Annotated in this window: 49 protein-coding genes and 1 pseudogene (2 of these 50 running past the window's edge); 17 read left to right on the forward strand and 33 right to left on the reverse strand. The window is 44.2% G+C overall.

All coding sequences use genetic code 11. From position 1 onward, the window contains the following. Positions 1 to 1,688: the final stretch of a hypothetical protein gene (locus OC25_RS03655; RefSeq protein ID WP_039471877.1), read on the forward strand. 1,993 nt of this gene lie to the left of the window's left edge; only the last 1,688 of its 3,681 coding nucleotides appear in the window; its start codon lies beyond the left edge, outside the window; it ends in the stop codon at positions 1,686 to 1,688. Between the two features lie 164 nt (positions 1,689 to 1,852). On the opposite strand, the gene OC25_RS03660 is transcribed toward OC25_RS03655, so the two are convergent. After that, the gene (locus OC25_RS03660) at positions 1,853 to 6,202 is read right to left on the reverse strand and encodes a caspase family protein (RefSeq protein WP_039471879.1); all 4,350 of its coding nucleotides are present in this window, start codon (positions 6,200 to 6,202) and stop codon (positions 1,853 to 1,855) included. A 189-nt stretch (positions 6,203 to 6,391) separates the two neighbouring features. On the opposite strand from OC25_RS03660, the gene OC25_RS03665 reads away from it, so the two are divergent. After that, the gene (locus OC25_RS03665; protein WP_039471881.1) at positions 6,392 to 8,083 is read left to right on the forward strand and encodes a caspase family protein; all 1,692 of its coding nucleotides are present in this window, start codon (positions 6,392 to 6,394) and stop codon (positions 8,081 to 8,083) included. Further along, positions 8,080 to 8,967, forward strand: a complete 888-nt coding sequence (locus OC25_RS03670; protein WP_143009523.1) for a hypothetical protein — start codon at positions 8,080 to 8,082, stop codon at positions 8,965 to 8,967. Before OC25_RS03665 ends, OC25_RS03670 begins: the two co-directional genes overlap by 4 nt. A gap of 109 nt (positions 8,968 to 9,076) precedes the next feature. On the opposite strand, the gene OC25_RS03675 is transcribed toward OC25_RS03670, so the two are convergent. From OC25_RS03675 to OC25_RS03750, 16 genes are all read right to left on the reverse strand, one after another. Further along, on the reverse strand, positions 9,077 to 9,253 hold the full coding sequence (locus tag OC25_RS03675) for a hypothetical protein (RefSeq protein ID WP_039471885.1): 177 nt from the start codon (positions 9,251 to 9,253) through the stop codon (positions 9,077 to 9,079). 33 nt (positions 9,254 to 9,286) lie between these two features. Continuing rightward, complete coding sequence (locus OC25_RS03680; RefSeq protein ID WP_039471886.1) at positions 9,287 to 9,652, reverse strand: recombinase family protein; 366 nt, start codon at positions 9,650 to 9,652, stop codon at positions 9,287 to 9,289. Between the two features lie 62 nt (positions 9,653 to 9,714). Further along, on the reverse strand, positions 9,715 to 11,028 hold the full coding sequence (locus OC25_RS03685; RefSeq protein ID WP_039471888.1) for a hypothetical protein: 1,314 nt from the start codon (positions 11,026 to 11,028) through the stop codon (positions 9,715 to 9,717). Between the two features lie 10 nt (positions 11,029 to 11,038). Beyond that, positions 11,039 to 12,094, reverse strand: a complete 1,056-nt coding sequence (locus OC25_RS03690; protein WP_039471890.1) for a hypothetical protein — start codon at positions 12,092 to 12,094, stop codon at positions 11,039 to 11,041. Positions 12,095 to 12,097: 3 nt separating this feature from the next. Continuing rightward, positions 12,098 to 13,186 carry a conjugative transposon protein TraM gene (traM, locus tag OC25_RS03695; RefSeq protein ID WP_039471892.1) on the reverse strand — a complete coding sequence of 363 codons (1,089 nt, stop codon included), beginning with the start codon at positions 13,184 to 13,186 and terminating at the stop codon, positions 12,098 to 12,100. Between the two features lie 25 nt (positions 13,187 to 13,211). Then, positions 13,212 to 13,517, reverse strand: a complete 306-nt coding sequence (locus tag OC25_RS03700) for a hypothetical protein (RefSeq protein ID WP_039471895.1) — start codon at positions 13,515 to 13,517, stop codon at positions 13,212 to 13,214. Beyond that, entirely contained in the window at positions 13,514 to 14,140 is a 627-nt protein-coding gene (traK, locus tag OC25_RS03705) for a conjugative transposon protein TraK (protein WP_039471897.1), read from the reverse strand. The genes OC25_RS03700 and traK overlap by 4 nt, the downstream gene beginning before the upstream one ends. Before the next feature lie 72 nt (positions 14,141 to 14,212). Next, positions 14,213 to 15,406 (reverse strand): conjugative transposon protein TraJ, encoded by a 1,194-nt coding sequence (gene traJ, locus OC25_RS03710; protein WP_052265936.1) that lies wholly within the window; start codon positions 15,404 to 15,406, stop codon positions 14,213 to 14,215. A 100-nt stretch (positions 15,407 to 15,506) separates the two neighbouring features. Beyond that, a complete protein-coding gene (locus OC25_RS03715) occupies positions 15,507 to 16,241 on the reverse strand; it encodes a TerB family tellurite resistance protein (RefSeq protein WP_244154580.1) in 735 nt (244 codons plus the stop codon). Then, positions 16,228 to 16,959, reverse strand: coding sequence for a hypothetical protein (locus tag OC25_RS03720; protein WP_052265937.1), 732 nt, complete (start codon positions 16,957 to 16,959; stop codon positions 16,228 to 16,230). Before OC25_RS03720 ends, OC25_RS03715 begins: the two co-directional genes overlap by 14 nt. Beyond that, a complete protein-coding gene (locus OC25_RS03725) occupies positions 16,943 to 17,692 on the reverse strand; it encodes a conjugal transfer protein TraI (protein ID WP_483414138.1) in 750 nt (249 codons plus the stop codon). Before OC25_RS03725 ends, OC25_RS03720 begins: the two co-directional genes overlap by 17 nt. Before the next feature lie 115 nt (positions 17,693 to 17,807). Beyond that, positions 17,808 to 18,194 carry a hypothetical protein gene (locus tag OC25_RS03730; RefSeq protein WP_039471900.1) on the reverse strand — a complete coding sequence of 129 codons (387 nt, stop codon included), beginning with the start codon at positions 18,192 to 18,194 and terminating at the stop codon, positions 17,808 to 17,810. A gap of 145 nt (positions 18,195 to 18,339) precedes the next feature. Further along, a complete protein-coding gene (locus tag OC25_RS03735; protein ID WP_039471902.1) occupies positions 18,340 to 20,808 on the reverse strand; it encodes a TraG family conjugative transposon ATPase in 2,469 nt (822 codons plus the stop codon). Beyond that, entirely contained in the window at positions 20,805 to 21,131 is a 327-nt protein-coding gene (locus OC25_RS03740; protein ID WP_039471904.1) for a DUF4133 domain-containing protein, read from the reverse strand. Before OC25_RS03740 ends, OC25_RS03735 begins: the two co-directional genes overlap by 4 nt. Positions 21,132 to 21,133: 2 nt before the next feature. Then, positions 21,134 to 21,478, reverse strand: a complete 345-nt coding sequence (locus tag OC25_RS03745; protein WP_039471906.1) for a DUF4134 domain-containing protein — start codon at positions 21,476 to 21,478, stop codon at positions 21,134 to 21,136. Positions 21,479 to 21,546: 68 nt separating this feature from the next. After that, complete coding sequence (locus tag OC25_RS03750; RefSeq protein ID WP_039471908.1) at positions 21,547 to 22,131, reverse strand: hypothetical protein; 585 nt, start codon at positions 22,129 to 22,131, stop codon at positions 21,547 to 21,549. Positions 22,132 to 22,334: 203 nt separating this feature from the next. On the opposite strand from OC25_RS03750, the gene OC25_RS03755 reads away from it, so the two are divergent. Further along, positions 22,335 to 23,606 carry a 5'-methylthioadenosine/S-adenosylhomocysteine nucleosidase family protein gene (locus OC25_RS03755; protein ID WP_039471911.1) on the forward strand — a complete coding sequence of 424 codons (1,272 nt, stop codon included), beginning with the start codon at positions 22,335 to 22,337 and terminating at the stop codon, positions 23,604 to 23,606. A 65-nt stretch (positions 23,607 to 23,671) separates the two neighbouring features. Here the strand turns inward: OC25_RS03755 and OC25_RS03760 are convergent, their stop codons facing one another. The 3 genes from OC25_RS03760 to OC25_RS03770 form a co-directional block, all read right to left on the reverse strand. Then, positions 23,672 to 24,235, reverse strand: coding sequence for a PIN domain-containing protein (locus OC25_RS03760; protein ID WP_039471913.1), 564 nt, complete (start codon positions 24,233 to 24,235; stop codon positions 23,672 to 23,674). Further along, positions 24,225 to 24,689 carry a helix-turn-helix domain-containing protein gene (locus OC25_RS03765; RefSeq protein WP_244154581.1) on the reverse strand — a complete coding sequence of 155 codons (465 nt, stop codon included), beginning with the start codon at positions 24,687 to 24,689 and terminating at the stop codon, positions 24,225 to 24,227. Before OC25_RS03765 ends, OC25_RS03760 begins: the two co-directional genes overlap by 11 nt. A 353-nt stretch (positions 24,690 to 25,042) precedes the next feature. After that, positions 25,043 to 25,933, reverse strand: a complete 891-nt coding sequence (locus OC25_RS03770; RefSeq protein ID WP_039471915.1) for an RteC domain-containing protein — start codon at positions 25,931 to 25,933, stop codon at positions 25,043 to 25,045. 246 nt (positions 25,934 to 26,179) lie between these two features. Between OC25_RS03770 and OC25_RS03775 the strand changes: the two genes are divergently transcribed. Beyond that, complete coding sequence (locus OC25_RS03775; protein WP_039471917.1) at positions 26,180 to 26,797, forward strand: Crp/Fnr family transcriptional regulator; 618 nt, start codon at positions 26,180 to 26,182, stop codon at positions 26,795 to 26,797. 364 nt (positions 26,798 to 27,161) lie between these two features. Then, on the forward strand, positions 27,162 to 29,720 hold the full coding sequence (locus tag OC25_RS03780; protein WP_039471919.1) for a UvrD-helicase domain-containing protein: 2,559 nt from the start codon (positions 27,162 to 27,164) through the stop codon (positions 29,718 to 29,720). 500 nt (positions 29,721 to 30,220) lie between these two features. Here OC25_RS03780 and OC25_RS03785 read toward each other — a convergent pair whose 3' ends face one another. Beyond that, positions 30,221 to 31,165: a hypothetical protein gene (locus OC25_RS03785; RefSeq protein WP_156131391.1), complete on the reverse strand. Its 945-nt coding sequence runs from the start codon at positions 31,163 to 31,165 to the stop codon at positions 30,221 to 30,223. A gap of 91 nt (positions 31,166 to 31,256) precedes the next feature. Next, the gene (locus OC25_RS27815; RefSeq protein ID WP_156131392.1) at positions 31,257 to 31,403 is read right to left on the reverse strand and encodes a hypothetical protein; all 147 of its coding nucleotides are present in this window, start codon (positions 31,401 to 31,403) and stop codon (positions 31,257 to 31,259) included. Positions 31,404 to 31,642: 239 nt separating this feature from the next. Here OC25_RS27815 and OC25_RS03790 point away from each other — a divergent pair, with 239 nt between their 5' ends. The 4 genes from OC25_RS03790 to OC25_RS03805 are packed head-to-tail and all read left to right on the forward strand — an operon-like array spanning position 31,643 to position 34,147. Continuing rightward, positions 31,643 to 32,125: a hypothetical protein gene (locus tag OC25_RS03790; protein WP_039471922.1), complete on the forward strand. Its 483-nt coding sequence runs from the start codon at positions 31,643 to 31,645 to the stop codon at positions 32,123 to 32,125. Positions 32,126 to 32,127: 2 nt separating this feature from the next. After that, entirely contained in the window at positions 32,128 to 32,778 is a 651-nt protein-coding gene (locus tag OC25_RS03795) for a hypothetical protein (RefSeq protein WP_039471925.1), read from the forward strand. Then, positions 32,766 to 33,533 (forward strand): sensor histidine kinase, encoded by a 768-nt coding sequence (locus tag OC25_RS26705; RefSeq protein WP_052265938.1) that lies wholly within the window; start codon positions 32,766 to 32,768, stop codon positions 33,531 to 33,533. The genes OC25_RS03795 and OC25_RS26705 overlap by 13 nt, the downstream gene beginning before the upstream one ends. Beyond that, a complete protein-coding gene (locus OC25_RS03805) occupies positions 33,530 to 34,147 on the forward strand; it encodes a response regulator transcription factor (RefSeq protein WP_039471927.1) in 618 nt (205 codons plus the stop codon). Before OC25_RS26705 ends, OC25_RS03805 begins: the two co-directional genes overlap by 4 nt. Positions 34,148 to 34,622: 475 nt before the next feature. Here the strand turns inward: OC25_RS03805 and OC25_RS03810 are convergent, their stop codons facing one another. Further along, positions 34,623 to 35,186: a helix-turn-helix domain-containing protein gene (locus tag OC25_RS03810; RefSeq protein ID WP_039471929.1), complete on the reverse strand. Its 564-nt coding sequence runs from the start codon at positions 35,184 to 35,186 to the stop codon at positions 34,623 to 34,625. 729 nt (positions 35,187 to 35,915) lie between these two features. Between OC25_RS03810 and OC25_RS03820 the strand changes: the two genes are divergently transcribed. The 3 genes from OC25_RS03820 to OC25_RS03830 are packed head-to-tail and all read left to right on the forward strand — an operon-like array spanning position 35,916 to position 41,600. Next, complete coding sequence (locus OC25_RS03820; protein WP_052265939.1) at positions 35,916 to 38,888, forward strand: SusC/RagA family TonB-linked outer membrane protein; 2,973 nt, start codon at positions 35,916 to 35,918, stop codon at positions 38,886 to 38,888. A gap of 5 nt (positions 38,889 to 38,893) precedes the next feature. Next, entirely contained in the window at positions 38,894 to 40,264 is a 1,371-nt protein-coding gene (locus OC25_RS03825) for a RagB/SusD family nutrient uptake outer membrane protein (protein ID WP_039471933.1), read from the forward strand. Next, entirely contained in the window at positions 40,254 to 41,600 is a 1,347-nt protein-coding gene (locus OC25_RS03830; protein ID WP_039471936.1) for a TlpA family protein disulfide reductase, read from the forward strand. Before OC25_RS03825 ends, OC25_RS03830 begins: the two co-directional genes overlap by 11 nt. 52 nt (positions 41,601 to 41,652) lie before the next feature. On the opposite strand, the gene OC25_RS03835 is transcribed toward OC25_RS03830, so the two are convergent. From OC25_RS03835 to OC25_RS03845, 3 genes are all read right to left on the reverse strand, one after another. Further along, the gene (locus OC25_RS03835; RefSeq protein ID WP_039471938.1) at positions 41,653 to 41,934 is read right to left on the reverse strand and encodes a hypothetical protein; all 282 of its coding nucleotides are present in this window, start codon (positions 41,932 to 41,934) and stop codon (positions 41,653 to 41,655) included. A gap of 58 nt (positions 41,935 to 41,992) precedes the next feature. Then, the gene (locus tag OC25_RS28520; RefSeq protein WP_425261965.1) at positions 41,993 to 42,439 is read right to left on the reverse strand and encodes a MauE/DoxX family redox-associated membrane protein; all 447 of its coding nucleotides are present in this window, start codon (positions 42,437 to 42,439) and stop codon (positions 41,993 to 41,995) included. Positions 42,440 to 42,568: 129 nt separating this feature from the next. After that, complete coding sequence (locus tag OC25_RS03845) at positions 42,569 to 43,156, reverse strand: Crp/Fnr family transcriptional regulator (protein ID WP_039471940.1); 588 nt, start codon at positions 43,154 to 43,156, stop codon at positions 42,569 to 42,571. Positions 43,157 to 43,455: 299 nt separating this feature from the next. Between OC25_RS03845 and OC25_RS03850 the strand changes: the two genes are divergently transcribed. Continuing rightward, entirely contained in the window at positions 43,456 to 44,184 is a 729-nt protein-coding gene (locus OC25_RS03850) for a LytR/AlgR family response regulator transcription factor (RefSeq protein ID WP_039471942.1), read from the forward strand. Here the strand turns inward: OC25_RS03850 and OC25_RS27820 are convergent. Then, complete coding sequence (locus tag OC25_RS27820; RefSeq protein WP_156131393.1) at positions 44,181 to 44,336, reverse strand: hypothetical protein; 156 nt, start codon at positions 44,334 to 44,336, stop codon at positions 44,181 to 44,183. The genes OC25_RS03850 and OC25_RS27820 overlap by 4 nt on opposite strands. Before the next feature lie 87 nt (positions 44,337 to 44,423). Here OC25_RS27820 and OC25_RS03855 point away from each other — a divergent pair, with 87 nt between their 5' ends. Then, on the forward strand, positions 44,424 to 45,431 hold the full coding sequence (locus tag OC25_RS03855; RefSeq protein WP_039471945.1) for a sensor histidine kinase: 1,008 nt from the start codon (positions 44,424 to 44,426) through the stop codon (positions 45,429 to 45,431). Further along, positions 45,428 to 45,811, forward strand: coding sequence for a hypothetical protein (locus tag OC25_RS03860; RefSeq protein ID WP_039471947.1), 384 nt, complete (start codon positions 45,428 to 45,430; stop codon positions 45,809 to 45,811). Before OC25_RS03855 ends, OC25_RS03860 begins: the two co-directional genes overlap by 4 nt. 131 nt (positions 45,812 to 45,942) lie before the next feature. Here the strand turns inward: OC25_RS03860 and mobC are convergent. The 4 genes and pseudogenes from mobC to OC25_RS03880 all read right to left on the reverse strand — a co-directional run bounded on the left by mobC (position 45,943) and on the right by OC25_RS03880 (position 50,211). After that, positions 45,943 to 48,008: pseudogene (gene mobC, locus OC25_RS03865) on the reverse strand (conjugal transfer protein MobC). A gap of 9 nt (positions 48,009 to 48,017) precedes the next feature. Beyond that, positions 48,018 to 48,941, reverse strand: a complete 924-nt coding sequence (locus OC25_RS03870; RefSeq protein WP_039471949.1) for a DUF5712 family protein — start codon at positions 48,939 to 48,941, stop codon at positions 48,018 to 48,020. Between the two features lie 3 nt (positions 48,942 to 48,944). Next, positions 48,945 to 49,526 carry a BfmA/BtgA family mobilization protein gene (locus tag OC25_RS03875; RefSeq protein ID WP_039471951.1) on the reverse strand — a complete coding sequence of 194 codons (582 nt, stop codon included), beginning with the start codon at positions 49,524 to 49,526 and terminating at the stop codon, positions 48,945 to 48,947. Positions 49,527 to 49,851: 325 nt separating this feature from the next. Beyond that, complete coding sequence (locus tag OC25_RS03880) at positions 49,852 to 50,211, reverse strand: hypothetical protein (protein WP_039471953.1); 360 nt, start codon at positions 50,209 to 50,211, stop codon at positions 49,852 to 49,854. Positions 50,212 to 50,616: 405 nt separating this feature from the next. Between OC25_RS03880 and OC25_RS03885 the strand changes: the two genes are divergently transcribed. Then, positions 50,617 to 53,406 (forward strand): P-loop NTPase fold protein, encoded by a 2,790-nt coding sequence (locus OC25_RS03885; protein WP_039471955.1) that lies wholly within the window; start codon positions 50,617 to 50,619, stop codon positions 53,404 to 53,406. Between the two features lie 327 nt (positions 53,407 to 53,733). On the opposite strand, the gene OC25_RS03890 is transcribed toward OC25_RS03885, so the two are convergent. After that, positions 53,734 to 54,984: an McrC family protein gene (locus OC25_RS03890; protein ID WP_039471957.1), complete on the reverse strand. Its 1,251-nt coding sequence runs from the start codon at positions 54,982 to 54,984 to the stop codon at positions 53,734 to 53,736. After that, positions 54,977 to 57,671, reverse strand: partial view of an McrB family protein gene (locus tag OC25_RS28200; protein WP_039471959.1) — the 3' portion only. The gene runs 227 nt beyond the window's last position; the window shows 2,695 of its 2,922 coding nt (coding positions 228-2,922); its start codon lies off the right edge, out of view; its stop codon occupies positions 54,977 to 54,979. Before OC25_RS28200 ends, OC25_RS03890 begins: the two co-directional genes overlap by 8 nt.

Raw genomic sequence — 57,671 nt, forward strand, 5'->3', positions numbered from 1 at the left:
ATAGATTTAAGGAAAATGGGATTGCAGACCTCAAAAAGTACCTAAGCGTCCCCACTTACACCATCCAACAAAAAAATGCCATCATCATGTTTGCAGGGTACCTACGTTCACAGGAACTGTTCGACCCTATATTTGAGCGCTGGCAATCGGACAAAAAAGCCCTCTTTATGAACAGCATCTGGGCACTTATCATTTCTTTCCAGGCCGGCAAGGAAGAAAAACTGCAGGAAGTCTTTGATTTTTGGGCCAGCTTGCCCGAGAGCAAAAAAACAAATGGGTTTCCCGAAGGAACAAAAGCACTGAGTACCTACAATCTGGGAAGATATAAGGAATTTGCCGTTAACGAGGCCCTGGCGGCCTTTCTACTCAAAAACACACAACGAGAGGATTACCTAAACCTCTTCTTCGCGGTAACAGCCTACATGGACCACCCTGATTTAATTGAATTTACCATCAGGCACTTTGCCAAAATCAAAAGACAGCTGTCACAACAAGAGGGGCTCTATGTAGCCTCCCTTACCATTTCAAAATTCCCTGAAAGGTGGTCTCCGCGCCATCAAAGTGGGAAAAGCCTTTCCACAGCCAGTAGAAATAGACTTCTAAGCTTATGGAACAACCAGCCAGATGACCAGTTCCTTACCCTACAAGCATTTGTCCTCTGGTCTGTTGGCGCTGATGAATCAGAAGGGCACATCCTGCAAAAAATAGATCTAGATAACCCTGAGCTATACTCCCGGACAATAACCACCAGGATGCTCATAGGTGACCATTCGGTCTTAGCAGACCTAAAACAGATCATCAAAGCTGAGAATAGACAAAATGGGAAGTACATTGAGCACCTGTGTTTGATCTGGGACCAAGCTACAAAAGAATATGTCGATAGCTTATTAAACTTATACCACCCAAATCAAGACCAGAAGTTCAAACATTCAAATTCGTGGGTGCTTTCTAGCATTGCCGAACTGCTATTTTACTGCCCAGATGCAGATGTCAGTTACCTGCTGGAAAAACATTGGGACAGGTTGGGCTATTTGAGCGAATTTGTGATACTGGCCTTACTTACCGGCACAAAAAAGACAGCAGACCTGGCTGCCCAGGTATTCCCACAATACCCGGACCCCAAGGCCTTATTCAAATACCTGGACATCAAATTTACAAGCGGAAAGATTGTGGATCTCATCCAATTTAAGCGTAAGCCCCTCACTACCCAGGTACTGGAGAACCTAAAGCCTCACCTAGCCTATTTTAGCCAAAGCGTGCTGGAAACCTTGATGATGAATGCCTCAACAGCAACCGAAAGGGCTTTTATTAAAACCAATGTCCTACCAATACTGAAGAAAAAACCAGGACATTTTGACCATGTAAAGGATCTTTTCCCTTCAGAAGAGGATATTTCCGATGAATTCGATGAGTTCGTAAGGGTTCCTAAAAGCCGCTGGCGAATAGATAGTTGGCTGGAACGCCTGGAGAAAAATGGGATATCCAGAAAGGAAATCATCTCGACCCTACTCAAAACAATCAAAAAAACGCCTGTAAGCCAACCACAACTGGATTGCTTTTCGAGGGTAATGGAAAATATCGGTGACCGGTCTGACCTAATGTTTATTGAAGAATTAGACCCTAAAAATCAAAACAAAACGCTATGGACAGATCTCGAATACCATATAAAAAGAAAACTTCTAAATTAAAAGACAGCAATATCAAATGCATCTTTTAAACTGGTAGTGTAACGCATTTAAAAACACTAAGGAAGGATATAAATTAAATTTACCCACTATCCTTCCAAAAGCTTTGAACCTGTCGTAGCATGTCTATATATCTGATATGACACAGACCCTAAATGAGGAAACGACTAAAGCTGAAATTCATGATAACTTCTCATTGCTTCATCTACACTTACCTCAATTGTCTTTTTACTTATATTCTGATCATCAAGCTGCCGGATAAAATAATAAAGGTTGCTCCAATCTGTACCCTCTTCAACCCGATCCATCATATCTTCGATTGCAGATTTTACTTGTCTATAATTTTCTTCAGATACCAGCGCAATACTATTTAACGCTTCCAAAACCCTAGATTCGAGATTATTGAAAATGTCACCAGGGTATTTGCTTATTTTGGATCTTTTTAGCAGGATCAACAATCGATCAAGGCACCCAATTGTATCAATGAATTCGAAACCAAATAAATGGTTCCTGTAATCGAAAGCCTCATTCGTTCTGGCCATCAGTTCTTTAAAAAGGAAATCAAAACCAGCGGAGTCGCCCATTTTTATCAGATAATTGGCAGCTATCAAACGATCTTGATCTGAAATATGGTCATTCCCTAAATCTCCAATTAAGATACCATGTAAAACAGTCGATTCTTTGGGAACGCTTGAGAGTAGTTCAATAGCTTTCAACCTGAGGGAACGATTCCACACGCTTTCGATGAATGTTTCCAATCTTTCCCAGTCCCCGGTTAAGTCAAACCAAAATGATAGTAACTCCTCATATCGATAATCATCTTCTCTACTTTCCTGCAGTCGTTTGATAATATTAGGAAACGCTTCTTGTATTTTTTTTCTAAGTGCATACGAGGCATTTCCGAGCCATGCAAAACCCTGCAACTCCGGATTAATGATATTTTCATTGACCCTTAAAATCAGGGGAGCCAGCCCAACCAATTCCTCGAGCACTTCGATCCCCCCGCTGTTCCTTACCCCCAGTTCCCACCCAAAATTATAATAGCATGTGAAATCAAGAATTTTTTCGGTGGGCATTTTAAATTTGAAGCGCTGTAGGAAATACCACGCAATGTCTGAAGAATTGCCTCTTAACACTGTCCAGTTTCGAATGAAGTCGATCATTGGGGCACTTACTTGTAATTGCCTATGATTTTTTAAATGTTGATGGATCTGTTCAATCTGAAAGCCAATGAAACTTAAACCAGCATCGATCCAATTCAAAATCTCAGACCGATGGCAAATTCTGTTATTGTATGTAAATCTCCTCAGAATATTCAAAGCTATATTAGGAATATAGAGGGTCTCGGGCTTAAAATTAGCTTTCGACAACCCTGCAACATCTTCCCGAGTAATCTCTTCCTTTGCCAGACGCTCAAAAACGTGCTCTAATATTGGCTTGATCAAATCAGATCTGAATAATAGATAAAAGTTGTCAACCAAGCGTTGTTCCCAAATATCCGGTCTTTGTATCGCGATAGGCTTTGTTAGCGTTATAGAGAAAATCTGTTTAACTTTATCATCGAACTCCTGCGCCAAAGCGTCCCCATCTCTCTGCTCCCAAAGGTATTGATGAACAAAATTCAACATGGTCACATTTACATTTGACTGTGACCAACCAGCTATCCACTCATCCAACGCCTTCCGATCTATTAAATTAATGACCACATCATGCAAATAATAAAATTCATCATCATCCGCTAATGAAATCAGGCTCAAAGCTTTTCCATGAGTTGCAGTTTCTTTGAAAAATACGGATATTAATTTTACACTATGCTCTTCATATTGTTTCGCCATCAAGATAACAAGTTCAAATACTTCCGAAAATACATTGCGGTCGATATGGTATGCTGACCCAGCATTTTGAACAAGTGCTATCAAGCTTTCCCTTTGGTTATGCACCAGCGAAAGTCTCTTTTGTGGATTATCAATCAATATCTTAAAAACCGACTGAATGCCTGTAACAGACATTATCTTTTTAAATGCCACTTCCCAATGATAGTCCTCGTCACCAAGGCTAAAATTTTCCCTATCCTCAACCGCCTCAGAAATCTCGGCAAGGGACAGGCCATCCATCAGAACAGCAATAAACCTCTCAGGGGCATCCGAGACACCAATAAGTTCATAAAGTCCGGCACGCAGGTATTGGTTCTTGTGTTTTTTGAATTTTTGAACAATCTGTTCAATCTGATCTTCTTTTGCAACGGGTAGCCTTGCCAGTAAAGACATGATTCTGTGGGCGTCTTCAGCGGCAATATCTTCATGCAGCAGAGCGGAGAATAACATTTCTTGAAATTCCAGGGCCTCTTTTTCAAAGCCCCTGAAATCAAAATAAAGCAAGTGGTAAACTGCATTCACTTTTTTCATACGGTGGCTACCCGTATCAGCTAAAACTTTTTTTAGAAATACTAGTGTCTGCTGGGTCCTTCCAAACCTTGCCAGATCAGCAGGACTGAATTTATTAGAACTCACCCACATCTCTTTATCAGTATAAAAATTGAATATACGCTTAAAAATTTCCGTTCGTTCGGCTTGATCAAACCTATCACTTTCAAACTTAACAATAACCTCCTGATCTTCTTCCAATATTTCATTTACCAACCGGGCCACCGCCTCACCCTTGTTGATGCTGATCAAAAAGGAAAGCGTATTGATCCAGGTTGGCTTCACCCTCTTGGTGCCCAACGATTCGACAAACAAAAGAGCCTGTAACTTTTCAAAAGGTTGTCTGGATAGCACCCTTGAGGCCAAATATTCCTGGATATTGTTGTGCTCAAAGCTCCAGGTATCATCATCGATATTGTGGTTAAATGCCGGTAGGAATCTACACTCTTGATATTCCTCCGAATCTGAAAAAAGCTTTTTAAGATCCACAGCAGATAGATAATTTTTACCTGCCAACTCCATGATGAATGCAATTTTCTCAAGCCGTGAAAATAAAGTGGCCAAATCTCTCTTTCCCCTACTTGACTTCAAAATGAAGCCCTTATCCTGATCAATCAAACTTGCTTCCATTATCCCAGCCCTACCCCCCCTGAAATTTTTATTCTCAAGATAATAAGCAATTAATATCCTGAGAAAAAATGGCTTCTGTATTAAATCCAGAAGTTCATATTCATAGATTTTATTCATGAAATCTTCCGAATCTATTTCATAACCTAGCTCCAATGTTGATTTGATCACCTTCACTGAAGGCTCATTTATAAAATAGGCATGAAAGCCTCCTAGAGTCCCTGATTCTTCACTAACAGATGCTTGGTAGAAACTGGTTCGGCACGATACAACTGCTGTGATCTGGTTATTGCTCAAGAAGAAATCTTTTATCGTATCGATAGCCCGGTTAAAAAAAGCGGGCTGTACCTCATCGAGTCCATCTAAAAATATAATCAACTTGGCCGGATCGGTCTTTTCCCAGCCCCCAGGGAGGTATTCAGAAAGATCTTCCCCCTGAAACCTATTCAATCTTATTAAAATGGGCGTCAGAGGCTGATCTAGCCCTTTTAGTCTTAAAGCCAACCTATTGAGTTCAATTGATTTCCCTGAGCCAGCGCCTCCAAGCAGCACAATCTTCTTATGGATCATTATTACCTCCTCCAGATAGACCCTGCCGGAATCCTGGGCAAAAAAAGAATCAAAATCCAAATCTTCCCTTGCTCCAGGAGTCAGGTGGCGGGAAATATAATGTTTTGGTAGCGGTAATTCAGGAAATGGAAAATCAATCTTGCCATCAGGATAAACTTTGGGAATCTCTTTATCCAGTTCCAAGGTCATCTCTCCGGTTATGCCCCCGAAGTCTTTTAGCGGAGCGGCACCGGGTCTTTGTCCCCTGCGTCCTTTGGTATTTTCAATGACCTCATCAAATAGCGTAGTCATCTTTAAAACCGGACTGTTATTGGTTTCTAAAAACGTATTTAGACATTGCGCAAATGGACTTCCTTCCCCCTTTACACCATCGCTCACCTTGTTCGCCTCTCCTGAGGTCAGCACCCACCTCGAACTCTCACTGGTCAACCATGTTTTAGCCCCTATCTTCTCCGTGATGCCATGCTGTAAGATAAACGTACCAGAATAACAGCAGTCTGAGATCAGTAATACGTGCTTTGCCCTTATAGCCTTGATAAAATCATTTACAGTGGAATTCGATATAAAACTCCACTTCCTTGCGGTCGCATCAACAGGCACCCAATACCCTAACCCGGTATCCTCATCTTGTTCTCCATGTCCCGCATAATATATAATGAGATTTTGGCATGCGGATGTATTTTGCCCAAGCTTCTCAAGTTCTTCAAGGATTTCGTCACGTTTAGCATTACCATTTTCCAAAAGGGGACTGATAAGTTCAAAATTATATCGGTCTTTCATCACCTTCACAAAGCGCTCTACATCGGTTTTCGCGTTAAACAAAGGTCTGTGGGCTCCACTATATTCATCTATAGCTATTGCCAGGACCAGATTCTCAAGTTGACCATCATTTTTCATTGCGATGAAGTTAGATATTGTAGAAGGATTTTAAATAAAATTTTCAACCTGAAATTTCGAAACCCACCTATACCACTGTCTATCAAAAGCTTAATCAAACAAACTACAATTTAACAAACCTTGAGCCTAGGGAATTGCTAAAAATTAATAAATTCGCCTAACCGAAACAACAACCATTAAACGCTCGCAATGAAAAAATGTGCAATCCTCATTGGCATCAACGAAATCCAAAAGCTTCCAACTCTTTCTGCTTCCCGTGATAACGCAACTAAAATGAACGAGTGGGCCTTAGGACAGGGCTTTGAAACCAGTCTTTTTATTGATGACACAGGCCCGGTAAGCTTTAAGGAAATTCAGAATGCTGTGGATGAATACGTTAAAGACTTTTCTTATGAGCAAATGCTCATCTATTTTTCTGGACACGGATACCTGGCAGGCCCTGGGCAAGAAGTATGGATGCTTTCAGATGCCATGTCCGACCAGAGCCAGTCCATTGGCCTACAATCCAGTATCATGTTCGCAAGGTTTACCAAACTTAAAAACCTTATCATTATTTCTGACGCCTGCCGAACCCCCAGCAGGGACATAGCGGCCATCGGAAACCCAGGCTTACCTATTTTTAAGTTCAATGACAATCCCGCCTCATTAAAAAAGGTGGATATATTTTACGCCAGTCTTCCGGGAAATCCCGCCCATGAAGTTTTGATATCACCTGATCACTATAAAAGTGTATATACCGAATGTTTACTGGAAGGCTTGAATGGAGAAGTACCTGAGATCATCACCACTTTAGCAGAAGGTACAACCACCACCCATGTGGTTCACTCCTATGAACTCAATGAATACCTTCAGTTAGCCATACCCACTCGACTAATAGAACTGGAGGCGCCTATCAACCAGCAGCCTTCGGGAGAAATTACCAGTAGAACGCCTATATTCATTTCTGAAATTAGCGGATATAGTCCAGATAGGGCTTCCACTACAATCCGGCCGGCAGAACCAGATGAAGATTATCCAGGTATTGGACTTCCCAAAGCTTTTGAAGAGAGCCCTAAAATCAAAAAAGAAATCGAACAAAATATCGAAGATATACTCAGTTCTGGCAGTGAATCCGACATCACAACTGAAATGGATGTGAATACCGGCTTAAAAATCACAGGTGAAATCCCTAAAAAAGTCTGGGAAAATGGGCATATCAGGCAAATGCCAAAAGACACTAGCGGTTCGAACCTATTTTTCGGATCGACCACGGATAGCTCATCTGTAATCCTGATCCAACTGGAAAATGGAACAGGAATCCCCTTTACTCTACTCAAAGGCTATCATGCTAATGCAGTCATAAGAAATGGGCAGCTGATCAATATCAATTATGTTCCATCTCCCTTGAGTTATAAGCGTTTCCAATATGTGGAACTGGAGCAAAAGATCAAGGAGCAGAAAGCAGAAATCATTACTGCAGCCCAATTTGGCATCTTTTCTCCAAGCCGTGAAACCCATTCTATCTTTGCCAACTATATCCGCACATACAAAGCGCTAGATCCTACTCTTGGGCTCTTTGCGGCATATGCATACGCTTTATCTGGCAATTTCAAACAGATAAGGTCTGTCTATCGGCACATGGCTAGGGAAGAGGAACCTGTATTGCGTGATGTCGCAATCTTAAATGGGTTTGCGCAAAACCAAGATTTCTCAGGGCATGAATTATCGACAATAAAGAAAAACACTTTTATGCCATTATTGACACAGGGATGGTCTTATATGGAACTTTATCCAAAAAATAATCTCTTCGAACTCTCGAAAACACTGATCCCCGGTTTATGGACATCTTTTACTAAAGACGGAATTGAAATTTTAAATACACTTTTACAAAACAGAAGATGAGAATATTGATGGTCCATGGCATAAACCAGGAAAATAAAGATCCTGAAGAGCTTAAACAAACCTGGATAAAAGCCCTGAAACTGGGCTTTGAAAAAGCAAAACTCGATTTTCCAGAAGGCCTTACTTTTGATTTCCCCTACTATGGGGATTTGTTGCTCAAACTTCAGTCCAACTATGAAGCGGCAAATAAGGGAGCTGAATACAACTTAAAATCCACTTCACCAGATACAGATACAGTGCTTTCCTTGCAGGAAAAAATATTGGAAGAGATGCTCAAAGATACGGACTTTACCAATTTGGAACTAGAGCCAGAGCAACCGGCAATTAAAGAAAAAGCCATTTATAACCATATGCCGTTTTTGGCATTGGCAAGGGCATTGGATGGCAAGCGTTACTTAGGGAATCTTTCTCTTGTAATATTCACCTCTGTTGTTGCCGCATATCTAAGTGTGAATTTAATCCGGCATAAAGTGGATCAAAAGGTCCATTCCCATATTTTTGATGATACAGATGTGGTGATAGCCCATTCACTGGGCTCCGTAGTTGCTTACAATGTTCTAAACGCAGGAAAAAAAGGCCCAGTTAACCTAAAACTTTTTGTAACCCTTGGCTCTCCATTAGGATTGATGCGTGTAAAAGCACAGCTTGAAACCCCAGTAAAGTTTCCTCCTTGTCTAAGCGGTAAATGGATCAACCTTTATGATCCAAAAGATATGGTTTCTCTGTATCCCTTAGATGCTGAAAATTTTAATGTAAACCCTGAAATAGATAATTTCAAGATGGAAAATAATTCAAATAACCACCACGACATTTCTGAATATTTATCTGATCCCCTGGTTGCCTCATATATTAATAAGTTATATGTAGATCGGAAAAAATCTTAAGAGACTAAATAAAAGCACGAATAAATTAACTCCAACAACGAGATCATCAAGCCCAATACAAAAATGCCCGGCCAAATGACCGGGCATCCAAACAAACCTCAAACCAACCTTACTTCCCCTTTTTTTTCTCACTCACCTCTAAACGGATCTGCTGCGAAATCGCCTTCGCTTCCTGCAGTGCCAAGCGGAGCCTAGTACCTGCAGCCTTATTCCCCTTCCCAAAAAACTTTCGTGCATCTACCTCTGCACCTAACACCACCTTTTTCAATGAATCAAATGTTTCCATAACAATAGTTTTATAGATTAAAAAACAACCAGATCAGCCCATGGTCAACCCGCCCTGGTTATCCAGGCCAAGCTCACTTCCACCTGCTGATACAATAATCACTCCGTATTCGGTCTCAAACTGCGCCTGCTTTAAAAGCAGCCAGCCCACATCCTGGAAAAGGTTATCCATTTCCGCCACAACCACCATATCCAAGCGCCCAACGGAATTCTGCACCATCCGCTCCAGAATATCCCAGGACAGACTTCTCTCGCCTTCTTCACAAAGCACCACTCTTAATTCGATACCATGCTCTTTGCAGTAATTATAGATACTTTCAGACTGACGGTCGAGATCATGGGGATCCCCAGATTGCACAGTTCTCGCATAACCGATAGCAACCGGTACTTTCCCTTCCATAGTATACAGTCAAACCCCAATAATAACCGATCACCAAACACACAACCAAAAAACAGGACCAATCAGCCACCAATACCCATTCCGGCTTCCTGCTCTTTCGCGTTATTTTTACTTTTGTCCTGCCCGGTATCAAGCATAGCGGCCAGTGCTTCTTTGGTCATAAACAACTCTCGCTTTTCCATCTTGCCCTCAGGCGTATAAAAATTCACCTTGCCATACCTTGGAACCGCCTCGAGCAATAGCTTTACGGGCTTGCCATCCTTTTCCGTACTCACCAGTGGCGTCAAACCATTACGCAGATCAGCCTCCAGTTTCTCCCTTTTCTCCGGCACTGCAAGTTCCCCGATCTTATAATTATCCAGCACCTTGGGCAGATCAAAACCGTACTGCGGATCATGGTACTGTTGCAGGTTGAAATTTCCATTTGCCCCAACGCCCTTGTCCATATCAAACTTCACCCAGGCCGAATAAGCTTCGCCCGAGAGAAAGTTCACCAGGTCATTGCGGTATACGGCATATCCCTGGATCATCTGTGCAGCCTGCTGCACGGTGAATCCCTTTCCACGGTCCGGCCACAGCGTTTGCGAAGCCGGTTTTCCATAAAAGGTCCCCCTGAATTCCTTGGTCACAAAATTCACTTTTCCCTCTTCCATTGTCGCCAGGGTCTGTTTGTTTGCTGCATCTTTTCCAACTGCCAGCTCGCCGGCCCCCTCCCGCTTTTTAAAAACGTCGACAGCCTCTGTCACCAGGTCGTATTCTTTCACCGTAGCAGCCTGCCCGTCCTTTCCTGGTGAAATGATCAGGTAATGCTGGTCTTTCTCCAGGGGTTTTGCCAGGCTATGGGCAACGGTAAACTTATTGAGGAAATAATACTCTGATTTGCTGGACTGCTGCAGGTAAAACTGTACATCCACCTGCCCCCTATTGGCAGGCATCACCTGGTGCACCGTAAATTTCGGTGCACCTGTTTTCATCAGTTCCTCCATTTTGGCAATGGTTTTTTCACTCGTACCGAGCGCCGCCATTTCCTCCTTCCGGTCTTCTAAATTGTTCAAATTCATAGTTTTTGTTTTTATTGATGTTTTAGGATTATTTATTTTTACAAAACGATCCGGCCTAAGCTCCGCTTTCTCCAGTGCGTTAAGCTGGTAGATCATGTCACCGATCGGAACCGCGATATGCCAGTTAAATATCTGCTGGTGCGCCTTCTCAAATGCATGGGCAGAAGCACTATCGGCAAAGCAGGAAAGCTCAAATTTTGACGAAAGAAGTTGGTCACTATCATACACCACCCAATGAAAGCCGAGTGAGACCTGTTCTTCCAGATATTCCCTGATCTCAGCCGCCAGACCCGATTTACCGGTCAATTCAATCATAAAAAGTATCTTATCTACCCATCTCCAACTGGTTTTCTTCCCGCATGTCGAGCTGTTTATCAGCTCCCAGCCCAAACGAAGGCTGCGCTTTTACCGGCACCAACATATCCTTGAGCTGCTCAAAAGCAATTTCTTTTTTCCCTGAATCAAAGAATTCCAGCCTGTTTTCAAAGGGATCAGCCCGGATATAAAATTTATCCTTTCCGGGAACATTAATCTTCATCCTATTGCCCTGTTCCAGCCCGCGCAACACGACTTCGGTACTAATCGCGTAACATTCCAGTGCGATGGCATGGTCGAGCAGTTGTTTTTTAAGGTCATATTCCTGCCCGGTACCCGAAAAATACAATAACGGTGACGAAGAAAAATCCTTAGCGGTATCATTTACCTTTACCCAGCATTTTCCCAAATTACCATCCAGGCCCTGGTATTCCTTAAGTACCGATCCACCCCGAAGCAGGTTTATCGCCTCAACGAGATCAATCCCCGCTTCCCTTGAAAAGAAACAGCTGCGTTCCGATCCATCTTTCCCCAGCATCCGTCCATTAAACCCACTAAAGCGGTATACACCAATATCTTCTCTTTCAAAAGAAAGCTGGAGCGATAATTTTTCCCCTGTGTTCAAACCACGAACCACATCCAATACAATACGCTGTCTTTCATAGTCAAGCCGCTCCTCTAACCTCAAGTCCACGTTACGTAAACCCAATGATGAAAGCTGCTCTTTCAGCGAGCTGATATTTTCTTCCCGAAGCCTGGAGAATCGCGACAGATGCACGCTCTTATCAATCACAACCGCTTTAAGCCCCACAAAAAACCGTAATAGGAGATTGGGATAAAGCTCTTTGCGGAGCTTAGCAGTAACCGAACGCAGCACCTGGATATATAGCCGTTCCATTTCTGATGGCCTAACCGATACCCTGAAAAGCCCCGCAGATAAAAACCTGCATTTCAGCTTTTTCATTTTCCGCTCGTCCACGCCAGTGCCCATGAGTCCCAAAAGCGATTTCTGCCTTTCTTCCCAGGCCAGGTATAACTGCTCGGCCCTATTGATCCCCGGATCCAAAACCTAACGCAGTTTTAATTTATTGTCTCGCAATAGCACCGCCTGACCGCCTTTCAGCTTGACCTTGACCTTGCGTAATTTTTTGGTTAGCATAGATTTCGCTGCATCGATCCCGGCACCCGCGACCTGCGTAACCAGCGACTGATCAAAAGTATTCAGCGCTACCTCCCCGACTGCATTCCCTGCCCCGTCGTTCATCGTTTCAGTCAGCACCGCTTCCGGTGCATCCAGACCAAGCATCCCATCATAACTGTACAGGGATAGGTCTGATGGTATAATCGCATTGCCTAAACGGATCTGTTTGATATCCAATAGCAGCCTTTGATTAGTGATTTTGCAGGCCCCGAACAGTTCATGCCCTTTTGGGATCAGTACACCGTTCACACGCAAAGTATCCAGCAATAAAAGTTTGATCGTTGCGCCCTGCACCACTTTTTTATCCGAAGCGATTACTGCCGGGATGGCCTTAAACAGACTATCGGTATTCACTTTTTTTTCGACCGCCATTTTCTGCTTTACCCGCTCAGGATGCTGGATATCGATGATGTTCTCCATCATCGCATTCAGTTGTTTCATTTCCGGATCATCTCCCGCATTTTTATTTTCCTGCATCATTTTCATCAGCGCCTCGAGCCTATCCACATCGTTTTTCATGTTGCCCGAACCGGTAACACTAGAAAGACCATAACCCGCACGGACACCTCCCGCTCCACTAACCTCAACAGAATTCCCCGCAGGCCGGTCGATCTCACGCTTTAAGGCTTCAAGTTTCAGCGATATTTCACCGGTCTGCTCCTCCTGTGCATTTTTAAAGCCTAAGTTCTGCGCCATACGGGAAAGCGATGCTGATCCCCTGCTGGCAGAATCACGCGCCGCCTGCTCGTAAAAAGCCATTTTATCTGCCGGTTGCTGCTTTTTGATCGTGGCATCAGGCAATGAAAAATCCACCTTTCCCTTATCGTTAACCGCGTTTTCTGGCACATCTTTCCCACCGCCCAGCATAAAAAAGCCCGTAGTCAGTACAGCTGCCGCGAGCAATGGCAAAAAGATCAGCAACACTTTCTTTTTGTCTATTTTTTTCCTGTTTTCCATTTCAATTGTTTTATAGGTTAATAATTTATTGCAGAAAATTGAGCACTGCGGATAAGATCAGGTACAGGCAGTAAGCGCCGCCTAGCATCAGAAAGCAGGCAAAAAACAGCTTCATTCGAAGCTTTGAAATGCCTTTCGTTTTAGCATTTAAATAACCTGCCACCAAATTCTGGCCTATAAGTATCTTATTTGCCAGGCGATATGACAGTTCATTTTTATTCATTGGCCGGGCATTTTGCCCGCCTACAGGAAAAGTGCCTTCATGTATACCGCTCAAAGCTTTCGCTGCCCCATCTGTCCCGCGCTTAAAAGCAATATTCCAGATTTTCATGGCTGCTCCTGTTTTAACTGTTCAGCCCGGTTTTCCAGCAGTTCAAACTTTCGGATCAGAAATCCATGGGGATTGTTATCGGTCTGGTTTTTTAAATCATCCACCACGCCCTGGCTGATGAGTTTCCTGTAAACCGTGGATGAAGACCTTACCAGCTTCTGCGTAGCAAAGCACCTGAAGGGATATGGAAATCGGTCGACATCGAGCTGTATACTGTCCACCGTGATTTCCTGTGAGATATTGGCCGCAATTAGATTATTGTAATAACCGTTTTCCTGAAAGTTGTCATACTGTTTCTTGGCCGATTCGTCGGCCAGATACAAAGCCCTGGTTACGCTTGCCTTGATCGCCTTATCATCAGGAACCAGCGCAAAGAAATACTGGTGGAAGGTGCGGATATGGTCACGCAGTTCCACGGGTAGGTTGCTCTTGCGGTCAGATGCCAGTGCAGTTAACAGCTTACCATTATATAGTATATATATGCGCTGATCCTTTAGGGTGTAAAAGCAGTAATACTCGTAGATCGCAAAACAGCTGATCACCATACAGGCCACGATCAGGAATAAACTGAACAGGCGGATATGTTTGAAAGCGGTATCGATATTTTTGAATTGGCTGAACATAAAAATTGAATATTTGATGAATAATTACCCCTCATTTTTAGGCAGGGGCAAGCCCTGCGCCTACGTACGTACCTATTTACCTTCTATACGCTTTTGTTGGTGCGGGTTATCCGGAAAATAATCCCCTTGCGCACCTGACGAAAAACTCTGCTTTAAATTGCGGTAACCATCACCCAATGCATCCGCTGCCATGCCCCCGCCGGATCTGGCGGCCTGGCTTCCCGAACGCGTGGCCGAGGATACAATTGAATTCACTTTCTGCAGGATCGTATTTCCGCCTCCTGCATGCACCACGTAATTGGCCACATTGGGCACGCAGAAATAACCCACGATCCCAATAATTAAAAATATCAGGTAAGCAGTATCCAAACTTGAAAAGAAGGTATCCCCCTGCTGCTCGATCTGCGAAAGATCCAGTTTTAACATGTTTTCCTGTACTTTTCCAAGGATACTTGAAAAGATATTGCAGATGGGCAGCCACAGGAATATGTTCACATACCTCGCGATCCATACCGTCAGCGTATTCTGGAAACCATCAAAGACCGCAAAGCCAAATACCAAAGGCCCCAGAATGGCCATTACGATCAAAAAAAACGTCCGTACGGTATTGATGCACAGCGCTGCCGCGGCGTACAGGATCTCCAGTACCTCACTCAGCCACTGCTTGATCGAATTCCTGAAATTGTACGAAGCTTTAGCAATATTGAACTCCAGTCCATGGCCCAATCCATCCAGGAAAGTTTCTTCCTCCCTGTTCGGATCATTAGGATAAGCATATTTGTACCACTTATCAGAATCCCCTGATCCGCTCTCGCCGACATACATCTGCCAATAGCGGCTTTTTTTGATCGCAGCTTCCTTCATTTTAAGCAATCTTTCGATCGCTTTATTGCTTCCCGCCACCATGGCATTGGTCGCCAATACCGTTGGCTGCAGTACCCCATTGATCATACCCAGCACCGCCGGAAAAAGCATCACCGCCATTCCCAAAGCAAATGGTCGAAGTAGCGGATAAAAGTCGATGGATTCTGCCGATGCCAGCTGCCTCCACACCCGCGAGCCGATATAGAACAGTGCCCCAAAACCTGCTAGGCCCCTTCCCACGCCCATCATGCCGGAGCATAGCGGAAGCATTTCATCATATACTTTGTCCAGCACGGGTTGCAGACCGGAAATACTCTGCGCCGCAGTTTGCGCAGAGGCGCAAAACGGCAGTAACAAAAAGGCCAGGATAGCGCACAGGAATCGGTTAAGTTTTATTTTCATGGTACCAAAAATTTATCTTTTTTACTTTTTGAGCTGGGCATATAGCCGGGGCGTTCTCCAATGCGTAGAAAACCAGATGCATTATTCCCCGTTAACACGATCATTTTTCATTCCTGAACACCTCGCTAAGCCCCTTGACATCAGCCCTCTCTTTACTCCTTTGTAGATTAAGCATGGTCGCCTGATCATTAAAGGCCCGTAGAAACATCAGCTTTTCTTGCGTATCGGCAAAAATCCTGTCGATGGCGGCCAACCTTTCCTGGTCACTCATTCGAAGGTTTGAAGAAGTAATCACCGTCAGCAGTTCATCCAGGTTATCCATGCTCAAATCAAAAAGCTGTTTATACACCCCAGCGAGATAAGCAATATCATCCTCCGAAAAATTGCCCGAAGCCTGAAAGCGCTTGAATGCCCGCTTGTACTCTGAAACAATCTTCGCCTGGTCACTAATAATATCCGCTACCTTATGGTATTTTTTAATTTCCGGACTGACCAGCATCATGCCATCCAGAAAAACCTCATGCAGCGAAAAATTACCTTGAGCAATATCCTTTACCGCCTTATAACCACTGGATATCAGCAGATACCCTTTTTTCATATCGGACAGGATATTTTTGAGCTGGCTGAGTTTTTCGACATTCAACAGCAGTTGCTGCGCTTCAGTTGACTGCGCTAGACTTTGCTTAGCAGATAAACTAACCGTACTGAAAAGCGCCGCTAAAAGCAAAGCTTTTGGAAAAGGTAATAGTGACCTTATCCACACGCTGGCAGATAGCGATGAACACTGCGTTAAACCCTTTAAATAGCATCCGGCAATAAACCTATTCAAAACCATAAGCCCTCCTTAAATCCAGAATATCAAACCTATCCCTTTCTCTGCTTCTGATCAATCGCTCTACCTTAGCCATAAAATCCGTGGTAAAAGCTGCCCTGTCCTGCATAGCTTCATACAACTCATCAATGCGCCTGATCCGCTCAGCCTCCTCCATCTCCAGCCTGCCCGAAGTCACTACCAAAAGCAACGATTCCAGATCCCTTGAACAGTCCGCCAGTACGGCCGCTTTCACTTCCAGGATATAAAGCTGATCGCCCGGCGAGAGCATGGCATTGCCCTTAAATTCTGAAAACCATTTCGCGATACCGATCTGGTAGGAAAGGATTTCCGCCACCTTTACATTTTTTCTGACCGCAGGGCTAACTGCTTTTAACGAAGAAATAAAAGCGCCATGCAGGCTGAATTCGCCACTGGTAATATCTCTTACGGTCTGCAGTCCCCCATCCACCAATTGATACCCTTTTTTGGCATAAGATAAATACAGCTGTAAAGCCGCAATCTGTTCCAGCAGGTATTTTTTCTGCGTTTTCTTCTGGTTAAAAAACTCTCCAAAGGTCTGCGCCTGAACGGCACCACCAAAGCAGAACACAAAGCAAAACATAAACACCAAAGCCCCAATGACCAAAGCTTTTACCCTGAAAGCTAAAGCCTGTACCACCCCTAAAACTAACGCTGGACTCTTTCCAACCCCAGCCAATAACCTATTTTTCGATACCATAAATTTCTTTTAGTTTGGCGCTTTCCTCCATCGAAGAAGCGCGTTGTATACTCAATACCGCATTCCCACGGTTAAAACTTTTCAGATCTGTGTAATTCACGTCCATCTTTTCCGATGCCTTGGATATGATTTCCAGTCGCTCGGCATCGCTCATCTGCGTTTTGAAGGAATTCACGACCAATAATAACTGGTCAATGTTTTTGATGCTTTCATCCAGAATCCCTGAATACACCTTTTGCATATAATCCAGTTCGGAAGGCTCAAAGTGTTTGTCCTGCCGGAACAGGTTCCAGGCCCATTTGTATTCATCCACGATCGCCACCTGCTTTGCCGTCAGGTCCTTTACTTTTTTATAATAGGCAATGGCCGATTTAATTTTCCAGAGCTCCTCGTAATACTCGCGGTAGAGTTCCTTCTGCCGCTGCGTCCAGTCCGCGATCTCGGTCAGCTTTAGTTTGGAAAGCTGGTTTTCCAGCACCTTCTGCGCATTCTGCAGCCAGATCGTTTCATTCTGCAGTCGCTGGATTTTCAGGTCCACCGCCTTGATCACCTTTTTTACCCCTGCCTTGATCACTTCCAGCACCGCGATCTGTGCATCAGCCCCCTTGGGCAGCCCCACGATCAGCGTCACCGTACTCAGCGGCAGGATTACCATATATTGTTTCATCTTATCCCTGATTTTAGTCCATACTTTTCCCATCCGGTCCGTAAACCGGTTCAATAGATTTTCCATAAGTGAATTGATTTTAGCTTTTTGTTATTGTGCTACAGGTGTTTTGCACTTTTGCCCGGATTTAAAAAGCTGTTATACTATATATATGTACCTTGACAAATATGCCTGGCGCCTGTTAATTGCCACCGGCAATCTTCCTATACTCACGCGTTCCCAGTAGCAGCACACCTGAATCGGGATAAAAGCTGATGATCTTGGAATTTTTCGGGACCTGGATCGATCCACTTTCCCCATCCCAGATCCCCAGCCACTTCTCGGCGGCATGTTCCAGGCGCCCCGGTTTTCCATCTCCGATCCGCCTAAAGCCTGTCTTCCTGATAATCGGATAGCTATCCTTGATTTCATTAAACTCCCCGATGATCAGCGTGTCCGAAGATTCACTGTATTCCCCCCTGGCATAATCGATGTAGGTGCCCGGGATAAAAGATTGCAGGTCTTTGGATCCTTTACACGACCATAAAGCGGCCAGACAAAGTGATAAAAAAAGCATTTTAGTTTTCATGGTATTTGGTTTTGGTTAGATTGATTGATGTATTGTTAGATTGAGTTATTGTTATATTGTTGAATTGTTGGATTGTTGGATTGACTTATGGTTATATTGTTGGATGGTTAAGGCAAATACAGGATAAAGAGCCTCCAGCCTATCTCTATCCCGGCTTCGCCCTTGCCCTCATCTCTGCTGCCAGTACCGAAATCCCCTTCTGGATGCTGCCGTAACGCGCGGCATATTCCTGCACGAGTATCTTTTCCCGTTCTTCGGTAGTATAGGCGAGGTATTCTTCAACGCTTACCTCCGTCCGGTACACCTTGCTCATCTGTCCGCCCAGCGAGATGAAAATCTCCTTGTATTTCAGTTTGGGATCATTTGCCTTGTTCATCGATAGTACGAGCGCTTTTTCTTTATCGGTCAGCCCCAAAAGTTCCTGGATCTGGTCAAATTTGTTCTGGTATTTACTCTGGTCCAGCAATATCTTACAGTCCGCATTATTGATAATCGCCTGCTTAACAATGGGTGAAGAAATCACATCCTCAATTTCCTGCGTTACCACGATCGGCTCGCCAAAGAACTTGCGCATCGTTTTAAACAGGTAGCGGATATATTCCGCCATGCCTTCCTTTGCTATCGCTTTCCAGCATTCTTCGATCAGTACCACTTTTCTGATCCCTTTCAGTTTTCTCATTTTCGAAATCACCATTTCCATGATGATCAGCGTGACCACAGGAAAAAGTATCGGGTGGTCTTTCACATTATCCAGCTCAAAAACAATAAATCTTTCGGATAACATGTCCAGGTTTTCCGAGGCATTAAGCAGGTAATCAAACTCCCCTCCACGGTAATAAGGGTTCAGGACATACAGGAAATTACCCACATCAAAGTCCTTTTCCTTTACCTTTCCATCTGCAAGCACCTGCATATATTCCGACATTAAAAACTCATAAAAGGAATTAAAGCAGGGAAAAATATCAGCCCTTGCCTCTAAATGCTCATAATAAAGTTTAAGTGCATTGGATATCGCTACGTATTCCGACCTGCGGTAATGCTCATCGTCTTTCTTCCATAAAGCCAGAAGCAAAGTCTTGATGCTCTCCTTCTTCTCGGTATCCATCTGGTCCCCATCCGAAAGATAAAAGGGATTGAATCTGATTGGATCCTCTTCGCTATAGGTAAAATAATATCCCCCGACCAGCTCGCACAATCCCTTATAACTGTGCCCGATATCCACCAGTATACAGTGCGCCCCTTGTTCATAATAACTTCTCATCATGTGGTTTACCGCAAAGGATTTCCCTGATCCCGATGGCCCGATCAAAAGTTTCGCCCTATTGGTGATCAGTCCCCGCTCCCAGGGCTCATCACTGATATCCACGTGCACCGGTTTGCCCGTCAACCTGTCCCCCATCCTAATCCCGAATGGGCTTAATGAACTCTGGTAAGCGGTTTCCAGGTTAAAAAAGCAAGCCGCCTGCTCTAAAAAAGTATCAAAGCAATCGTTCATCGGAAAGTCCGCTGCATTTCCCGGCACCCCTGCCCAGAATACCTGCGCCTGCCCGTCAGTCTCCCTTTTTGCTGAAGCATCCAGCCCGGCCATTGCTGATCCCACCAGGTTCTTCAGATCCAGCGACTTCGCGCGGTCCGAAGACCAGGCCAGCACATTAAAGTGCGCTTTTACAGGTAGCCGCTGCGAGGCTACCGCTTCATTCAAAAAATCATTTACCGCATCCCTTGACAGTGCATTTTCACGCGAATAAGCCGACAGCGACTGCAAACGCAGTTTCTTGGCCTCCAGTTTTTTAAGCACCTTATCCCTATCCCCTATAAAAATATACTGGTTTAAGATATGGTTGCAGGATAACAGCGATCCCAGCGGGCTTGCAAAACCGATAGAAAACTTACTCCGATCCGAACTGTATTTATCATAATTGATCCGGGGGCCGCACATTGCCGGCAGGTCCTCCACATCCGAAAGCGTATAAAGCTCGCATCGTTTATCCCCAACCCTGATTTCATCCCGCAGGTGGATATCTGAAATCAGCGGCATTTCCTCCTTCCCCAATAAAAAGCAGTAACGTTCGATCAGTCCCGGCTTATTTGCTGTTCCCGCCAATTCATCGTCCAAAAGCCTGACCAATGACACAAAACCGCTGTCCGATAAAATCCTAACGAACTGCCCCACGTAATCCAGAAAGGAAGAAAACAACCCCTCATCCACCGTCTGTTCCGGGACAATCCGCCTGCGCAGGATATTGCTGTAAGCAGAGTTGGAGAGTTTCCTCCCCGCAGGCTTTGCGGTCAGCATCACATAACACTCATGCTCCAGGAATTCCCGCTCATTGAAAAAACGCTCCGATGCCCCCGATAAAAAACTATGTTCAACCGAAAAATCAGCCTTAAACCTGCTTTCCAGAAACCAATCCTGTTTATGCAACACTGTTCCGATAGGCAATACCCTGATCGCCTTTACCCAGGCCTGGTGGTAGCTTTCATAATCCCTTTCCGATAACGTAAAGATTTCGGGCAACCCCAGCTTAAACACCACTGTCAGGTCCCCCTGCATCGACTGGATACAGTCATGCTCCACTTTATATATCGGAAATATGTCCTTAGCCTCTATCATAACCTCACATTTTTTAACCGTGTAAATAAGCGGCGGGAACGGAATACCAGGTACTTTGGCAGACCACGTTTGGCCAGAAACTTTAACAGCCCATGCTCCCCGAATTTTGCGCTCATGTGAAAAACCACAACAAAAAGGCCACCTCCCAAAACACCTACCATTACCATCAAAAACACCAGTGGCACACCTGAAACATAGCCAATAGCAAACCCGATCAGCATCAGCACCAGCCCCAAAGCGAGATAAGCGATGTACTGCGCTTTTAGCCCCTTGAAGACAATCGGCCTGCCAACGCCCTTATTGATATGATATATAGTGGCCATTACTAGATCCCGAAAAATGATTTTAAAACAGTGGCCACAATCACCAGGAAAACACAAGACCCAAACCAGGCAGAGGCCACCTTTGAAGTATCCGGTTCACCCGCGTTCCACTTATTAAAGACCTTCACGGCGCCTATGATACCCATAACTGCACCGATGGCATACATCAGGTCACAGCCCGTATCGAAATATCCCACCACCTTATCGGTAGCTTCCTGAATCCCCGCATTCCCATCCTGCGAAAACACAGGTAGCGCAGCGATAAACTGGAACCAACAAAAGATATAAACCACTAATAAAAATTTGGCACAAAGCACGCTTCGAGGGCTGTTGAATTGATTTTTCATAAAAAACAGATAATGGATAAATAGATTGAAGTAAGGTAGAATAATAACTTGCTCAGATCACCCAAAGGCTAATACCACAGGTTCTCCAGTTCTTCCGGCGAAAGGTGGAAAGCAGCATGATCAGAGATATATTCATTGATCCGCCTGATCCTGGGATGCGAGGCCATGCCCGGATACTGCTCCTTCACCACCTTCATCAGCTCAAAAAAATCACGCTTATTGCTATCTTCCTTCGCCAGAACCAAAAACACATTTTTGATCTCCTCCAGCAGGTCCGGCACCAGCCCCTGCTGTCCCTCGATATCCCTTTCATCCAGATCCACAAAACCGATATCCTCCATGCCCACGCTGCTCATCCCCTCAGGTAGTCTCGCTTTGCCCATCAGGTCATCAGCTACTGCGCTACCCGAAGCGGTAACACTACCACTTCCCTTTCCAGGGACAGATGAATCTAACACCCCCTTAAAACTTGCCACCCCCAAAGGCCCCATTTTTTTTCTGAGATTAAAAAATATTAGGACACCACCATACCAGAGCAGTCCAAGTACCAGCAGTACCGCTAAAAACTGAAGTGTAGAAAAACCATGCAACATAACCTTCACTTTTCCCCGGCACCCCATTGTACCGGGATTTGATAAAGCAAAGTTGCGCATGCATCAAATCTTCCTATCCAATATTGGATAGATTGGATTTTAAACCTGCTTAAACAAGTCCTTTAAGCGGGCTGGCAACTGGTGATACGGCCTCCTCAGAATTATATAGCTTTGTGTAATCTTTACTGGGTTTATAAGAATGCTTTGTACATCTTATTTTTTCAATTTTTAAATGAGATATTTGCAGCCCGATCATTCGAATTATGGCCTCAAAATATTCCCGGATAAAACGTGCACTTGCCTACCTAAAAGATTTTCTAACCAGCAATCTGGACGAGTACCATGATGCTGCTTCCAATTTAACCCCGAGCGAAAGCGGGATAGCTTTTCTCTTTGACGGCGACGTATATGCTTTAATGGCAAACCTGGAAGAAACATTGTATAATGATATTTATCCAAAATTATTAGATGATAACCAAGCTCCCGATGTAGAAATCCTGGAGATTATTACCACACTGATCAAACAACTGGAAGATTCCAAACAGCTATTTAGGTCTATTGAGGAAGAGGAAGGTGGCATATTGAATGTCTCTGTTGCTTTAGCGCAAAAGCTGGCCATCCGTGCCTTGCATCAGTTGCAGGAAACATTGGAGCTGGCCGAAGAAGATAAAAAATTGGGGATCACCGCACACCGTTCAACAAATAATTCGCAATATCAGATCGCAATTGTTACCGCTACCCTGGAAGAATTTGATGCTGTAAAAGAACTTATGACAGATTGTGAAAAACTTCATGGTGGCGACAATGATGCTAGTGTTTACTATGCCGGTTTCTTTAAAGACGATCACAAGTCCCTATCTGTTATTCTTGCCAGAGGATTTCATCAGGGCATAGCCGGCGCTTCAACTATTGCATGCAAACTGACCTGGAAGTACCAACCAAAATACATCTTTATGCTTGGACATGCTGCTGGCAGCCGAAAAAGTATGTATAAGCCTAATCTCGGGGACATTATGATCGCATCGAGTTCAGTTGATTACCACCAGGTAGTATACAAAATGCAAAAGGGTGCAGATGGCGAGCTTGAGCAGGTTGAATCTGATCGAAAGATGGAAATCCCAGCAGATCCAACACTTGTACGAAGCATTGAAGCCTTTGCTCAAAAGGATATATTAACAGACATTCAGGCTGGCTATCCCCACGCCAACTTGTTTGAGCCATTAAGGGCCATCCCAGGAAAAATAATCACAGGTGGTGCACTGATGCGCTCCGATGAGCTTTTTGAAAAGCTTACCAACGAGAATGCGGGAACAATTGGCCTGGACATGGAAACCTATGGGGTTTATTATGCAGCTGAACATACAATGTTCGAAGAAAAACCCCTTTTCATTTCACTTAAATCGGTATCTGATTTTGGAGGTAAAGGCACTGAAATCACCAAAGCACAGAAAGCAGTAAAAACAAAATATGCAACCTATACCAGCGCGCAATTTTTCTACCGGTATAGTTTAGCCTGTTTACCATTAACGACATAGCAAAACAAAGCCTAAATATTGATGCTAGGTCAGCCATCTTTCGAAAAAGATGGTAAAAGGAAATTTTACAATAATGCATGTAGATAATTTGCAGTATCGGTAAGGCCATTCCTGCGCAGGCTTTCCAGCACCTGGTATTCATCCATTGCAGGATTCTTCCTGTTTAGTACCATTTCCCGGAATGCCTTTATCGCCTGCCCCTGGTTCAGATCGATAATGTCGGTAAGAAAATCATCGGCACTTTTGGCCTTCAGGCCGAAAGTGTCCAGATATTCTTCTGGAAAATCCTTCAGGTTATTGGTAACGATCACATTGGCGTTGGTTTTGATTGCTGCTGCTACCACATGACGGTCATCCTCATCGGGCAGTTCGAGCTGCAAAATCAGCCCCTCATAATTGCCCACCATGGCATCCGGAAAAGCCTGGTTTGCCTTTTGAACCCGTTTTTCAGCCTCCTTTTCTTCCACGCCATGCCTAAGCATCACCTCTTTCCACTCACCGAAAATATTGGCACTCCACTTTGGGGTATAAAGGTCATAATATGCAAACCAGAAAAGCAGGTCGCGTATAATTACCGGATAGATGACATTGGTATCCAGTACAGCCTTAAACCGGACACTATGAATCATACAATCCAAGCTCTTCATCGAAACCCATAATCTCGATAATATTCTTTTTCTGCTGGTCCTTCATCTTCTGTCTGTAGGACACAACATCTTCAAACTTTATTCTCCGATGCTTGCCAACCTTCACAAAATCGATGGCTCCCTCTTCCAATAACTTCACCAGATATGGCCTTGAACAGCCGAGTATTTCGGCTGCCTTTTGCGTAGTTACCTCAGTTGCCAAGGGAACGATAGAAACAGGTTTACCCTCTCCCATAGCCTTTAGGATATCCCCAAGAAATGCAAGGGCCCTAAAGGGAATCTTGATCCGCTCACCGGTTTCCTCTATCTCAATTTCCGTCTGCTCACTATGGATGCCGGAAAGAATTGAAGAAAAAGCAGGTAAGGACGCTATAGCCATCATCTGTTCCGATTTGGAAGGACGACGCATCTGATCAATCGTATTCATATCTATCATAACAACAAAATTAAACGAAATAAACGAAATAAACGAAACAAACAAAATAAAAGAAACAAACAACAGGAGTAAAAGAACTAACAGAACAACTAACAGAAACAACACAAACAGCAGAAACAACAGAAGAACAAACAGAAAAAAGAAAAAATAGAAATTGCCACATAAACAAAAATCGGAAATCCTACAATTGGAATAAACAAATTATGTTTAACCTGGTTTACTTCACTATCAAATAATTTCAAAGAACAATATGCCTTTATACATCAAGCATCAACTTTTCAGGCAAAATCAAAATAATTCTGCGCCAAGCAGGAACCACCTCAGAACGCAGTGGTCCCTCCGTTAGCCACTCCTTAAAACCCGTTCCTCCGCCTTGCCCTTTCATGATCATAGGCATCATCATCATCCATTTTCTTCAGCAGCGCTGCACGCATCATATCCAGAAAAGCCGTGCGGCTCATTGTCTTCCTTGCCTTCAGGTCATCAAAGCCCCGTTTGGGCACCCTGAGATTTACTCCGAAAAACTTCCCGACTACCTGGAACAGCTCCACAATACCGATTTCTCCATTGTTCACCTGCCCTGTCAAAAATATACCGTGCACCAGTTCGATCAGGTGGATATCTCCCCCGGTCCACTTAAACTCACGGTGCAGATTGCCCCCAGCATCAACGACTGTAGCAGAAATTCCCGCAGGTCCGGACAGCTCGTGCAACATAGCCAAGATCCCATTCCTTAAACGTTCATATGCCATAAACCAGCTTACCAGTTCCCCCATCGGCGGAGCCAGGATAGGCTCATAACTCAATACAAATGGCTGTAGAATATTCTTCATATCTCCCTTCGAATAAAACACCCTATCCAGCAACCCCCCATCCAATCTGAAATAATCGTAATGCATGCTGTTCTGTTCAAAAAAAGCAGCGATCGACCGGAGTTTGGACAGATAATATTTCTTTTTCACTTTTAATCCCGATTCAGGAATGCCAGTCATAAAATAATGAAGTTCAGTGTGGTATATTATCAAAGACTTGAACATTGGATATGCGCCCTTATAATAATCAATTTCAATTAAAGGGTCTTCTGCAATCTTAGGCACATAGAAATCAGATAAGGTCTTTAAGGCTTCCGTGATCACCGAAGTCCGTGCCTTCAGCAACGCCACACTAATTTGATCCCCATCTGATAACGAATCCAACCGGGTATTCAGCTCTCCAAGCAGATTTTCACTAAAACTGTTTTTCATATTATAGATATTAGATAATATCCTACCCCGCCCGTTAACCGGCAACAACTCCCACAGGTAGGAAAAATGTTCAAATCCTCGATCAATAAATTTTGCGTCAGCAAAGACTTCCGTTTCCAGTTAAAAAAAGAACAGCACTTATACCAAATCGATAAAAAAGACGTTTAAAATCAGTATCCGTTCCGCAAGGACAATATTACCCCGTTTAAAAATAACAATGGTTGATCTGTGACACAATCGATCACCATGCCACACATCAACGATCCCGAAGCCGACCTACTGGAAATACTTGGCTTCATCATCCCGCTTCCCACCCCTATGCAGAACCGGGTAAAAGAAGAAAGCCTTATCGAAACCTTTGAACGCAAAAAAATCCTCCTTTCCCCCGGAGAAATCGCACGCCGCATATACTTCATCCGCAGCGGATTCATGCGTGCCTATTTCATCGACGAAGATGGAAAAGAATGCACTACCTGGTTCCGCGGGAAAGGCGATCTGATGATCTCAGTAACCAGCTTTTTCACCCAACAGCCCGCCCAGGAGTACATCGAAGTCCTCCAGGACAGCAAAGTCCAGTCCCTTACCTGGCTCGAACTCAACGCCTACTATGCAGACTTCAAAGAAGCTAACCTGATCGGCCGGATTCTCATCCAGAAGTACTACATCCTCAGCGCAGAAAGTGCCATCCTGCTCCGCACCCAAAGACCCGAACACCGCTACGATATGTTGCTGCAAAACCACCCCGAAATAGAACAGCAGACCACCCAGCAGAATATAGCCTCCTATCTCGGGATCAGTCGCGAAACACTTAGCCGAATCCGTCGTAAAAAAGCAAAAATGTGTCACCAGACACAAAATCGTTAGAAATCCGTCACTTGTTTTTCTTAGAAAAACGTACAGATAGAAAAAATAAGAAAGGTAATTATCTGTACCTACACTGGAACTTACAGTGATTAAACTTTGGAGGTTATAACAATGGAGCTCAAAGCGGTCCGATACTTTTCATTTTTATAAGTTGGTATTTGGGGATAAATCGCATTGGCTAAGCTCCATCGGAAGACAATACTCCTCTCCATGAAATGACCCATGGTCTTCACGTTGTTCCAGACAATCCTCCTGATCAATCTGGACACGTTATGCCTGAACACATACGGTTGAACGGTTCTTCCTCAGCCTACCCTGCCAATAAGGAAGTTTAAATATTATATTTGCTAAAATCATTCCATTAATGCCTCTAAAAAAGTCACCATATCCGAAATCAAATTGGTTCGATGACCTTCCTTTATTTGTAAAGATTATACTGTTCATTCTTTCCTGTGGGTTCCTGTACTGGCTTAAAACCAGGCAGCAGGAACTCCAAAGAAGAGAAAATATCCGACAACTTATTCCTGATATCATTCTAGCCTTAAAAGATATCGCTAAAAAACAGGATATGGTCCTGTATTTTTCCAATTATGATGCGCTGAGGCTACGGGAAGACCATAAACCATTGTTGCAGGCGATTCCAAAAAATTACAGGAACTGTGGCCTTGATGCCGATGAGCAAGCGTTGATTTCCCGTTTTGTGGATATCCATGAAAATTTGGAAGGGATCAGAAAGGCTTACAACGGGCGGTTCATCCCTCATGAGATTTCTGAATTCAAAGCATTTCTTTGCAGCCTGGAAACCTATCCCCTCTCTTTGGAACAGATGCGGGCGGTGGCCTGTGATGAAGATAATAATCTGGTGATCGCCGGTGCGGGAACTGGAAAAACCACGACAATCAGTGCAAAGATTGCTTATATCCTGGAAAAAAACCTAGCAAGGCCTGAAGAGCTGCTGGTGATTTCGTTCACCAATACCGCGGTAGATGAAATGTTTGACAGGACCTGTAATTTTCTGCGGGATGACGAACTGGCCAGGGGGATTACATTTAAAACCTTTAATGGTTTCGGCAATATGGTGTGTAGGTATTGTAGTCCCTATCCGGTGAAGCTGGCTTTTGATGGCAAGGATTACCGGGCCAAGTCATTTTTACAACACGAGTTCGACAGGCTGTTTTTAACAGATACGGATTTCGCACAGAAGGCCGTTAATTTTATCTCCTTTTTTGTCAGGCCGCCGCGGGATGATTTTGATTTTAAATCGGAAAACGATCTGATCAAACATGAGCGCGCTTTCCGTAATGTGAGCCTGAACGGAACGGAATGCAAAAGTTTGGAAGAGGTGATGATTGCCAATTTCCTCTACCTGCACAGGGTAGACTTTGCATATGAACGGACTTATCCGCTGAAGGCCGAAGATCAAAATCCTGATTTTGGCGCGTATTGCCCTGACTTCTACTTACCGGAATACGGCATCTACCATGAGCACTATGGCATCGATGAACAGGGCAACGTTCCCGCCTATTTTAAGTGCAAGCCCCCTTTTAAAACGGCTACCGAACAGTACCAGAGCGGCATGCGCTGGAAAGAATCGATCCATGAGAAATACGGTACCCGTCTGATCAAAACCTATTCCTTTCAGAACCGAAATGGAACGCTGCTCAAAGCGCTAAAAATCCACCTCGATAATTATGGCGTAGTATTGAACAAACGTGATCCAAAGGAAATTTTAACCAGGATTAAGGCACTGGATGATTATGAGGATTTTATGAACCTGATTTTTACCTTCCTGAACCTGATGAAGTCCAACAATAGCACTATCGGGCAGCTGAGATCGAAAGCTGCCGACCAGCGCTTTGAAGTATTCTTGGGCGTATTTGCTCCTTTAAAAGAAGCCTACCAGGCTGAACTCATACGGACCGGCTGTATCGACTATAACGATATGGTGAACCATGCAAGCGAATATATCTCCAACGGTGAATTCAACAAAAAGTACCGCTATATTTTAGTTGATGAATTTCAGGATATGTCCCTTGGACGTTATGGCCTGATCAAGGCCCTGAAAGCCGCCAATCCCATCGCCAAACTTTATGCCGTCGGAGACGACTGGCAGTCCATCTTCCGTTTTACCGGAAGCGATATCAGCATCATCACCGAATTTTCAAGGCATTTTGGGATAACCGCCGAAAATGCGGTGCTACAAACCTACCGTTTTAACCAGGAGATACTTACTTTAACCAGTGGCTTTATCCAGGTGAACCCTTCCCAGCTCAAAAAAAACCTTTCTTCGCCATTTAAAGCCTCGCGCCCTTCTTTTATACCCAGCCCCGTAACTGCTTATGGCAATAAAGCGCAAAGGGATCTCCAGAAATTTGATGCTTTAAAAGATATCCTGGCAAAGATCAAGAAAGATCACTCGAGCGCCTCAGTCTTTCTGATCGGCCGTTACCATCATAATGCACCTGCGGATTTAAGGGAACTGCAGAAGGCTTTTCCAGCACTCAAAATTTCCTATTTCACTGCCCATGCCTGTAAAGGACTGACCTGTGATGTGGCCATTCTGCTGGACCTGGATAGCGGTATCTACGGCTTCCCATCCCAAATGGCCGATGATCCGATTTTAGGCTATCTGCTCCAGCACGGCGACAGTTTTGAAAATGCCGAGGAAAGGCGGCTGTTTTATGTCGCCCTCACCCGCGCACGCCACCAGGTCTATCTCCAATATAACCCACAAAACATGAGCAAATTCTTAGCTGAACTCATCCAGGATCATGGTATTGGCGACAAACAAACCGCTCAGCAAAAATGCCCAAACTGCGACGGAGTTATGGTAGCCAGAAGTTCAGACAAGGGAAAGTTCTGGGGATGCAGCAATTATCCGCGGTGCAGACAGATCTTACGCGTGGCTGCTATAGCAACATAAACATTGACACAAAGAAGTTCATTAAAAGAATAGAAAATTGGACTGGCTATATAAGGCCCGATGATATCCAACGCTTAATCTTGATGCCATTTAAAAGTTGAGAGATTCCCTTTTTATAAGTCTTTAGCTTTGTTAAGTCACCGGTTATTTTCTCTCTTTGGTTCTCATAAAGTTCTTTATTTGGATAATTCGTTCAGGGCTGTAGCATTGATACACATCACCTGTTGAAGAAATTATCCCGTCAATATCAAAGTCTCCAGGGGATGCAGGAATTTCCTGACAAACGATGGAAGAGTATTTAATTTTGAGTGTAGATTGGCATAATCTTTCCCAGGACTTCCCGTATAAAGGACCAATATCAGTTTGAACATATAAATATTCACAGACAGAAACCTCGCTGCCAGGGATCCATTTTTATCCCATATACAAACCAGTTACTACAATAGCCTCAAAAGACAGAGTGGCCATGCCCTCAATTGTGGCACGGCTACTCAAAAATATTATGCAGTGAGACTGTTTAATATCTCTTCTTCAGAGGCCAAAAGCTGTTTCAGCGCTTCATCAAAAGAAGCTAATGCATTGGCCAGCTCCTGTGAGAGATCTTCTTTCATTTTTACCATGTCAATTTCCACACCATCCTCCCCAACTACTTTTGACGGATCTGCACCATTGGACTTCATCTGTTTTATGCTGTTATCCAATTCAGTCAAGGCAGATGTAAATTCTCTTTGAACCGAATCCCTGCTGGAGGTAAGTGAATTTCTCTGGCAGTCAAATGTAGTGACTACCTCGTCTGCCATTTCTTTTTTCGCCTCCAGGCCAAGGTTATTATATTTCTTTTCCAGCTTCTCTGCCTCATCCCGAAGGGTTTCTGCCTTTGCAGATATTTTTTTAATGGCAATTTTTGGGAGTTTCATAATGATTTCTTTTCTGTCTCTTTTAAATTCCGGGATTTTCGTTACAAATCCTGTCGATGCATATGTAAAAGTCGGAATCTTAGTAATTATCGTATGGGTTTTCTTAACCATTGTTGGGATTTTACCATAGATATTTACTTTTTTCATCTTCGGCCAATGGAATTCCATCTTCCAGCCGATGACTACCCTTTTCATACCCGGCTCATAAATGGTAAAAGACATTTTCTTTTCCTTAACCGTGGTCTGGGGAACGCTGAAGGACATCTTCTTGTTCCTCATTGTTACGCTTACCAGATCGAACGAGAGTTTTTTATCGACCATACTGAAATCAATATCCATGTTCAGACTGGCCAGTACAGAATTTGACCATGGTGCATCTTTATCACTGGTATCAGGCGCCAGTTCCTTATATTTTTGCTCATATTTTGCGACGACCGCATCCAAACTCGCATTCGTGGTGTCGCACTGGCCGAAAGCATCGGCAATACTGAGCATTAGAATGCTACAGCAAAATAAAAAAGTTTTCATTGTTTTGTGGTTTAAGTGTTAATTATATAATATACGTACGCAGACGAGTGGGCTACTCTCGAGTGGGTTTAATAAGCCGTAACCGACCCTGTTAGGGCATAATCAGTAGCACTTCTATCGCTGAGCAAGAGCGGTCATCTGCCAATGCCGGAAAAATGTTTTTAATCAGGGTGACCAAACGCTCACCTGCCAGGCTCATGGCGAGAATAAGCGAAATGAGTAAAATGAGTGGGTCCATAACTTTTTTAAGTCAAATTTGCGAATCTAAGGCAGTTAGGGCAATACCACACTGGTGGTATTCGCCGCGCGGTTTGGGGTATTTAAAAAAAATGTATAAGTTTATGACACCATCTGTTAACAGCTCTCCATCAGTTGACCCATCTTTTTAAAATACCCCTTGTGTGGTATGGTTTTACTGGCAAAGAGTATTGAAATTTGTTTTGATAACCAACCAGTAATAACCCTTAAAATAAAAGCATGTCAGAAAGTTCAACAACTACCTCCCCTGAATTCGTTTCGGTGGAATGCGAAAAAATGAAAGTAAACCTTGCCAATGCAGGGGAATTTATCACCGTAGCCAATGCGGCAATTTCGCTTGAAAAATATCTTGGCGATCCGCAGACCCCGGCCAGAAACGAATCAAGCCATATTTTCGGACACGTCTTTGGCATTAACAGTTTAAAAAAAGTGCTCATGGATATTGATATTTTCAACGCCAGGCAGGGGGAAAAAGACCCAAAAATTGCGGCCATCAAATGCTACTATGGAATCTCAAAAAGGAATGATTGTGATTTCCCGCTTAAACCTGCAGACGGAGAATTCAGGGATCTTATCCTGATGCCTGTACTGGACACCGGTGTGGATTTTCATAAGATATTGGGAATTGATGACGACGAGGTACTTTCAGGTTCAAGGCCCTGTCCCAATCAATGCGGAGAAGACAGTTTTCTGAGTAAATAAAAATGGTCTCATTTAAAGATATCAGTTTTGCCGTTTCCAATATTTCCGACATCTCGGAGATTTTTCCGGCATTGGTATGGATAAAATGGGGAAATCGGAACAAGCCCTTCGCTATGATGGGTTTGTTTTTTTTAGTTTCAGGAATTATCCGGCTCATTGCCCTGGGTACAGCTATAAAGGGCATACACAATATGCCGTTATATCACTTGCTTGCTTTATTGGAGGCTGCCGCAGTCTATATTTTCTTTACTCAGGCAAAAGGAACAAAGCCAAAAACAGCTGTTCTTGTTATTTTATTGTTGGTGTATTCGGGCAATATATTGTTCCAAAACATGTATCTGGACTTTAATTCCAATACCTGGACATTGACTGTATTGATTATCATCTTTTTGGGAATGCGATTCTTTCACAGAATTTACCAGACCGAGGAGAGTAAGGCGCTGCAACGGATGCCCGAGTTCGTTATCACCTGCGGATGGCTGATTTATTCTTCAGGGTCACTTTTTACCTACCTGATGGGAACAGATATCCTTTCGGGAAAGCCGGAAGGTTTCTTTAACAATGCCTGGTTGATTCAGTGTGTAAGCAATATCATCAAAAACGGCATAATCTGTTATGGTTTTATTTTATCAAGTACGGAATGTCCCAGGTAACATATTTCATTTTAGGAACCGGCTCTATGCTGGTAATGGTAGTGCTGATCATCTGGTTTGTATATAGCTACCAGCGCAAACTGTCGCTGAGAAATGCGGAATACCGGATGGTGGAGGCCTTGATGCAACGCAATGAACTGAAATCTGCATATGCCGTGATTGAAGGCCAGGAGGCAGAACGCAAGCGGATAGCCGCCGAACTCCATGATAATATTGGTGGGATTATGTCCACTTTAAAAATATTCAGTGATCTGGTCACACTGGAAACCGACACCAGTGAAGTCCGGCGGTTAAACAAGAAAGTCAATGAGCTGAGTATACAGTTAACAGCAGAAATACGCAAACTTTCACATGAGCTGGATCTTCGGACACTTTCCGGATTTGGCTTAAGGGTAGCCCTAAAACAGTTGTGCGAATCCATTCAGGCAACAGGAAAGCTGCAAGTGGTTTCTGTTATTGAGCTGCAACGGTCCCCGGATGATGTCCTATCCATGAATCTTTACAGAATAATACAGGAACTGTTTACCAATACACTCAAGCATGCTGATGCCAGCCGGGTGAGGATCGAATTATCGGCCATTGATGATGAACTGACCATGATCTATGAGGATAACGGCAAAGGTTTTGACGCTGAGCTTCAGGGCGGAGGTATGGGACTGGATAACATACGCAAACGCACCCAGAGCATGGAAGGACAGCTCACTATCGATTCAAATTCTTTTGGAACAACCGTCATTATTGAAATCAAGTTATGAACAAGATAAATTTATATCTGGCCGATGATCATGCCATGATGGTTGACGGGTTGAAAGAGATATTACGGTCCCAGGACCACATCACCATTTCAGGTACGGCCTCAAATGGTGAGGAAGTGATCGAGCTGATGCATGCCAGGCCGGCAGATGTGGTGATTATGGACATCAACATGCCCCGGATGAACGGTATCCAATGCACGGAATGGATCAAAAAGAACTTTCCAAAAACCAAGGTAATTATTTTAACCATGTTCCCAGAGAAGTCGTATGTCGACCAGTTGATTTCCGCGGGGGCAGATGGCTGCCTGCTGAAGAGCAGGGGCAGTACTGATCTTATCGCTGCTATCAACAGGGTAAGTGAAAACCGGTCATATTTTGATACCATGAGGGATTTCGCCCAATCTGATGAGCACCCGATCTACAATCTTAGTGAAAGAGAACTAGAAATCATCAGGCTGATTGTCAACGGGCAAACTAGTGCGGAAATCGCAAAACACCTTTTCTTATCTGAGCATACCGTTAGAACACACCGGAAAAACATCTTTCGCAAGACCGGAATAAATTCGATAAGTCAGCTCACCTCCTTTGCCATCAATAATGATATTGTACGATGAAACAGCATCAAAAAACTAGATTAGAATCTAAAACTCTGCCCTCTAGTATCCATATCTGGCCCGTTGATCTTCTGGGATCCAGGTATCACTATCTTCAATCCTCTTGGATACGAGCCGCTGCATCTAATCGAGAAAACGGGTTTTGCTCATCGATTTGCGCCGCTTGATATCAGAAAACCGTTTAAAGTATTTACTCAGTTGATCTGTAAAGCCCGACCAAAAAACTCCATTAGTTCGTTCAGGCTCGCCTTGCCTAGCCTAAAAGTTCATATAAGGGCAAAATTTGTTTTTTGACTTAAAATTTACGAGCTAGTATTTGGGCAATTTTCGGACTGCTAAAAAATTATCATTCCCAAGTTGTATTTTTTTAAACCCTGACATCTACCTATCGAAACGACCAATTATTTATAACAATATATTGCACCTTATTATTTGAAACTGCCTGGTGTATTGTAAATAAAAACAATGAATTATATTATAATTTGCGTCTATACCTAAAGACTTTTCCATTTTTCCTCAAATCGTCTCTTTCTAGTAATTCGGTTTCTTGATATATCCTACTTAATGCTTTGGAAATTGACTTTGCATTGAATAGGTTTCTAGATTGTAGATAATGTTTATTTTCATTAAAGTAAACTAATATATCCATGGAGCGAACCCAATTGTTAAATAGACTGCTAGGTATTAACTGACTTTTAAGAATTAACGTTATGCTACTTTCTTTTACTTTATTTATGAAAAACTTCTCGTTACCATCATTATGCAGATAGAATTCAGATATCGTAGGAATAGAGGCTAGATCTCCAAGTATAATGGGATTTTCTAGAAATAATAAATCAGGCTCAACGGAAAAGAATGAGGCAATTTTTTCTGCAGTCTTAAGCGTGATTGAAGCCCGTCCATTTTTGATAACCCTAGCATGGTTTAACGATATTCCAGTTGCATTCGAAAAGCCCAATATAGTAATTCCTGATTGTTCGAGCAGAGAGCTTAAGTTTCTCCCAACATTTTTTCCAATATTATTTTCTAGCTTTTGCATAACCAAGCAAAATGAAAAAAAAAGTAGGCGACATTATTAACGAATTATTTGGTTTATTGCCGTATATGTATTAAATTTGTTTTTATAAAGAGGTAATAATAAGAGTCTTGTGGTTACATATTCTGAGGCCGTGACACAAGACAGCAGATTAATACCCATATCTATGTGTAGATGTATATATTTGTACATCGAAATAGGTGTGGGGCTGCTGTAATTCCATGTCACATAAGGCCTCAGAAACTTTACTGTAATCATGGTTTGCAGTCCCACATTTATTATGATGTTGGGCTACCAAAGACTCGTATCAACCATACGAGCATGAAAAGAAAAAACAACCCGGCAACCCTCCACACACCGTTCCCACCGATCAATGGCACTGCCTTGTTCTTTCCTTTCCACACACCAAAACCCACCCCCTTCTACCCTTTCAACAGGCTTTACGCTCTCAAGCCCAAAAACCCCATCTAGCTTTGGCATAGTTCTGCCCCTCCGTCTGCAACAGGTTCTTTAATAATGTAACTGAGGGGCAGACCTATGCCATGACATTACCACTAAATCAACCGAAACCCTATCACCAACCCAACTAACTAAAAGAAATAAAACATACTGCTAGCAAACCCCACAACCAGGCGGGAAGCCATGACTATCGGTTAATGGTTATTTCAAGCATGGCCCCCGTCCTGGTTTATAAATACCGGCAGCAGTCCCATCAACTAACCATATAACCAAATGAACAAAGCAATAATATTTATTGTCCTGGCCGCGCTTTGCCCAAACTTTAAGTTAAGCGCCCAGACCACCACCCAGATCACCGGACGCGTCGTCACCGAAAGCGATGGCAAAGCCCTGCCCGGCGCCACCATCAGCATCAAAAACTCCAGCACTGCCGTGCAATCTTCATCGGACGGCACATTCACCATCCACACAAAAACCACAGGCGGAACCCTTAGCATCACCTATACAGGCTACCGTACAAAGGAAATCACTTTCAACGGCAGCCAAAAAAAACTGGAAATCAAAATGCAGGAAAGCACAAACTCCTTTGACGACATCCAAGTCATCGGATATGGCAAAACCACCAAAAAACTCAACACCGGATCGGTTTCCTCCATCAGTACCGAACAGATCGAGCAGCAGCCCGTCACCAATGTCCTTTCCGCACTCTCGGGCAGGATGCCCGGCGTATTCATCCAGACCACCAACGGCCTTCCCGGCGGAAATATTTCCGTCCAGATCCGCGGAAAAGGCTCCCTCGCCGCAGGCACCGACCCACTGTACATTATTGACGGCGTACCCTACGACGGCGCTCCTGTAGGAAAGGGAAATACTGACGTACTGAACATTGCGGGCGCCGTCAGCCCCTTAAATAACATCAGCCCCGCGGATATTGAAAGCATCAGCATACTCAAAGACGCAGATGCCACCTCCATCTACGGCAGCCGCGGCGCAAACGGTGTAGTCATCATCACCACCAAAAAAGCAGCCTCCGGCCCCACCAGGTTTGAGCTGAACATCCAGCAGGGAGCAAGCACGGTAAGTGCAAGGCCCAAACTGATCGACCTCCAGGATTACCTTTCCATGCGCAGGGCCGCATTCGCCAACGACGGGCTTATCCCTTCCTCCGATCCGACCTCAGCAAACTATGCACCAGACCTCACCATCTGGAGCCAGACCCAGCAGACCGACTGGGTAGACTACATTTTCGGCCATACCGCTAATTCGACCAACCTCCAGACCAAAATCTCGGGAGGCAAAGGAAACACCACCTTTTCGGTAAGCGGGAATTTCCGAAGTGAAGGCACCGTGCTTCCAGGCAATAACAGTTACCTACGCGGCGGGATGAGCGCACAGATCCAGCACCTTTCAGAAGACCAAAAATTCTCCATCAGGGCCATCAGCCAGCTCAGCAGGCAGAACAGCGATCTGAGCAACATCGTGAGCAACCTGGACAGAAGTTACCTGACCGCCCCGAATTACCCCTTTTATTCTCCCGACGGATCGGTAAACTGGTATGCAGGCAACCTGCTGGCAGAAATCAATGCAAGAAGCAAAAACGCGACCGACAACAGCATCACCAGCCTTGACCTCTCCTACCGGATCCTCCCTTCGCTATCGTTCAGGGTCAACTCCGGCTACACCCGGACCAGTTATGACCAAAAATTTATTTCACCCAGCTCATCCTTGCAACCCGGCATCCTCAACAGCACCAATTTCAGTTTTACCGGAACACAGTCCTTTATCTCCGAACCCCAGTTGGATTATAACCTGCGACTTGGCAAACATAAATTTTCTTTCCTTCTAGGCGGCACCTATCAGATGAAAAGCAGCGAACGCAGGTCCATCATCGCCCGCGGTTACACCCTTGAAAGCCTCATGGAAAACCCCGGATCTGCAGCAACCGTTACCGCAACAGGAACCAGTACCAATTACCGCTACGCCTCCCTGTTCGGCCGGGTCACCTACAATCTGATGGACAGCTATATCATCAACCTTACCCTGCGCCGTGATGGTTCATCACGCTTCGGCCCGGGAAACCGCTTTGGCAATTTCGGCTCCGCCGGGGCCAGCTGGATCTTCAGCAACCTTTCCTGGATGAAAAAAAACATGCCCGTGCTTTCCTTTGGTAAGATCAGGGCAAGTTATGGCAGCAGCGGCAACGACCAGATCCCAGACTATGGTTACCTGTCCACCTACAGCAGCCCGGGTTCCATCGTTTACCAAGGCATACCGGTAATCCGGCCCAGCCGGATCAGCAATGCGGACTTCAAATGGGAAAATACCCGCAAACTGGACCTCGGCGTGGAACTTGCCTTTTTTAAGGATGCCTTGAGCCTCACCGCAGATTATTATCTTTCCAGGAGTTCAGACCAGCTGGTCAGTTATGCCATACCGCAGATCAGTGGCTTCAGCAGCTACCAGGCCAACCTCCCGGCAGTGATCGAAAACAGCGGATGGGAATTCGGCATCAGCTCCAGCAATTTCAAGGGAAAACATTTTACCTGGACGAGTTCCCTTAACCTGACCATCCCCAGAAACATCCTGAAATCCTTTGAAAACTTCGAGAATTCCAGTTACGCTTCCATCTACGAAATCGGCTACGACATCAGCCGCATCCGGGGGTACCGCTCACTGGGGATCGATCCTGCCACGGGCAAAACCCGTTACGCCGGCCAGAACGGCGAGGTTTCTGCAACCCCCTATTTCAACTATACCATCGGCAGGTCTGCACCAGACTTTTATGGCGGCCTTGGCAACAGCATGAGGTGGAACAGTTTTGAATTCAGCCTGCTCCTGCAGTTTGTCAGACAGCAGTCCAAAGGCGGACTGATCCGCAACCCCGGGGGAAGTGGGGCCTTCAATGAATTTGACCTGCCTGTCTGGTCGCAGGCAAACCCTGGAGCTACCGTTCCGCCACCTTCCACCCAATTCGATTTTTATTATGGACAATCCTCTGCCAATATTTTTGATACTTCCTATCTGCGGATCAAAAACGCTGCCCTCGCTTACCACCTTCCGGAAAAACTGGCAAAAAAACTGGGCCTTGGCAACCTGAAAGTATTTGCAGAAGGACAGAACCTCTATACCTTCTGGAAACGCAATTCCGGCGTCATTGATCCTGAATCAGGTGCACTTTCCTCAACAAGCGGAAAAAACATCCCCCCATTGAAAACATTTGTCCTGGGCCTTCAACTTAACCTATAAACATCATGAAAAATCATATCAGAAATTCGGCCACATGGCTGGCCCTAAGCGCAGCGCTAGCCCTGTCCTGCAATAAGCTTATTGAAATCCCCGCCGCCAAAGACCAGATCGAAAACGGGGTGGTATTCTCGGACAGCACCATCACCTCCACAGCACTATTGGGGGCCTATTATACCATGGGTACCGTTCACAGCAGCATGAAGTATGTCAGCCTCTATGCCGATGAATATGCAGTTACATCTGCAACCACTACCAATGCCGAATACGCCAATAGCCAGCTGCTGAGTACCAATACCAATAATGCTTCGCTATGGAGCAGCCTGTATTCGGTCATCTACCAGTGCAACAGCATACTGGAAGGCACCGGTCAATCCTCTCCGATCTCTCCGCTGGCCAAAAAGCAGCTAAGGGGAGAAGCAAAGTTCCTCCGTGCCTTTGCCTATTTTAACCTGGTGGGCTTCTATGACCATATCCCGCTGATCCTGGGAACTGAGGTCACCGCAAACCGGAGCGCAGCACAGGCCAGCTCCGCAGCTGTCTTTTCCCAAATGGTACAGGACCTGAACGAGAGTGAACAGGAATTAAGCCCCGCCTATGCCGGCGCAGGCAGGGTCCGCGCCAATTCTTTCTGTGCCTCCGCACTACTCGCCCGGATCCATCTTTTCCAGCAAAACTGGCAGGCAGCAGCCGAGGCCGCCTCAAGGGTGATCAACAGTGGACTATATAATACCAAAGATGTAAAACCCGAAAACGTCTTTTTAGCAGGGAGCGCAGAAACTATCCTCCAGCTCTGGATGATCAACGGATTTTTGACAGATGCCGCGCAGCTCATCCCGGCCTCCGCTACACTCATACCAGCCTATCCCATAAGGACTGGCTTATACAGTGCCCTGGAAAACACTGACCTGCGAAAAACCAGATGGATAAGCACCAACACCGTCACCAGCGGGGGCCAGACCACAACCTACCCCTACCCGGCCAAATACAAAGCCCGTGCAGCAGGCAGTCCAAACCCGGAATTTGTCATGGCTTTAAGGATGGGGGAACAATACCTGATCCGCGCAGAGGCCCTGGCAAAACTCATGCAGCTGCCAGGCTCGATAGCTGACATCAACCTGATCAGGGCCCGGGCCGGTCTAAGCGCTCTGGGAAGCAGTCTCGACCAGGAAGGGTGCCTAGCTGCCATTGCCGATCAGCGCAGGATCGAGCTATATGGAGAATGGGGACTCCGTTTTCTGGACCTGAAGCGAAACAGTCTGCTCGATGTAACCCTGGGCATTTTGAAACCGAACTGGAAAACGACCGCAAAGGCTTTCCCCATCCCAAACAACGAAATTATTTATAATCGCAACCTCATACAGAACGATGGCTATTAAGAAACTGATCCCCTTTTTCATTTTATTCCTGACTGATCCCTTCAGCGGATCGGGCCAGCAGAAAACAGTTCCCCTGAAGATCGGAGACCGATTGACTGACCTGGAATTTACAGCCCATTCCGGTCGCAGGATAAACATACAGGAGCTTTACACAAGGGGCCCACTGATCATTGATTTCTGGGCAACATGGTGTGTACCCTGCCTAAAGGAGATCAGGTATACTGATTCGCTCAGCCGCAAATTTCCTGGCCGTTTCAGCGTGCTGCTGGTAAGCATGCAGGACAGGGAAAACATAAAAGCGTTTTTGGACCGGCCCGCCAATAAGGACCTGATCCATCTGGCCCCCAATATGCTTAGCGGAGATACTCTTTTCAACCAACTATTCCCGCACCGGTCCATCCCGCACAATATCTGGATCGATACCCAGGGTACCGTACGCGCAGTTACCGGCAGCGAAGATATCACGGAAAAGAACATCCTGGATTTTGCAGCTAACCTACCGATGTTAAAGGTCAGGGGGAAAAAAGAAAATCTGGATTTTAAACGGGGGGAACCATTCCACCTGGGGGACTCGACCTTCACCTACCGGTCGATTGTCTCCCCTTATATCGAAGGCCTGCCGTCAGGGCAGCTCAGCTCCCAAAAGGGTGAGCGGAGGGAATATTTCCAGTATAACCAGAACCTGTTGCAGGCGCTATGGGCAGCCTATAGCGGGTTTAATCCTGGTATCAGGTGGGAAATGGTCGTACTGTCTACCCGGGATTCTTCCCGTTACATGAGCCCGAAACTCCATGACCGGGCATTCCTAAAGAAATACGGCTACGAAGACAGAAAAGCATGGGAAGAAAAAAACCTTTTCTGCTACGCACTCACACTGCCAAAGCCCGTTCCGGATGCTATTTTCTCTTCTTACATTTTCAGCGATATGGAGCGGCAGTTTCGGATCAAAACAACGATCAGCGAACGTAATATCCACTGCGTGGTGGTTACCTCAGGTCAAAAGAGACCTAAAAAAAGTCTGGATAGGCACCGGAAACCAGAAATCACCTTCACCCCGGAACGCAGGTTGATCGTTAAAAATTCCACACTGACCGAACTGCTGGACTTTCTGTTCAGGCGTTTGCCCCCTGAGCGGCTACCGTACCCTTTTAATGACCGGAGCGGCTATCCCGAAGACTTCCGCTTTGACCTTGAGGAGGATTATTCCAAAGAACCCGAGGTACTCAAAAACGGAATGACAGCTGAAATATTTTTCAGGCGGCTCAGCCATTATGGCTTAAACTTCACCGCAGAGATTGTACCTTATCCTGTTCTGGTCATCAGCGACCCTGAATAAAAAATAACCCCGGCCTTTTCCGGCCGGGGTTATTTTTAGGATACAAACTAAACTAGTCCACATACTTGAGTACCTGTTCAGTCTGCCCGGAAACAATCGGTGTACCGATGGCACAGACATTCTGGTCACCTTCACATTGTTCGGCAAAGGGGCCGGTCGAATCGCCAAGCACTGCCGGACCATCAGGCGTAGTTCCATCAGGCAGATATTTCTGCCAGCTATGGGTGTTCGCTTTTTTACCGTTTAAAAATTCGGAAATGTCCGAAGCAAAAGCTCCGGTAACACTGGCCATTAATGCAATGCCCAGGATCGTGGTTTTGATGTTTGTTTTCATCTTGTTTAAAATTTAAGGATTTGAAAATTGGTTATTTATATATACTCCGCGGTGAATATCATTTTGGAAAAGCACGTCCCCATAAAAAAGGCCATAGGGAAACCAGCATAAAAAACAGGTTAAAAAACAGATGCTGTCTCCATCCGAGCTTTGATATCAGCCCACCACAGGTGCATGGGAGCCTGAGTCCGGAAAAGAGCATTAACGAAATATAGACCGTAAATGACAGCAGCAGAAAAAATGACAACCAGTGCGCAGTCTTCCTGAAACGTTCGGTAAATAGTAGGCAGACCAGGCTTAGCTCAACAAGCGGTACTACGAACCCGATCAGCGGAGCAAGGTCCTTAATCAGGGGAACCGGGGCCAGCTCCATCTGCGCTACGAACCGGTGATAGTCTGCAAGCTTTGAAAAACCTGCGTAAGCCCAAAGGACTAACAGCATTACAACTGGGAGTAAGCTGAGCAGTTCAATGCTGCTGAATTTGAATTTGTATCCGCTGTACATAAGCACATGCTTTCCCTTTTATAGTTTCAGTCTGGAAAGCCCGGTACCAAGTTCGCAACACATCTGTTCATAACCGGCAGGTTTTTACCGCGAAACACCGCGGCAAATACCGCCTTTTAACTATTGTATTCAAAGGCCCTTCAAAAACCTGTGGATACCATGGTCCTTGATCCCCAGGAAAGATGCGATATCCTTTGCCCTTGCAATCAGGAACACCGCTTTATGGTCATGGTAAAATCTGCTGACCATTTCCGCATGCCTTAAATTGACCAGCTCCGATACATGCACAGCCCTGGCAGCCCCGTTCCGGTAACGGATCTTTTCAGTAATCATGGCAAGCTCTCCAAAATCCCGGATGAGCACAGTCAGTTCAGCGCGTGAAATCTCCAGCAGTACCGATCCGCCGTAGGCTTCGATATCCACCAGACTGGAAAGCCCGGCAAAAAAACCGGGATGGGCGAATACAAAATCACCCTCATACCAGAACCAGGAGGTCCGGCCATCTAGGGTATCCGCTGAAAGACTGATCTCCCTGACCAGCCCGGCTGCTACAAACCAGATATGCTTCTGTACTTCCCCTTCCCTGAGAATATTTTTTGGGTTATTGAAACTCCTGTAGAAGACCAAAGGCTTCAGGGCATCTGCAAATCCACCAGGTAGTGCGCAGAAACCATCGAGCACTTTTAACAGGTGCCCAAAGTGTTCATCATTGACCATAACATAATAGACTAAACACCCGGCCAGAAAAAAAGGGAGCCAATATGGTTCCCTTCCTGTATCCGAAGATCCGATTGGATCCGCTTAAAGAACGATGGCCGAAATGATCGGTTAAACATTGATTATTTCGGTATTCAAGGTATGCCCAAAAGAAGTAAAATTGTAACAATATTATAGGAAAGTCCCTAACCACTATATCACACACTTATAATTAAGGCGATAAAAGTCTCCATTTAGCACAACACCTTGATGATTTAAAAGACAATTGCGATATTGCAGGTCAGCCAAGATGACCGCCCATGGAACTTATCAGTATTGCCATCGATGATGAGCCGCACGCGCTTGCAGAAATCAGTGAACTCTTATCCATTACTCCCGGGATCACGCTGCGTGCAAAGTTTTCGAATGTAGGTGATGCCCTTACCCATCTTCAGGAGTTTGGACCGGTAGATATTGTCTATTGCGACATCAGTATGCCGCTCACCGATGGGATAGAAGGCGCCAGGATGCTAAAAGTATATTGTGACCACCTGGTTTATACCACAGCCCACCGCAACTATGCAGAGGAAGCATTCCATGAAGGTGCATCAGGTTACCTGGTCAAACCGCTGAACCTGGAGCGGCTGATCGAAAAGGTGGAACAGCTTAAGGAAGTGCAGGAAAAAAGCAGGCGGATTGAATATGGCGAAAAGAAGTTTGCCTTTATTACCGGTAATACCAAAAACAGCTTTATCAAGGTATTTTACAGCGAGATCGTGTATTTCGAAGCCCTGCTCAACCATATCAAGATTATTACCATTAAAAATACAGAGATCACCTATGTGGGCCTTAAGCAGCTGGAAAGGGATCTGATGCGGCATCCGGACTTTATCCGGATCGGTAAGTCCCACATGATCTCAGTGAACTACCTTAAAAAGGTGGAGGGTAATATGGCGTTTATGACTAATGGGGAAAGTCTTCCCATTGGTGAAAAATACCGTAATGCCTTCACAGAAATGCTCCGCAAGGGAATGTTAAGCGGACGTTAGGAAATAACCAGGCCACTGGTATTGGAAGTTGTGGTGAGCACGGTCGTGGGATCGGTATTGGTGGTGGGATCAGTTATGGAGACGATCCTATGATCCTTTTTTTTAAAGGTAAACACTGTTCTTTTCTGGAGTTTTTTACGAGAGTTTTTCATGGTCTATCTGGATTGATTGACCAATTTTACCCAGGGACAGCCCCTTAAACATTTTTATTATATGACATGCCCTAACCACTATATCAGATGGAAAAATTTAGCAAAAACGAATTGAGGACACACCTGATCTGCTGGTCGGTCTACATTTTTGTGGAAGTTGTCCTGGCAGGGATCATCGCCGGCAGGTTCAGCAGTTTTTTCCTGTATGTGCTATTTTATGCGGTCAATATCGGACTGTTTTATTGCCACGCGCTGTGGGTAATGCCCCTGTTGAATAGGCGGACAAAAACGCGTGTACCATTTTTTTTATTGGCCGTCATATCCGAGTGCATGCTTTATCTTTCGGCCGCGACCCTGATCAATCTCCTGCTGGAAAGTTTTGGCCTGCGGGGATCGCATTTGGTGATCAACCTCCAATACCTCGGCATCACCTTTTGGCGCTCAAGTTTTTTCATCATGTATGCAACCGGTTATTTTTACCTTCGGGGATACCTGGAAAGAAAGGACCTTGAAACACAGCTGATCATGGCCGAAAAGGATTTCCTGAGGGCCCAGATCAATCCCCACCTGCTTTTCAATACCCTGAATTTTATCCGGCACGCCACAAAGCACAATACCGCCCATGCATCCCTTGCCATATCTTCGCTGAGCGATTTAATGGAATATGCACTGGAGGACAGCAAAAATGGGTTCGTGCCCCTGCGGAGGGAAACCGAGCAGGTGGAAAATCTTATTGGCCTGCACCAACTGCGTTTCGGCCATCTGCTGAAGCTGGAATATACAAACAATAATGGTAACCCGGAAGCATTGATCCTGCCCATAATACTTTTGACCCTGGTGGAGAATGTGTTCAAACATGGTATCCTCAATGATCCTGATAACATTGCACAGATCAATGTCAGCAGTTCGGCAACTGGAATTTCTTTCAGTACGACTAACCTGATCGGACCGACCGGCAAAACCAACGCAAGAGAGACAGGCCTTCAAAATATCAGTGCCAGGCTCGAACATGCCTATCCTGCAGGGAGGTATAACTTTACCTATGGCACAAACGGAAAACAATTTGAGACCAGGCTGACCATCAACCTTGCTTGAACATCCAAGTAGGGAATTTTATCTCCGGTGAACAACTGTTAGGTATTGATCCGCATAATGCTTATTTTCACAATATGGAAAACAAAGAATCTAGCGCGTATGTCAAGGCGAGGGCTGTCCTACTCGGCGGGTATTTTAAAACGAGGGGCTGGAATGTGGCGGAAGGGAAAAACAATACCATCTTGTTTTATATCCCTTCAACGCAGCAGTGCAACTACTCACAGCAGGACCTCGCAGACATAATCGCGGAATCTGATTTCCACGTACCTGAAACCGGATTAAAAATGAGCTATGTCACCTATATGTTCTTCCATCATGGCCGCCTGTATACACAACTGGAGGTCTTGCCCACCCATGAGTATGACATCTACACTGTATAGAACAGGCTGAAAGGCAAAGGATAGATAAATAGATCCTCGCGACTGCCCGGGCAGCGGTACCATCATTACCATGGCCGGGTTAAAATCAGCCAACTACTTTCGTTATATTTGACAAGCAAAACCACCCTAGCTTAAATATTCACTACCTGCTCCTGATCATCTCCTCCGTCTTCGGATTTATCCTTCTGGCTGTCATCGCTACTAACTGAACCTATCTCCTTTCCCCCAGAACCTCCGCTTCCTGCCTTTGCCAATATCTTCCCACACTCCTCCCTGATCAACCCCTCAACCTCCGCTTTGATCAACAGGTAATTCTCTGCAATCTCCTCCTGCCGCACTTCTCTTGGCCTTGGAATCTGCTTATAGCTCCCTTCCTCTTCAGCAATCGCCTGATGATCATTCTGTATCCCACAATGGAACATCTTTAATTTAATCTTCTCCTCCGGATTATCAGCTACTATGCCCACAAACTCTCCTGAAGATAAAGAAGCAATCTTCGAAGCCGGTACCGCATAATCCATCTGTGTGGACCGTGAAATGGAGATATCAGAACTGTTGACGCTCTTACTCTCTTTATCCTGCACAATCTTTCCAAAATTCTCAGAGAGCTTCTTTGCCGTATCCCCGCTTACCTGCCCACTGATGATATTGCCCACAATATTGGTGATCACATCCGCCTGCTCCTGCCCGTAATCTTTTCGGAGCTGTGAAAAATCCTGCAAGCCTAGTGTCGTTGCGCATTTATATCCCCTAGCCACCGCTATGTGGCTGTCCATCCCCCCTACAAAAATTGAAGAATACTCATCAAAAACAATACTACTTTTCAGCATCCCCTTTTTATTCACCAGTTTCAGCATCCTGTTTACGTATAGCGAAAGTACCGCCCCATAGGTCTGCACCTTCTGCGGGTTATTGCCCATACAGACAATCTTTGGTTCCAGCGGGTTATTGATATCCAGCGTAAAATCATTACCGCTCAAAACATAATAAAGTTGTGGAGAAGATAACCTGGCCAAACCAATCTTCGCCGATGCGATCTGCCCCTCCAATTGTGGCATAGCCTTTCTTTGCAGAGCAGAAATAAATGGATTGATCAATACCCTGATTTCCGGTTCTTCATGCAAAACCGCAAATAACTTATCATAGTCCGCCTGGATCAGTTCAATCGCATGCGGCAGCGTACAATAGCGTCCGTTTTTGTATTTCCTTAAAAACCAGATCACCGCCGTCACAAAATTGATTGCACTCTCCACAAAAAAATCACCCTGTTTTTTGATCCAGTCCCGGTTCAGCCCCAGCATGATCGTACGGCTGGCCTCCGTCGCATCGGTAATATCTTCCATACTCTGCGGATCTAAAGGATTGCACCTATGGAAAATCCGGTCAAAATCGATTACCCAAAAGCTTGGTTTTACCGTATAATTATCCCGGTATTTTAGCAGCGCATTATAGGCAATGATCGAAAGATCATCAAATTTAAAATCGTATAAAAACATTGAAAAACCTTTACGGATATGCTGGGTGATCACATGGCGGATCACAAAATAACTCTTACCCGGCTTTTCCCAGATCCGGGGGTACCCGTAACGAGCAGCCCCCGGAAAGGATTGATGATATTGATGTAAGAGTTCCTGATTTTTCCTTTCAGACTATATTTTGCAGGCAGGTTGATAGAATATTCATTTTCCAAAAGCCTTTCCTCTTGCGGAAAAGTTTCGTTCTCGCTATTAAATACATCGGTATTAATCGATGCTTTGATCAATCTGGACAGCATTGCACCACCGGAAAGCATCAACAAATAACCCGTAGTGGTAACCATGATATAAAGCCCGGCGGTCAGCCGGGCCTCAAATCCCAACAAAAAAACAATACCCGCTATAAAATAAAACACCAGTCCTGTAACCATATACATGACTATATTCTTTTTCCTGATCTTTTCATCTTTCCTCCCCTTTACTCCCAATAACGAAACCGCTAAACATAATAAAGTCGCTAACTTTGGCACCAAAAATCCATCAAAAAGCCCAGTCCTTGAAATATTCAAAACCAACCGATCGGTAATCCCTGCCGTAAAGCCCCAGATCTTAAAAGCCAGGTAACAGCTCATATAAAAATGGATGCTTAAAATAAACAGGCTGATGAGCCTGGTAAAATCGGTGATCTTACGCAAGCCCCCGATATCTTCTCCTGTATTCATATAGACCTGCTAAAATTTAAGTTCCTGATGCTGCCCTTTTCTTTTTTTCCGTTTTTTGTTCCGCGAGGCGAGAGCGGGAGGATCAAAATCAGGCCGGGCCAATAGCAGATCCATCAAGGTATCTACCGGTTTGGCCAATAGCTGTGGCAAAACGTTCAAGTTCTGTTCCTGAATTGAAACAACCTGAATTTGCTCATGCCTATTCAGATGCCCAGCCATACTTAGCCGCTCTTCCAGGTTTCCGTTTTTTTGGGCATTGGCATATCGAAAACTTTCGGCCAATGACCTTTCAAAAGCAAACATTTCATCAAATACCTTTTCCCCAGAAGTTTTAAAAGCTACCCGGTCAAACTGCCCGATCTTTCTCGAATGCTGCTCATTGTTACCCCTGGAATTGTTCATCGGACTGAGCTTGATCTTATTAGTAATATCCTTACGGCTCACAATCACCTGGATATGCATCTGCTCACCCGGCTTGACCTCACCTCTTTTCACAGTTCCGTTTTTTACCTCTTTATCCTTTGCAGAATAATACCGGTGGTTTTCCAGCTTCCCGAACCACAATAAATCTTCATTGCTGTTAATACCTGTACGGTGAAAATTACGGGCGTATTCATCCATAATTTTAACGGCAAAAGCCTTTAATTGCTCCTTCAACTCTTTACCTTCCAACATTTTTAAATGCGTAATCTCCTTTTGGCTGGGTGAGATATTGACCAGGAAAAACTTGGCATCAGTCTGGGATAGCTTTGCGATATTCCCATCGATCAGGGTTTTAACCCGGTAAGATTCAATATAATTATCTCTCCCATTAAACCAATGCTCTGTCTTCTGCTCCGCAAACAATCGATTCTCCTTATCCAGGTAATGCACTAACTGTGCACTACTGCCCTTATTGTTACCCGTTTCGCTTGCCGAGATATTGATAAACATAATCTATAAATTTTCAACCTGCTTACGTGCGGATTCTGCCAGTTCTTCTTTTTCCCTGGTTTTAAAGCTGCCCAGTTCTTCGCGCGATTTAATGTAACCGTTTAATATCTGCAGCATTTTAACCTTTAGCTTTTCCCGTGATTCCATTTTCTGCGCAATGAGTTTGATCAGCCTATCATTATCCTGAGCTGTTTTTATGAAATCTTCCTGGTTTTTCAGCATTGTTTTATTTGCTCCCAGCACCTGTTCATTGAAAAACTTCACGATATCCCGCTGGTTGTTGATCATTTTCTCCACCCCTTGCTTGATCGGAATCAGCAGCAGGTCTTCCTGCGAACGGATAAAAGCCATATAGCTCTTATGCCCCTTGGCCAGCGAAATTTTTAACAGCTCATCATTCAAATCCGTCGGATCCTTTTTGTTCCGGTAAAAGTAATCCACCATCTGCGCGAATACGAGCCGCTTTGATCTGCCCAGTGCCAAACTGATTTTTGAGAGTTTTTCAGCAGTAACTTTACCATATTTTATCGCATTCAGATTTTCCATATCATCCATAATCACAATGAGCTTATTAGCGGCAGCCATACGACTCGCCTGTCGACCCCGCCAAAGGCAAAGCCAATAAAAAATAATTCATTACAAAGGAACAACTGACTAAAAGTGAAAACACTACAAGAATAAAATAACTGATAGCCCTACCCTGCCCACAAAGCAGATTCCCCCATCGATACCCATTATCCATACTAAACATTGCTACAACACACCAAAGAATTCCCGGAGAATTCCAAACATGCCCCAAAAGCTCGCTTTCGGGGCGTAAAGTAGGGCCTGCCCAACTTCCGCTTGCTACTTTTCCTAAAAGGGAAAAGGACTATGGCGAAGAACTGAGCCGGCGGTTAAACCGGAAAAGTTAGGGGCATTTTTGTTTGCTACATTTAACCGTCATATCCTTCAACACAGGCTTACCTATTTCATTAGCCTCCACCGCCAGTTCCACAATTGCGCCAAAAGGTAAATAACGGACTTCTGTCTGACCTGCCATGTAACGGTGCTGATCAGCGGCCTTGCGATATACCGAAAGAGATATCTTTCCCTGTAAATCCATTAGGGTAAAAAAACAGTTGATCGCGAGCCCACTTTTTGACCATAACATAAAGTCGAGTTTTGCACTGTAACTACCAAGTGGGACTTTATCCTTAGTATATGGATAATTTTTAGGCACTAACTCCATTTCCAAATCAGGAGTCAATTCAAGTACAGTTGTTTCCATGCTTTCCAAAATTGATGCTCAAAATTGGCCAAGTAAAATCAGGGGTTATCCAATATTGGAAAGATTGGCCTAAAAGCCAAAAGCTTCGGCCCTGTACAATAAAGCGACCTAAACGAGTAAAAGAATTAAAAATGATTTTATGATAAGATCGAAAATTGTACATTTGGAAGCAACGAAGTATGCTAAAAATGTTCTCAATTATTCACCATAACGCTCCTTTCAAACCCCACTATACATGTTTTAGAGTATATACGAAAGTGCCTCCTGCGGTCATTCCCCTAATGCGCCAACATAACCTGAAATAACAGCGAAGGAAAATAAAATTCACTGAAGTGAATCCTGAAGTATAAAGTACCCTCATAGATCCTGATAAAATACGGGCAGATTTACAGTTGATAAAACCCCATGACTAATAAAACGCAACTCAGAACCCACCAGTTAGAAATTCTTGAAACATTAAACTCACGCGTTAACCTCAAGCAAAAACAAACTATTATTTCCATGGTCCCTGGTAGTGGTAAAACACTATTGATTGGTGTTTTCCTGAAAGATTATCTTGAATCGCAGAAACAAAAGGCGAGAGTTTTGATTATTTGTGACTCTCTACTGGTTAGGGCGCAAACTATTTTGATTTTAAGTGAGGAACTTTCAGAAAAAGTAGGCACGTTATCAGATATCAGAAGCAGTAGGGTAATTGCCGCACATGCTGCAGAATTACGGGATCGCCTGGAAACCTCTAACCGAAAAAACGCTTTTGATTTGGTAATTTTCCTGGATACCAAATATTCGGCTTATCAAAAATTCAATGAAAACAATGGTCAAAAGGCCTGGTTTGAAATTATATTTACCGGCCCGGCAGAGCAAAATGGCATTTTTGGAGAACTGAATTACCGTTATACTTTTAAGGACGCGATCGGAGATGGCATATACTGCCCATACACGCTGATTAGCGTGAATCTTGAAATGAATGACGAAGAACAGCTTGCCCACGAATTATTTTTGAGGCTTGCACAGCACGAACCAAAGAAAACAAGCAGTCCATCTATCTTAGAATCTGAAGGTTATCTCAAGATACTGTGCAATGACATCGTAACCAGGAGTAGAGCTGAAAAAACTTTAATCCTAGCACCCAATATCCAGACAGCAGAACGTATTAGTGAACTTTTAAATAACATTCATAGCAGTGAAACCTTTGCCACCAGTATCCATACAGGTAAAAAGCGGGAAAGTATTAATGGTATTATCGATGATTTTGACAATCCAACTTCTGCTTTGCGGATTTTGATTGTGGTCGGCTTGATACCTTTAATTAGCAGGATACGAACTACCAGAAACCTCATCCCGCTGAGAAAAAGCGCCAGCACTTTGCTTTCTGTACTGGGCTACTCGCTCAGACGTTTTCAAGGTAAGGAATCAGTAACGGTTTTTGATTATATTGGGGTAAGAAAACTATTAAATGACCCAGAACTCGATGGCCTTCCAATAGAGGATGATATTGAAGTGATCGATGCTAAAAAGCTTCTCGCCGAGGCCCATTACATCAGTTTCAGGGATAAAAAGAATATTGACCCAGTCCTGGCCGTTGACGAACTCGCTGAGGAACTTAGCGATATTATTAAAGTTATTCCTGGCGAACAGGGGGCAATGATCGGTATTTTTGGTAACTGGGGCCGCGGAAAAACCTTTTTAATGGACATTGTTTGGAAAAAACTGGTAGAAGACCAGAGCTTCCATAGGATAGACTTTCATGCCTGGCGGTACCAGGATACACCTGCCACCTGGGCCTATTTATATGAGCTCCTTGCTGAGGCTTATTTTGACCATGGAGAAAAAAAATGGTATAAACCTAAATGGATAACCAGTTATTTCAACAGGTTAAAACTCAACCTCATTCGGGAAAAATTCCTTACCGTTGTTAAATTAGTAGGGACAATAGCCTTTGGAGTGATTCTTATCCCAGCAGTGAAACTTTATCTAAAAAGTGATAACGACTTATTGAATTTCTTCAGGTGGCCAGCCAGTTTCTCGGTTTTTGCCTATACCGCTTGGAAATCGCTGGAAAAAGATTACAGTGCGAAAGCTAAAGATGTATTTTCAAAGTATTTCTTAAAACACTCTTTCAAAGACCATTTGGGGCTACAAGCGGAAATACAACAAGAGACCCAGAAGCTTGTTAAATGCTGGATCCCGAAAAAAGACCTCGGTAAGAAAAGGCTCATACTATTCGTAGATGACATCGACCGTTGCAATGAGCTAAAAGTAATCCAAATCATTGATTCCCTGAGGGTACTTTTAGAAGATCATGAAATTGCAGAAAGGGTTGTCATCTTAGCCGCGATAGATGAGCGTTTCTTAAAACTAGCAATAAAAACGAAGTACACACAGCTACTGTCTGTCGAGAAAAAAGATGCGGAACAAAGTGCAACCGACCTCAACCGGGTAACGGATGAATACATGGATAAACTCTTCATCTCCGGAATTAGGCTTGGTAACCTTTCCCGTTTAGACAGGGACGATTTCATGCTGTCATTGACCAAACCAGACAGATCTTCTGATGCTGTGCTTAAATCACTTGAAGAGATCATCTCCGATGAACAGCGTACAATCGATTCCCGGATGACCCCATTTCTGCAAGATATACTGCTCCAGGATGATATCGAAAGAAGTTATGACCAGCAGCAATATGATGAAGGCTTAATGGAGGGGACTATTGACGAAGAGTATTACCCTGAATATCTCGAACCCTCTGAGCCGATATCCATTGACCAGCCTATCCGTACCAAAGAAAAGCTATCTGAAGATGAAGTTGCAATACTCAGATATGCAACAATTTGGTTTGAAGACGCAACGCCCCGCCAGATACGAATATTTTACTATCGATATCTAATGGCTAAAAATCTTCTAGATCGCCGATACCGCGCACTAGCCAGAAACAACACCTGGAAGAATCCCCGGCACTCTGCAATTCTTGCCAGGTTGATCATCCACTATACCAATCAAAATTCCAATGTAAATAAAAACAGGGAGCCGGAAGGAAAACAAAGTAAACAACAGGTATCACTTCAGGAACGCCTGAAAGCGGCCATGAAATCCAATACTGAGAAGATGTCTGTGGATCCGCTCCATAAAGTTTTGATGCCCACTCAAGACTATCTGCTAATGCTAAAAGTCCTTGATACAGTGATAGCATATTAAAGAAATATTGATGTCAATAAAACACACTGGTGGTATAATTTTCCACCCGGTAAAGCTCGGATTCTGCCAAAACAAAAGGAGGAAAGGTATAAAAAGTTCCCGGCGTAAAATCCCCCGGGATGTTTATGCCGGAAATCCTTTGCGTGCCACAACTAAGCCCTAATTTTGATTAAGAGTTAAATAAAAACCTAAATAGAAAGTAAAATAAAAATGCCTTTTTAAAGATTACTAAAGTTTTTCATTCTTCTACGGTGGAGATTTGGAGATTCCTCGCAGGATAATCCCAGCCAGTAATCTATAGCTTGCAGTAAATGCTTCCACCAGGTGCTATACTTTGCAGTAAGTACCAATTGTCTTGGCGATATCCTTTTGCCATAGCGCGAGCTGCTGAGAGGGGTACATTGAAATATCAAATTTCAACCTGAGCACCGAACACCTATAGTATCCATGTCCGGACTCCTCATGATGGAAATGACCATCCACAAAACCCTCGTCAGCTCCGGGATAGCAAAGGATTGTGTGGTCAGAGCTGAAATATTTTGTGTAGGCATACATCTGTTGCAGATCGGCATATCCCGGTTTATTGCCATAAGGCAGCTTCCATTTCGTATCCAGGACAAAGGTTTTTTCCCCACTTTTTATTACCACATCAGGCCTGAGGTTAACTGGCCTTTTCCCAAAAAGCCTCCAATAAGGTTTATTGGCCTGTGGTTCAATTGTTGCATCGACCAGATATTTTTTAAGGCTCAGGTACACAAACTTTTCCCATAGCTGGTTCATGTCAAACATCAATGCCATGACCCGGCTTTTCCCTGCGTTGATATCGGGATGGTAATTGAGCAATAAAAGCCGCGACATCATCAGCGCTTTGCGGTAATGCTCATTTTTCCTGGAATAAACAATCTTTTCGAACGTATCTTCAGACACGTAGATATCATTCATATCGGGGAAATCGAGCATTATTGCTTCTACATTTGTATGGACATGGCCAGTATGGTTAAAGGTTTTGATCAGCTTTAGCGTCTTGTACAACAGCTGGTTAAGGAGGTTATCGCGGTCATATAAAGTATATTTCACAAAAAAACGTTCCTGGTGAACAATATTTTTGGTCAGGTGCTTTTGGAAAAGTAATTTACCTTTAAGTGAGGTTGTATTCCCTTCTTGCTTCCTGTACTTTTTCAATAGCCCTTGATGAAGGATCACTTGTACCTCTTTAATAAATTCCGCAATATACAAATCAAGTATATTGTTCTTTTTAAGCTTTAAGTTCGCATCATTGGTAGAGATGACGTCCAATACGCCCACTTTGCGCAGCATATCAACAAGAACCTTTCTCCACTGCTGCTTACTACCCCGGTCAATTTTGGGCAACACTTCAATATTTAAGTGGCCCAAAGCAATTACCCCTACATAACCACAAAATTTCACCCCTTTGTGGATGAGGGAATAGTAAGGAACCCCTTCCTCCCCTGCATGAAGTTGTAGGCATTCCAATTCTTTTACGGACAACCTGCCGTCCTCGGGTTGGCCGAGACGGAGACTATCGTGCTCAAATACTGTAATAGTACGTTTAAGCATAACTGGAAAGCTTTTTCCCCAATAACAGGTCAAGCGCACCCTCGAAGTTTATGATGTGCTTTTTGCCGTCCAAGTCAATTTCAAAAGTTTCCTTTACCCTGTAATCCAAAATTTCATATACAGCTTTTCCGTCCAGTTCATCCGGATCAAAATCAAATTGGGCAAAAACTTCCCCGCCCCCTAGTTTTTTTTCACGGATAAAACCGGCTCCAAGCACAGGTCCTATTTTCGAAAGATCCCCATAGAAGTATTCCTGTAATAACGGAATTACCTTATTATATATAACATGCCTAAGATCTTCCATAGAATAAATGGACATAAAATAAGAATGTCCGATCACATGGTCAGCTGACAGTAGCTTCTCCAGCCTCGCATTAATGCTCATCAAAAAAACTTTCAGGTTGAACCCGTTGAAATTTTCGCCAAAAATGCGCTCATCCGCGCCAGCGTATTTCATCTTATTCCAGATCTCTTCCTTTTTATCCTCATTCATTTCTTCCAGTTCACTGGCGCCCAGGAAATGGTAAAGCGGAGTTTCCTTTTCCAAAAATTTGGGATCGTTCCAGGGCTTATCTTCGTAAGCCCACCAAAGCTGCCAGATCAGGCGCCTTGAGTCCAGAAGTTCTGCTCGAGAAGGCATTTCCTCGAAGCTGAACCTTCTTCGTAAAGCGGTGTCAAGTGCTTCCACACTCCTGTCCGCGGTATTCATCGTTCCGATAATGTAGAGGTTACGCGGTACACTGAAAGCATGCGCAGAATATGGAAGGATAATGCGCAATTCCTCATCAGCATCTTTTCGTTTGGAATCCTCGATTAGGGTGATGAGTTCTCCAAAAATCTGCGAGATGTTCCCCCTATTGATTTCATCTATAATGAGTACAAAATTCTTCTTTGTATTATCTTCATCGGTTACCTGGAATGGGTAATGTGCTTGAATATGCTCGCTTATAGCAATCGTGTAAGACTTCCAGTCGTCAACTATGCCGTTGGTCATATAGTTCATGACCATACTTCTGGTCACCACCATTTCAGTCGCATTCTCTGTTTGTGGAATTGCGACGACATTGTGATTTGAATTGATCCGGATATTGAAAGGTTTTTTGAGTTTGGGAGTGTAAAGGACCAGTACATTTTCGTTCTCCACCACCTCATTGACAAACTTATCGTAGGAATCGTCAAAACCCGAAACCGATTTTGTTTTTGACGCCTGTAGACAGATTTTTTTGAACAGCCCGTCAGTTACCTGGTAATTTACAGCGCCTTCAGTTCCTTTGGGTGAAACTGGCTTGATGCCTTCAATAAAATCCTCGTAAGACATGCTCTGATGAAATGTACAAAAGGCAATCTGACCCTTACCATTATCAAAATCACTGATCAACAGATCCCGGAACTGCCGGGTAAGCGCATGCCTATCATTACGATTAGCAGCATAAAATACCGGATCAATAATTTTTAGCGCCCTATCAATTGTATGATAGGTTTTTCCTGTCCCGGGGGGACCATATAGGATTTGGTTGAGTTCCATCTTTTCAAAATTGTTTTTTTCAGACACTTTTTCAGGATCCAAAGGCATTACATATCTTACCCTATCAGCAATACTGTTTTCAAGAAAAAGCAGCTGCTCTGTTATTTGGTCGACGACATCTTCGTCAAAGGGATTTAAACCTGTTTTTGTTCCGATACTATGCCCATCCTGCCATGGAATCCATTCCAATCCTTCAGGCAGTTCATTTCCGATCAATGTTTTAAATTTCTGAGCCTGTTTACCCTCAAAATGGATATCCACAAAAAAACAGTTTTTATAAGCATTACGGGTCCGGATGGAAACTTCAAAATGGGCATCCCGATTTCCGATCAGCCCGGCGGCATCACGGATCCAGACATAACTGTCTTTTCTTCCACTGAATCCATTGTCCTTTAAATGCGCATAGTCAATCGAGAAGTCTTTCAGAATAGATTCTTCTTCCTGCATGGCCGACTGGAGGTCACCGATCACACTTTTAAATGTGACCTCATTTTTATCAAGCATTTTGTATAAGATATCCTGTGCTAAAAGTTTATGGTGCTGATCCTGAAATAACCCCGGTGGAAGCTTTTCGGATACGATTTCCAGCAGTTCGCTATCCGGCTTGATATACCGTTCAACCAAATCCTCAACAAGTTTCAGGTAATGGATATATTTCTCATTTTTCTTTTTAGTTTTCTCTCCAAGCTTGATGCAATATTTAACATAGAAAGAGCTCTTGTAAAAAGTATATTTTTCCGGGTATTTAACCGTGAGAAAGGTCGCAATCGCGCGCTCATCCTGATGATGGAACAATGTCTGCCCCATTGCCCGGTAGGCCTCATCGATCATGGCCTGGAACAGGTTAATCCGCTCACCAAGGAGAAGATTTTCATTAAAAAGAACTTCAAGTGCTTCCCTGTAAGCCTGCGGATTCTCAGCTAGAATATGGTTCCTGACGCCCCTAGTAGTGTGAAAGATCAGGTTATCGTAAGTAATTGTCCTGATTTTCTCGGCAAAATCCAGGCCGCTGAGATCAGGCTTTCCACCAATGTCCTTTAACATCCGCCATTTATAAAGCTCATCATTCAGCCCTTTTTCAACCAGATCCTCTTTATACCCCTCAATCATTTGCTGGACCGGATCATTAGTACGCTTTTCAATCATAAATTCCGCCCCAAGC

The sequence above is a fragment of the Pedobacter kyungheensis genome (genome assembly GCF_000812965.1).
In the GTDB taxonomy this organism is placed as follows: Bacteria; Bacteroidota; Bacteroidia; order Sphingobacteriales; family Sphingobacteriaceae; genus Pedobacter; species Pedobacter kyungheensis.

What these genes read in the sequence shown, in the direction of transcription:
- OC25_RS03765 (WP_244154581.1), bottom strand. Translation starts at nt 24,689, where the DNA reads ATGATAGATATGAATACGATTGATCAGATGCGTCGTCCTTCCAAATCG.
- OC25_RS03855 (WP_039471945.1), top strand. Translation starts at nt 44,424, where the DNA reads ATGGAAAAATTTAGCAAAAACGAATTGAGGACACACCTGATCTGCTGG.
- traJ (WP_052265936.1), bottom strand. Translation starts at nt 15,406, where the DNA reads ATGAAAATAAAACTTAACCGATTCCTGTGCGCTATCCTGGCCTTTTTG.
- OC25_RS03660 (WP_039471879.1), bottom strand. Translation starts at nt 6,202, where the DNA reads ATGAAAAATGATGGTCAACTTGAGAATCTGGTCCTGGCAATAGCTATA.
- OC25_RS03755 (WP_039471911.1), top strand. Translation starts at nt 22,335, where the DNA reads ATGGCCTCAAAATATTCCCGGATAAAACGTGCACTTGCCTACCTAAAA.
- OC25_RS03845 (WP_039471940.1), bottom strand. Translation starts at nt 43,156, where the DNA reads ATGGTCAATGATGAACACTTTGGGCACCTGTTAAAAGTGCTCGATGGT.
- traM (WP_039471892.1), bottom strand. Translation starts at nt 13,186, where the DNA reads ATGGAAAACAGGAAAAAAATAGACAAAAAGAAAGTGTTGCTGATCTTT.
- OC25_RS03665 (WP_039471881.1), top strand. Translation starts at nt 6,392, where the DNA reads ATGAAAAAATGTGCAATCCTCATTGGCATCAACGAAATCCAAAAGCTT.
- OC25_RS03785 (WP_156131391.1), bottom strand. Translation starts at nt 31,165, where the DNA reads ATGAAAACTTTTTTATTTTGCTGTAGCATTCTAATGCTCAGTATTGCC.
- OC25_RS03685 (WP_039471888.1), bottom strand. Translation starts at nt 11,028, where the DNA reads ATGATTGAATTGACCGGTAAATCGGGTCTGGCGGCTGAGATCAGGGAA.
- OC25_RS03730 (WP_039471900.1), bottom strand. Translation starts at nt 18,194, where the DNA reads ATGAAAACTAAAATGCTTTTTTTATCACTTTGTCTGGCCGCTTTATGG.
- OC25_RS03825 (WP_039471933.1), top strand. Translation starts at nt 38,894, where the DNA reads ATGAAAAATCATATCAGAAATTCGGCCACATGGCTGGCCCTAAGCGCA.
- OC25_RS28520 (WP_425261965.1), bottom strand. Translation starts at nt 42,439, where the DNA reads ATGTACAGCGGATACAAATTCAAATTCAGCAGCATTGAACTGCTCAGC.
- OC25_RS03830 (WP_039471936.1), top strand. Translation starts at nt 40,254, where the DNA reads ATGGCTATTAAGAAACTGATCCCCTTTTTCATTTTATTCCTGACTGAT.
- OC25_RS03745 (WP_039471906.1), bottom strand. Translation starts at nt 21,478, where the DNA reads ATGAAAAATCAATTCAACAGCCCTCGAAGCGTGCTTTGTGCCAAATTT.
- OC25_RS03795 (WP_039471925.1), top strand. Translation starts at nt 32,128, where the DNA reads ATGGTCTCATTTAAAGATATCAGTTTTGCCGTTTCCAATATTTCCGAC.
- OC25_RS03810 (WP_039471929.1), bottom strand. Translation starts at nt 35,186, where the DNA reads ATGCAAAAGCTAGAAAATAATATTGGAAAAAATGTTGGGAGAAACTTA.
- OC25_RS03790 (WP_039471922.1), top strand. Translation starts at nt 31,643, where the DNA reads ATGTCAGAAAGTTCAACAACTACCTCCCCTGAATTCGTTTCGGTGGAA.
- OC25_RS03740 (WP_039471904.1), bottom strand. Translation starts at nt 21,131, where the DNA reads ATGGCCACTATATATCATATCAATAAGGGCGTTGGCAGGCCGATTGTC.
- OC25_RS03735 (WP_039471902.1), bottom strand. Translation starts at nt 20,808, where the DNA reads ATGATAGAGGCTAAGGACATATTTCCGATATATAAAGTGGAGCATGAC.
- OC25_RS03780 (WP_039471919.1), top strand. Translation starts at nt 27,162, where the DNA reads ATGCCTCTAAAAAAGTCACCATATCCGAAATCAAATTGGTTCGATGAC.
- OC25_RS03870 (WP_039471949.1), bottom strand. Translation starts at nt 48,941, where the DNA reads ATGTTTATCAATATCTCGGCAAGCGAAACGGGTAACAATAAGGGCAGT.
- OC25_RS03670 (WP_143009523.1), top strand. Translation starts at nt 8,080, where the DNA reads ATGAGAATATTGATGGTCCATGGCATAAACCAGGAAAATAAAGATCCT.
- OC25_RS03805 (WP_039471927.1), top strand. Translation starts at nt 33,530, where the DNA reads ATGAACAAGATAAATTTATATCTGGCCGATGATCATGCCATGATGGTT.
- traK (WP_039471897.1), bottom strand. Translation starts at nt 14,140, where the DNA reads ATGTTCAGCCAATTCAAAAATATCGATACCGCTTTCAAACATATCCGC.
- OC25_RS03720 (WP_052265937.1), bottom strand. Translation starts at nt 16,959, where the DNA reads ATGGTATCGAAAAATAGGTTATTGGCTGGGGTTGGAAAGAGTCCAGCG.
- OC25_RS03700 (WP_039471895.1), bottom strand. Translation starts at nt 13,517, where the DNA reads ATGAAAATCTGGAATATTGCTTTTAAGCGCGGGACAGATGGGGCAGCG.
- OC25_RS03675 (WP_039471885.1), bottom strand. Translation starts at nt 9,253, where the DNA reads ATGGAAACATTTGATTCATTGAAAAAGGTGGTGTTAGGTGCAGAGGTA.
- OC25_RS03750 (WP_039471908.1), bottom strand. Translation starts at nt 22,131, where the DNA reads ATGCGCAACTTTGCTTTATCAAATCCCGGTACAATGGGGTGCCGGGGA.
- OC25_RS03715 (WP_244154580.1), bottom strand. Translation starts at nt 16,241, where the DNA reads ATGGTTTTGAATAGGTTTATTGCCGGATGCTATTTAAAGGGTTTAACG.
- OC25_RS27815 (WP_156131392.1), bottom strand. Translation starts at nt 31,403, where the DNA reads ATGGACCCACTCATTTTACTCATTTCGCTTATTCTCGCCATGAGCCTG.
- OC25_RS03890 (WP_039471957.1), bottom strand. Translation starts at nt 54,984, where the DNA reads ATGCTTAAACGTACTATTACAGTATTTGAGCACGATAGTCTCCGTCTC.
- OC25_RS03725 (WP_483414138.1), bottom strand. Translation starts at nt 17,692, where the DNA reads ATGGAAAATCTATTGAACCGGTTTACGGACCGGATGGGAAAAGTATGG.
- OC25_RS27820 (WP_156131393.1), bottom strand. Translation starts at nt 44,336, where the DNA reads ATGAAAAACTCTCGTAAAAAACTCCAGAAAAGAACAGTGTTTACCTTT.
- OC25_RS03680 (WP_039471886.1), bottom strand. Translation starts at nt 9,652, where the DNA reads ATGGAAGGGAAAGTACCGGTTGCTATCGGTTATGCGAGAACTGTGCAA.
- OC25_RS03885 (WP_039471955.1), top strand. Translation starts at nt 50,617, where the DNA reads ATGACTAATAAAACGCAACTCAGAACCCACCAGTTAGAAATTCTTGAA.
- OC25_RS26705 (WP_052265938.1), top strand. Translation starts at nt 32,766, where the DNA reads ATGTCCCAGGTAACATATTTCATTTTAGGAACCGGCTCTATGCTGGTA.
- OC25_RS03835 (WP_039471938.1), bottom strand. Translation starts at nt 41,934, where the DNA reads ATGAAAACAAACATCAAAACCACGATCCTGGGCATTGCATTAATGGCC.
- OC25_RS03820 (WP_052265939.1), top strand. Translation starts at nt 35,916, where the DNA reads ATGAACAAAGCAATAATATTTATTGTCCTGGCCGCGCTTTGCCCAAAC.
- OC25_RS03875 (WP_039471951.1), bottom strand. Translation starts at nt 49,526, where the DNA reads ATGGCTGCCGCTAATAAGCTCATTGTGATTATGGATGATATGGAAAAT.
- OC25_RS03850 (WP_039471942.1), top strand. Translation starts at nt 43,456, where the DNA reads ATGGAACTTATCAGTATTGCCATCGATGATGAGCCGCACGCGCTTGCA.
- OC25_RS03760 (WP_039471913.1), bottom strand. Translation starts at nt 24,235, where the DNA reads ATGATTCATAGTGTCCGGTTTAAGGCTGTACTGGATACCAATGTCATC.
- OC25_RS03770 (WP_039471915.1), bottom strand. Translation starts at nt 25,933, where the DNA reads ATGAAAAACAGTTTTAGTGAAAATCTGCTTGGAGAGCTGAATACCCGG.
- OC25_RS03775 (WP_039471917.1), top strand. Translation starts at nt 26,180, where the DNA reads ATGCCACACATCAACGATCCCGAAGCCGACCTACTGGAAATACTTGGC.
- OC25_RS03880 (WP_039471953.1), bottom strand. Translation starts at nt 50,211, where the DNA reads ATGGAAACAACTGTACTTGAATTGACTCCTGATTTGGAAATGGAGTTA.